Origin of the sequence: Pseudomonas sp. FG-3G (assembly GCF_901007645.1) — a bacterium.
GTDB classification, from domain to species: domain Bacteria; phylum Pseudomonadota; class Gammaproteobacteria; order Pseudomonadales; family Pseudomonadaceae; genus Aquipseudomonas; species Aquipseudomonas rhizophila.
This window is the reverse complement of the sequence record NZ_CAAKGZ010000045.1, coordinates 276,613-334,283: the sequence shown is the minus strand read 5'-3', so window position 1 is coordinate 334,283 and position 57,671 is coordinate 276,613. Positions and strand designations below refer to the sequence as shown.

The following is a 57,671-nucleotide window of genomic DNA, read 5'->3' as shown; positions in this document are numbered from 1 at the left end:
AGCCCACCGATAGCGTTGTTGCCAGCGATCTGATCCAGGCCCGGCACGCTTTTGCTCAATTCGGAAAACTGCGGCTCACTGAGTCGGTTCTTCGCCAGCCCCAGCATCGCACCGGCACCGCCGATGGCCTGTTCCGGGGTGATCTTGAGCTCCGAGCCCAGGGTATTGAGCAACCCGGCGGCTTGCGCCGCAGCTGCCACCGCGCCCTCCCCCGGCTGATCGCCCTGCATCGCCGCCACCGCATTGGCCGCATCACTGAGGCTGAACTGCGCGAAGGCCGGGCTGCTTGCCAGCGCGAGCAGGCAAGACAGTGCAAAACCTCGTGAAACCTTCATCCGGGACATCCTCTTGAGCCATGAAAAAGCCGCCCACTAAAGGGGCGGCGCAAAATCGTGCGTTTGACTGGGGCGGGCGAGGATTGTTCCCCCACACGCGCCGTATGCCCGGCACGCCATTCATTGTCCCAGTGCCCCGCGTCAGACGCAGGCGACCGCTTATATAAACAAAAACAGTTGAAGTGTTATTGCCAAGACTCAATAGGTACACGTTTGTTATTCAAAATGGGTATGAACAACTGGCAACACTGACAGTAGCCCGCCGGAAAAAAGCCGCAAACCATAGCAACCAACCAAACCTGGGAACCCGACACATGCAAAACACACTGGCGAAAGGGGCGGGATTACTGATGCTGTTTGTCGGCCATATCCAGGCCAATGAAATAACCTGTCCCGCCGTCACTGACATCCACAGAAAAATTGAATCCGTGGAAGATATCTATTCAGTCGAAGTACAGGATGATCGCGAGTGGCAGAGCCAAAGCCTGGTGGACGTGGTCGATCCGGCTCTGCTGCAGTTCAACGGTGCCGAATACGCTATTGATGAGCCCGACGACGCCGAGCAGACGCCCACAAGGATGACCATCACGTGCAAATACGGCGAAATAAACTTGACGCTGGAGTATCTCCAGGTTGTGGAACCGGGATTTTCGCCATGGGAAGACAATCGCTGCGAGAGCCTGGACACTAAGGCCTGCAAGCTGATAACCGCCGACTACTTCAACCTTAGCTTTTGATTGTTAAGTCATAATTCATCTGAATATAGCAAGGGCATGCAGGCCACCAGAGTGACGCCGGAATAAATACCAGCCTATTCAGGGAACGACCCCATGTCGGCGAACCGCCAGGCGCTGCTCTGCTGGACATAACAAGACGAGCAGTTATTCCATAAAGCCCTCGCCCACTGTCAACTCTGACAGTAGGCAACCCTTTTCACTGAGTTAAGCTCAATCACGCATCAACGAGATACAAGCGACCCCCATCGCTTACCCGCACCAACCCTTCATCCAGGCGAGAAGAACATGAGTAACGGAACAGTAAAGTGGTTCAACGATGAAAAGGGCTATGGTTTTATCACACCGGATGACGGCGGTGATGATCTCTTCGTCCATTTCAAAGCTATAAAAGGCGACGGTTTCAAGACCTTGAAAGAAGGACAAAAAGTGACCTATGAGGCTGCCAAAGGGCAAAAAGGTATGCAAGCCGACAACGTTCAACCTGCATAAGTTGGTCGCGGTGCGGGTATGTTTCGACAGCTCGCACTCCGGACCGCAGGCCCAAACTCTTTTGATAGGAGTTTTGCCATGGAAAAGCAGCCTGTAAAGCGTCATGACTCCGCTGAAGGTGGCATTGGATTAACGCCGTCCCATGCAAATGGGCAAAACATCTTCTTCAGGGTCCCTCCAGTCGAAGAAGGCGGGCCGGTCATAAAACCCGGACAGAAAGTGGCGTACGAGTTGATGTTGGGCGACGATGGGCAATATTACGCGATCAATCTTCAGGTCATCAGCGACGACGAGTAAGCCCAGTCGCTTCAGTACTACAAGCTGCTGCTTGCGCTGTGCCGAATAAAAAGGGCGACATCGCTGTCGCCCTTTGTCCGTCTTGCCTACCGCTTAGGCCGCACTGAACATCTTGTGCGGATCGATCACAAACTTCTTCGGTACGCCTGCATCGAACTCGCCGTAGCCTTTAGGCGCGTCGTCCAGGCTGATGACCTGTACGCCGACGATTTCTGCGATGTTGATGCGATCCCACATGATGGCTTGCATCAGTTGGCGGTTGTACTTCATCACCGGGGTCTGGCCGGTGTGGAAGCTGTGGGACTTGGCCCAGCCCAGACCGAAACGGATGCTCAGGCTACCCATTTTTGCCGCGGCATCGACCGCGCCCGGGTCTTCGGTGACGTAGAGGCCGGGGATGCCGATCTTGCCGGCTACGCGAACCACACCCATCAACGAGTTGAGCACGGTGGCCGGAGCTTCGTGCTTGACGCCTTCATGGCCGTGACCACGGGCTTCGAAGCCCACAGCGTCAACGGCGCAGTCGACTTCCGGTTCGCCCAGCAGCGCGGCGATCTGTTCGTGCAGCGGGGTGTCTTTGGACAGGTCGGCGATTTCAAAACCCTGGGCCTTGGCGTGGGCCAGGCGGATCGGGTTGACGTCACCGATAATGACCACAGCGGCACCCAGCAGGCGGGCGGAAGCGGCAGCCGCCAGGCCAACCGGACCGGCACCCGCGATGTAGACGGAGCTGCCAGGACCAACGCCGGCGGTGACGGCGCCGTGGTAGCCGGTCGGCAGGATGTCGGACAGGCAGGTCAGGTCGCGGATTTTCTCCATGGCCTTGTCGCGGTCCGGCAGCTTCAACAGGTTGAAATCCGCGTACGGCACCAGCACGTATTCGGCCTGACCGCCGGTCCAGTCACCCATGTCCACATAACCGTAGGCACCGCCGGCACGGGCCGGGTTGACGGTCAGGCAGACGCCGGTGTGTTGTTCTTTGCAGGAACGGCAGCGCCCGCAAGCCACGTTGAACGGAACAGACACCAGGTCGCCGATCTTCAGGTTTTCGACGTCGTTGCCCTTTTCGATCACTTCACCGGTGATTTCGTGGCCCAGGACCAGGCCGGTCTGAGCGGTGGTGCGGCCGCGCACCATGTGCTGGTCGGAGCCGCAGATGTTGGTGGATACCACGCGCAGGATGACGCCGTGCTCGATCTTCCTGCCACGCGGGTCCTGCATTTTTGGATAGTCGATTTTCTGTACTTCGACCTTGCCGTTGCCGAGATACACGACACCACGATTGCCAGACATGCTTTCACCTCGCTGTTGTTTTTATGAAACTGCGTTGCCCAGGCAGGCAGCGCGTTGATTGCTCGGGTAGTGCTTGTGTCTTGTTTCTTTGTTGTCTGTAAGGGCCTCATCGCGAGCAAGCTCGCTCCCACAGTGGATTGTGGGTGTCATCAGAATCTGTATAACGACGCAGATCCTGTGGGAGCGAGCTTGCTCGCGAATGGGCTGCGAAGCGGCCCCAAAAATCTAAAGAACGACAGTTCTGTTGGCGTTGAGAAACACCCTTCGCTCGATGTGATACCCCACGGCCCGGGCCAGGGTCAGCCCTTCGATGTCCCGGCCCTTGGCGATCAGGTCTTCGGGATAGTGGCTGTGGTCCACCACTTCCACGCCCTGAGCGATGATCGGGCCTTCGTCCAGGTCGTTGTTGATGTAGTGCGCCGTGGCGCCGACCAGTTTCACGCCTTTGTTGTAGGCCTGGTGATACGGCTTGGCGCCCTTGAAGCCCGGCAGCAGCGAGTGATGGATGTTGATCGCCTTGCCGTCGAGCTTGCGACACAGCTCCGGCGACAGCACTTGCATGTAGCGGGCGAGAATCACCAGCTCGGCGCCGGTGTCTTCGATCACCTGCCACACCTGCCGCTCCTGGGACGGTTTGTCGTTCGGGTCCAGGGGGAAATGGTAGTACGGAATCTGGTGCCAGTCGGCCAGCGGCTTGAGGTCCGGGTGGTTGGACACCACGGCCACGACGTCCATGGACAACTGGCCGATGCGCTGACGGTAGAGCAGGTCGTTGAGGCAGTGATCGGCCTTGGAGACCATGATCACCACTTTGGGCCGGTAGTTGGGTGGCGTCAGTTCGAAGACCATGCCAAAGGCTTGCGCACGTTCGGCCAGGCCGGCCCGGAAGTTTTGCTCATCAAAACCGTCGGGTTGGCGGAACTCCACACGAATGAAAAAACGCGCCGAGAGCCGGTCGTCGAAGGAATGGTGCTCGGTGACGTAGCAGCCTTGCTCGAACAGAAAGCGCGTCACCGCGTCCACCGTGCCGAGCACGCTGGGGCAGTCGGCAGTCAAGATCCATGTGTCTGGGGCGCGGCTCATTCGTGATACTCCTCTGATCGTTCCCATGCTCTGCGTGGGAATGCCGCCATGGACGCTCTGCGTCCGCTTTTGGGACGCAGAGCGTCCCGGGATGCATTCCCACGCAGAGCGTGGGAACGATCATGGTTATGCCTGCACGCTCAACCCATACTCAGCCGCGGCATCCTGCAGCCACAGCCACCAGTAATCGGAGAAGCTGCGGCGAATCACCAGTTCCCAGGTGTTTTCGCCCGTGTGGCGGATCACCAGTTGCGACTTGGCGAACACCGTGCCCACGGCCTTGCCCACCGGGAAATTGCTTGGGTGTACGTCATAGCTGGTGGATTTCATCAGCACGTCGCGCACATTCGGGCCGGACAGTTCGAGGATCTGCTGGCCGCCACTGACGTTGACGATCTGGATATGCAGATCGCCCAGGGCTTCGCGCAGGTTTTTCTCGGCGGCAAATTCTTCGCCACTGGGCACCACCAGCAGCCACTCGTCCGGGCCGAGCCATTGCAGGCTGGTTTCGCCCTTGACGATGACGGTCAGCGCGCCCGGCAGCTCCAGGCCCAGGGCCTTGTGCACGCCAGCAGCGAACGCAGGGTCATGACCATCGCCACGGATGGTCAAGTGGCCCAGGAGTTTCTTCTCGCGCACGGTCACGCCGGCGTTCTTGCGACCCTTGCCCACCAGACTGGCGAGGTCGGCATGGTGCAGCGACGACTCGGCCTTGGCCCCGGTGGTTGGGCGTTGTTGGTACACGTTGACTGCGGTCATATGGAGCACCTGTCTTGAATTCTGATTCAGGCCCTTGTGGTGGCTGTTCTACCGCCATCGCGAGCAGGCTCGCTCCCACAAGGGTCATGCGATCTCCTGTGGGAGCGAGCCTGCTCGCGATGCGGACAACGCGTAGCAGCTGCTCACCACAGACCTGAAGGTCATTAGATATTCTGCCGATCCCCCTTCGGATCGAAGAACACCGAAGAAACAATCTCTGCCTCGATCACGCTGCCGTCGGCCAGTGGCGCGAACACGCGTTCTCCCATCCGCTTGAGGCCGCCCTTGACCACGCCCATGGCAAATGAGTAACCCAGGGAGTTGTGGGCGTAGCTGGACGTCACATGACCGACCATGGTCATCGGGATCGCCTGCTTGGTGTTGAACACCAGTTGCGCACCTTCCGGCAGCCAGACATTCGGGTCGATCGGCTTGAGGCCCACCAGTTGCTTGCGGTCCTCACGCACACAGTCTTCGCGATTCATGCCACGCCAGCCGATCCACGAGAACGGTTTGGTCCGGCCTACGCACCAGCCCATGTTCAGGTCGTCCGGGGTCATCGAGCTGTCAGTGTCCTGACCGACAATGATGAAGCCCTTCTCGGCCCGCAATACGTGCATGGTCTCGGTGCCATACGGGGTCAGGTTGTATTTCTTCCCGGCCTCGACGATCTGCTCGAGCACGCCCATGGCGTAGTCGGCCTGCACGTTGACTTCGTACGACAGTTCACCGGTGAACGAGATACGGAACACCCGCGCCGGAACACCACCCACCAGGCCTTCTTTCCAGGTCATGAACGGGAAAGCGTCCTTGTCCAGGTCGATGTCGGTGACTTCGCTCAGCAGCTTGCGGCTGTTGGGGCCCGACAGGGTCATGGTCGCCCAGTGGTCGGTAACCGAAGTGAAGTACACCTTCAGGTCCGGCCATTCGGTCTGGTGATAGATCTCCAGCCATTGCAGCACGCGCGCCGCGCCGCCAGTGGTGGTGGTCATCACGAAATGGTTGTCCGCCAGACAGGCCGTCACGCCATCGTCGAAGACCATGCCGTCTTCCTTGCACATCAAACCGTAGCGAGCCTTGCCCACGTCGAGCTTGGTCCAGGCGTTGGTGTACACGCGGTTAAGGAACTCGCGGGCGTCCGGGCCCTGGATATCGATCTTGCCCAGAGTCGAGGCATCCAGCAGGCCGACGCTGTCGCGCACGGCTTTGCATTCGCGCTTGACCGCAGCGTGCATGTCTTCGCCGTTCTTCGGGAAGTACCAAGGGCGCTTCCACTGGCCGACGTCTTCGAATTCAGCACCGTTTTTCACATGCCAGGCATGCAGCGCGGTGAAGCGTACCGGTTCGAAGATGTGCCCGCAGTGCCGCCCGGCTATCGCGCCGAAGGTCACCGGCGTGTAGTTCGGGCGGAACATGGTGGTGCCCATCTGCGGGATGCTCACGTTCAGCGAGCGGGCCGCGATGGCCAGGCCGTTGACGTTGCCCAGCTTGCCCTGGTCGGTGCCGAAGCCCAGAGCGGTGTAGCGCTTGACGTGTTCCACCGACTCGAAGCCTTCGCGGGTGGCGAGTTCGATGGCGGCGGCAGTGACGTCGTTCTGCAGGTCGACGAATTGCTTCGGCGCCCGTGCAGTGGATTTTTCATGCGGCACCTGGAACAGCGCCAGGGTCGGTTCTTCCTGGCGGCTCAGGGCTTTGGGCAACACACCCTCCACCGCTTTGAAACCGGCTTCGTTGGCCGCGCGCACGCCACCTTCGAAACCATCGGCCAAGGTGTCACCCAGGCTGTAGACGCCATTCACGCCGCCGACGCACACGCGCTTCTGCGGTGCTTCGCCCGGTACGAAACCAAGGATGTCTTCGCGCCAGATCGGCTTGCCGCCCAGGTGCGAAGCCAGGTGGACCACTGGGCTGTAGCCGCCGGAGCTGGCCACCAGGTCGCAGTCCAGCCATTCGCCGGGACTGGTGACCTTGTGCGCCTTGACGTCGATGGCGGCGATGCGGGCCCCGGTGACGCGCTTGCTGCCACGAGCCTCGATCACGGCGCTGCCGGTGAGGATGCGGATGCCTTTGGCACGCGCCTCTTCCACCAGCGCACCACGCGGGTTGCTGCGGGCGTCGGCGATGGCCACCACTTGCAGGCTGGCGTCGAGCCAGTCCAGCGCCACGCGATAGGCGTGGTCGTTGTTGGTGCTCAGTACCAGTTTCTTGCCCGGTGCCACGCCATAGCGGCGCACGTAGGTGGAGACCGCGCCGGCCAGCATGTTGCCCGGTACGTCGTTGTTGCCGTAGACCAGCGGCCGTTCGCAGGCACCAGTCGCCAGCACCACGCGCTTGGCGCGGACCCGGTTGATGCGCTGGCGGACCTGGCCGATTGGCGCGCGATCACCCAGGTGGTCGGTGAGGCGCTCGTGGATGGTCAGGAAGTTATGGTCGTGGTAACCGTTCACCGTGGCGCGCGGCAACAGCACCACATCTGGCATCGACTTGAGCTCAGCCACAACAGCAGCCACCCATTCGGTCGCTGGTTTGCCATCCAGGCTCTCGCGGGAATCGAGCAGGCTACCGCCGAACTCTTCCTGCTCGTCGGCCAGGATCACCCGTGCACCGCTGCGGGCCGCGGCCAATGCGGCAGCCAGGCCAGCAGGGCCGGCGCCGACAACCAGCACGTCGCAATGACGGTTCATGTAGTCGTAGGTGTCCGGGTCGTTCTCGGTCGGCGAGCGACCCAGGCCCGCGGCCTTGCGGATGTACTTTTCGTAAGTCATCCAGAACGATTGCGGGTACATGAAGGTTTTGTAGTAGAAGCCCGGCGGCATCAGCTTGCCGCCGACCTTGCCGAGAATACCCATCATGTCGTTGTTCACGTTCGGCCAGCCGTTGGTACTGGTGGCGACCAACCCTTGATACAGCGCCTGTTGCGTGGCGCGCACGTTAGGGATCTGCGTGGCTTCGGTGGCGCCGATCTGCAGTACCGCGTTCGGCTCTTCGGCGCCGGCGGCAAAGATGCCACGCGGACGGGAATACTTGAAGCTGCGGCCGATGATGTCGACGCCGTTGGCCAGCAGTGCAGCGGCCAGGGAATCGCCCTCGAAGCCTTTATAGGTCTGACCGTTGAAGGTGAAGCTCAGCACTTTGTTGCGGTCGATCCGTCCGCCGTTGGACAGGCGATTGATCTGGCTCATACCTTCTCTCCCAGAGCCTGCGCGGCCGCTTTCGGACTGTCAGCCTTGTCGGTGAATTGCGGCTTTTGGCCGATCTTGTAGGTTTCCAGAATCTCGTAGGTCACGGTGTCACGGGTCACGTTGAAATACTGGCGGCAGCCGGCGACGTGGTCCCACAGCTCATGGTGCAACCCGCGCGGGTTGTCACGAAAGAACATGTAGTCGCCCCACTGCTCGTCGGTGCAGGCATTCGGATCCAGCGGACGCGGGATGTGCGCCTGGCCGGATGCATGGAATTCCTCTTCGGAGCGCAGTTCGCCGCAGTGAGGACAGAAGATGTGCAACATAGGGATTTCTCCTGTTAGTGGGCGACGGCAGCAGCGCCGTGTTCGTCGATCAGTGCACCGTTGTGGAAACGGTCGATGGAAAACGGCGCGGCCAGCGGGTGCATTTCACCCTTGGCCAGGCTTGCAGCGAAGACGTTGCCCGAGCCCGGGGTGGCCTTGAAGCCGCCAGTGCCCCAACCGCAGTTGAAGAACATGTTCGGCACCGGGGTCTTGGAAATGATCGGGCAGGCGTCCGGCGTAGTGTCGACGATGCCGCCCCATTGGCGGTTCATGCGTACACGGGACAACACTGGGAACATCTCGACGATGGCCTGAACCGTGTGTTCGATCACCGGGTACGAGCCACGCTGGCCGTAGCCGTTGTAGCCGTCGATACCGGCACCGATCACCAGGTCGCCCTTGTCGGACTGGCTGATGTAGCCGTGCACCGCGTTGGACATGATCACGCTGTCGATAATCGGCTTGATCGGCTCGGACACCAGCGCTTGCAGCGGGTGGGATTCGATCGGCAGGCGGAAGCCCGCGAGCTTGGCCATGTGTCCGGAGTTACCGGCGGTGACCACACCGACGCGCTTGGCGCCGATGAAGCCCTTGTTGGTTTCCACACCGATGCACACGCCGTTTTCCTTGCGGAAACCGATCACTTCGGTCTGCTGGATCAGGTCCACGCCCAACGCGTCCGCCGCCCGGGCAAAGCCCCAGGCCACGGCATCGTGACGGGCCACGCCGCCGCGACGCTGGACGGTGGCGCCCATCACCGGGTAGCGGGTGTTTTTCGAGCAGTCCAGGTACGGAATCTCGTCGGCCACTTGTTTGGCGTTGAGCAGCTCGCCGTCCACGCCGTTGAGGCGGTTGGCACTGACGCGACGCTCGGAATCACGAATGTCCTGCAGGGTATGGCACAGGTTGTAGACACCACGCTGGGAGAACATCACGTTGTAGTTCAGGTCCTGGGACAGGCCTTCCCAGAGTTTCATCGCATGTTCGTACAGGTGGGCCGATTCGTCCCACAGGTAGTTGGAGCGCACGATGGTGGTGTTGCGCGCGGTGTTACCGCCGCCCAGCCAGCCCTTCTCGACCACGGCCACGTTGGTGATGCCGTGTTCCTTGGCCAGGTAGTAGGCGGTCGCCAGACCATGCCCGCCACCGCCGACAATGACCACGTCGTAGACCTTTTTCGGGGTCGGCGTGCGCCACATCCGCTGCCAGTTTTCATGATGGCTGAGAGAGTGTTTGAAGAGGCCGAAGCCCGAATAGCGTTGCATAGTGATTACTCCAAAACCGACTCAGCGATAAACCGGGAAGTCCGCGCACAGGGCCGCCACTTGCTGGGCAACATTGGCCTCGACATCGGCGTCGCCGAGGTTGTCGAGGATGTCGCAGATCCAGCCGGCCAGCGTCACGCACTGGGTGACCTTGAAGCCGCGCGTGGTCACCGCTGGGGTGCCGATGCGCAGGCCCGAGGTCACGAACGGCGATTGCGGGTCGTTCGGCACGGCATTCTTGTTGACAGTGATGTGCGCGCGGCCCAGGGCGGCGTCGGCGTCCTTGCCGGTCAGGCCCTGACGGATCAGGCTGACCAGGAACAGGTGGTTATCGGTGCCGCCGGACACTACATCGTAGCCGCGCTTGATGAACACGCCAGCCATGGCCTGGGCGTTATCGATCACTTGCTGCTGGTAGGCCTTGAAGCCTGGCTCCGCCGCTTCCTTGAAGCACACCGCCTTGCCGGCGATGACGTGCATCAGCGGACCGCCCTGGGCACCGGGGAATACCGCAGCGTTTAGCTTCTTCTCGATCTCTTCGTTGGCCTTGGCCAGGATCAGGCCGCCACGCGGACCGCGCAGGGTCTTGTGAGTGGTGGTGGTGACTACGTCGGCGTAAGGCAGTGGGTTCGGGTACAGACCGGCAGCGACCAGACCGGCGACGTGGGCCATGTCGACGAACAGCAGGGCACCGACCTTGTCGGCGATCTGGCGGAAACGTGGGAAATCCAGGGTCTTGGAGTAGGCCGAGAAGCCGGCGACGATCATCTTCGGCTTGTGCTCGACCGCCAGGCGCTCGACTTCGTCGTAGTCGATCAGGCCGGTGGTGGTGTCGATGCCGTACTGAACCGCGTTGTAGAGCTTGCCCGAAGACGACACCTTGGCACCGTGGGTCAGGTGACCGCCGTGGGCCAGGCTCATGCCCAGGATGGTATCGCCGGCCTGCAGCAAGGCCAGGTATACGGCGCTGTTGGCCGAAGAACCGGAGTGCGGCTGGACGTTGGCGTAGTCGGCGCCGAACAACTGCTTGGCGCGCTCGATAGCCAGGGCCTCGACTTTGTCGACGTGCTCGCAGCCACCGTAGTAACGCTTGCCCGGATAGCCTTCGGCGTATTTGTTGGTCAGGCCGCTGCCCTGGGCCTGCATCACACGTTTGCTGGTGTAGTTCTCTGACGCGATCAGCTCGATGTGATCTTCCTGGCGTTGCTCCTCGGCATTCATCGCCGCCAGCAGTGCATCGTCGTAACCCTGGATCTGGTCTTGCTTGCTGAACATCGCGTCTCTCCCAGCGGCGGCGGTGCGCCTTTCGTCTCGGTGAGGCACTGACCACCGTTCGGTCGTGCCCTTTGGAAGCGATGGTATGGCCGGCGCAGGCAGGTCAAATGCCTATGGACGCCACGCAAAGGTGCGTTTACGACATGCGTTCAAAGAGTCGGGGAACAAGGTCTGTGGGATAACCCTGTGTTATCCCACAGACCTTGCTCCCATAGGGCTATGCGGCGATCTGGCGAACCGCGAGCAACAGCAGGAAATGCGCGGGATACAGACCGTAGGCCCAGCGCCGCATGGGCGGAGGATGAAAACGACCAGCGTGTCGCAAAAGCACCAGCCCAAGCCATGGCGCAAACAGACACGCCACCAACCCGCCGATCGCCACCGCATCCCCCAGCCAGGCCGCGCCATACAGCACCCGCCACTGGTTGGCCGCCAGGCACACCAAGCCTGGCAACAACGCGAAATACCAGGGCCGGCGAAATACCAGCAACATCGCCAGCGGCAGCAGGACGCCGAAAAAACCGAACATCAGCCGCGAGGAAAACAGCGCCGCCAGCAGCAACGCCCCCGCTGCCAGCAAACGCGCTTCCAGCGTATGGGTTTGCCAACTACGCGCCACCAGCAACCCGAGGGTCAGGGTCGGCAGCACGTTCAAGGTAGCCGGCACAGGAATAAACAACCGATAAGGAATTTCGCTCACTGAGCTGAACAGCAACAGCCAGCCCAGGTAACGCCACGAGCTCGCACTGGCCCCGTTGCGCGCCAGGTTCGCCGCCATCGCCAGACAGAACCAGGGGAACGCCAGACGTCCCGGCACATACAACCAATCGGCGGAGTAACCGACATATCGCAGATGATCGAGCACCATCGCCAACAGAGCCAACCACTTGAGCAGGTCCAAGGCTCCGTCGCGTCGGTTCATGGGTACAGCCGCCCTAGCGGTTTTGTGAGTTTCTGACAGAAACATCCAGTGTGTTCCCCCGCGAATCTTGGGTAAAGTGCGCACCACTATCGACCACCGCGTGCCGGACTCAAAGCACGCCGGACCACGGAATTCTCCATCCGGGAATTCTGTCAGGGATCTCTTACCCAGGACTCTCTATTTCAGGAGCAAGGCCATGACCGACAAGAGTCAACAATTCGCCAGCGACAACTATTCCGGCATTTGCCCCGAAGCCTGGGCGGCCATGGAAGAAGCCAACCAGGGTCATCAGCGGGCTTACGGCGATGACGAGTGGACCCACCGCGCGGCGGATGATTTCCGTGCCTTGTTCGAAACCGACTGCGAAGTATTCTTTGCGTTCAACGGCACCGCGGCCAACTCCCTGGCGCTGTCCTCGCTGTGCCAGAGTTACCACAGCGTGATCTGCTCGGAAACCGCCCACGTCGAAACTGACGAATGCGGCGCGCCGGAGTTCTTTTCCAATGGTTCCAAGCTGCTGGTGGCGCGCACCGAAAATGGCAAGCTGACCCCGGACTCGATCCGCGAGATCGCCCTCAAGCGCCAGGATATCCACTACCCCAAGCCCCGCGTTGTAACCCTGACCCAGGCCACAGAAGTTGGCAGCGTCTATACCCCGGAAGAAATCCGCGCCATCAGCGCCACCTGCAAGGAACTGGGGCTGAACCTGCACATGGACGGCGCACGATTCTCCAACGCCTGCGCCTTCCTCGGCTGCTCACCGGCAGACCTGACCTGGAAAGCCGGGGTGGATGTGCTGTGCTTTGGTGGGACGAAGAACGGCATGGCGGTGGGTGAAGCGATCCTGTTCTTCAACCACGACCTGGCAGAAGACTTCGACTATCGCTGCAAACAGGCCGGGCAGTTGGCCTCGAAGATGCGCTTTCTCTCGGCGCCCTGGGTCGGCCTGCTGCAAAACGACGCCTGGCTCAAGCACGCCCGGCACGCCAACCACTGCGCCCAACTGCTGGCGCAACTGGTGAGCGACATCCCAGGCGTGGAACTGATGTTCCCGGTCCAGGCCAACGGCGTATTCCTGCAACTCTCGGAACCGGCCATCGCCGCGCTGACCGCCAAGGGCTGGCGCTTCTACACCTTCATCGGCAAGGGCGGCGCGCGGTTCATGTGCTCGTGGGACACCGAAGAAGCGCGAGTGCGGGAATTGGCGGTGGATATTCGGGAAGTGATGGCGGGCTAGAAAAACCGAACCCATGCCCGTCATACCCCTGTGGTGAGAGGGGCTCACAGTGGGAACAAAGCCTTGCTCCCACTGGCTTTGTTCCCACAGAAGGTGCTCATCGCTACTTGGATGGACTGATCAGAACTCGATCCGCACATCCCCCTTCGGCACGCTGCAGCACGACAGGATGTAACCTTCGGCCTCGTCGTCTTCGGTGATACCGCCGTTGTGATCCATCTCCACTTCCCCGCCCAGTTTCAAAACCTTGCAGGTGCCGCAGATGCCCATACCGCAGGCTTTGGGAATCATCATGCCGAGCTTGGCGGCGGCGGCGTGGACGGTTTCTCCCGGCCCCACGCGAATACTCTTGCCAGAGGCGGTGAACTCCACCAGATGTAGGTCCGCCACATCGACTTCCGGGGCGTCGGCAGCCTGTTCGGCCTGTTCCACCGCGTCGGCGCGGGCTTCCGGTGGCGTGGCGCCGAAGGACTCCTCGTGGTAACGCGTCATGTCGAAGCCAGCGGCTTCCAGCAGGCGCTTGACCGCGTTCATGTAGGGCGTCGGGCCACAGCAAAACACTTCGCGCTCCAGGAAGTCCGGCGCCATCAGCTCCAGCATCTTGTGGTTCAGATAGCCGCGATACCCGGCCCAAGGCTCGCCCAGCCCATGTTTTTCGCAGATCAGGTGCAGGTTGAAGTTATCGATCCGCGACGCCATGTGTTCCAGCTCGCGGTGATAGATGATGTCCTTGGGCGAGCGGGCGCTGTGGATAAACACCATGTCGACGTTGGCATTGGTGTCGTAGTACCAGCGCGCCATGGACATCACCGGCGTGATGCCGACACCGCCACTGAGGTAAAGCACCTTGGGGTTCGAGAAGTCGATGGCATTGAACAGGCCGACCGGCCCGTGCACCGCCAGCTCCTGGCCTTCGTGCAGGGTGTCGTGCAGCCAGTTGGAAACCTTGCCCCCTGGTACGCGCTTGATGGTCACCGAAAAACTGTAGGGCACCGACGGCGAGCTGGAGATGGTGTAGGAGCGCATGATCGGCTGACCTTCGATTTCAAGCTCCAGGGTGACGAATTGCCCCGGCTTGAAAAAGAACAGAATCGGCTGATCAGCCATGAAACAAAAGGTGCGCACATCCCAGGTTTCCTGGATGACTTTGACACAACGGACAATGTGACGACCATTGGCCCAGGTCTGGGTGGTTACCGGGTTCAGGAAGCTGTTGGACATGCTGATCTCCACGGCCGACTGTCGGCCTCTTATGAGGCGATTCTGCGTATAGCGCGAATCGCCCATTTACCTATCTGCGACATTCACATGCTTACCGCGACCAGCCCCCAACGACCGGACCTTGCGCGTCGGGAACAGATTGGGCCATGTCGCCCATGGATAAGGTTCGCCCCCTGCGCGGCCCCACACTCGCCCCAACAGATAAATAATATTTTCTGCCTTGCGTAGCACATTTGATTAGCCACTTTCGCCGGCCACGTAGAGGGCCATGAGGATAAAACGATGGACGTCACCGCAACCCTGAGCCTGGGCGATCCGCTGGAACCCGCACGCAAGGCCACCGCGCAAATGCTGCAGGAACGCGAGCGCACTTTCTCGCTGCCGCAGCCGTTCTACTCCGATGAGCGCCTGTTTGATATCGACATGCAGGAAATCTTCCAGAAGGAATGGTTGATCGCCGGCATGACCTGCGAAATTCCGACCAAGGGCAACTACCTGACGCTGCAGGTTGGCAAGAACCCGATCATCGTGATTCGCGGCGCCGACGGCGTGGTGCATGCGTTCCACAACGTCTGCCGGCACCGGGGCTCGCGGCTGTGCACCAGCGACAAGGGCAAGGTCGCCAAGCTGGTCTGCCATTACCACCAGTGGACCTACGAGCTGGACGGTCGCCTATTGTTCGCCGGCACCGAAATGGGCGCCGATTTCGACATGAACCAGTACGGCTTGAAGCCAGTGAACGTGAAGACCGCCGGTGGCTACATCTTCATCAGCCTGGCGGAGAACCCACCGGCCATCGACGACTTCCTGGCGACCTTGACCCATTACATGGAACCCTATGACATGGAAAACACCAAGGTGGCGGTGCAAACCACCTTGATGGAAAAGGCCAACTGGAAGCTGGTGCTGGAAAACAACCGCGAGTGCTACCACTGCGGCGGCGCGCACCCGGAACTGCTCAAGACCCTGCTGGAATGGGACGACGTCACCGACCCACGGGCCGACCAGGCATTCAAGGACCATGTAGCGGCCTCCGCCGCAGCCTGGGAAGCCGAGAAAATCCCTTACGCCCACGCCAGTTTCGGCCTGCGCAACCGTATCGTGCGCATGCCGCTGCTCAAGGGCACCGTGTCGATGACCATGGACGGCAAGCAGGGCTGCGCCAAACTGATGGGCCGCATCAAGAACCCGGACCTGGGCTCGATGCGTATCCTGCACCTGCCCCACTCGTGGAACCACTGCATGGGCGACCACATCATCGTGTTCACTGTGTGGCCGATCAGCGCCCAGGAGACCATGGTCACCACCAAGTGGATCGTACACAAGGACGCGGTCGAAGGCGTGGACTACGACGTGGCACGCATGCGCCAGGTCTGGGACGCCACCAACGACCAGGACCGTCGCCTGGCCGAAGAAAACCAGCGCGGCATCAACTCCACCGCCTACCAGCCAGGCCCGTACTCCAAGACTTATGAGTTCGGCGTGGTGAACTTCGTGGACTGGTACAGCGAGCGCATGCTCAACAACCTGGGGGCGGAACCTGCGCCGTATCTCAAGGGCGTTCCGGTCCAGGGCTGACAGCAAAAGCATCGCGAGCAGGCTCGCTCCCACAAAGGATCTTTGGCGCACCGAAGATCAAATGTGGGAGCGAGCCTGCTCGCGATAGCGGCCTCACATTCACCCGATTACTGTGAAGACCACCGCACCGACCCATCCTCCCCATAAAACGTCTCGACAATCTCCTCCCCCACCAGCCGCACCTTCACATACCCGTTCAACACCCGTTCCGGGTACGTCTCATCCCCCGCCAGTTGCGTTTCCGACCACAACACCCCGGCATGTCCGTTCAACTCGCTGGTGGTGCCGTAGGGAATCGCTCCGTGCCCGGCACAGCGTGCGTGCAGCCCGCCTTGGGGCGCGTAGCAGATGCCATTGTGCAGATGCCCCCAATACCAGTAGTCCGGCTCACGCCCCAGGGCATCGCAGACCGGTTGGTAAAGCGCGGTCTTGTGGTGCCCGGAAATATCGAAGCCCTGGTGATGACTGAGCACCATCAGCTTTTTGCGCTTGGGCAGGTTTTTCATCCAGTCGATCTGTTGCGCGTTGAGGGTGCCATCCATGTACAGATTCATCGCGTCCGAGGCGTAGGCACTGTCGAGGCCGACCACCAGCCAATCGTCGTTGTACAGGGCAAAGTAACTGGTGCCCTGTTGCACCGGGAAACGCTTGGCCAGCTCCTTGAAATAACCGTGGGCGCCGCTGTACATCTCGTGGTTGGAATTGAGCGTGAACGAGCCGTGCTTGCCCTGGGGCCAGCCGACCATGTCGACGTCCTCCTGGGAATGGGTGCCGGCGTAATACACATCGCCCAGATGGATGGTGAAGTCAGCCTCGGCCAGTTGCATCTGATTGGCGACAGCCACGGCCGGAGCATGACTGTCGAACGGTCCGGTGCCCCAGTCGCCGGCAATCGCCAACACCACGTCGCTGTCCATTTTCACCAGTGCCGGGTTAGTGGCGAACGGCGCGTGATGGCGCAGGTTCTCGATCCACTTGAGCAACGCCTCACTCCACAACAGGTCGAGCAACTCCCATTTGCGGCAACCGAGCAAGGTGCCGTCCTTGAGCACGCGGGTCGGCAGCTCGTCCTCGGTTTGCGGCAAGGCGCTGGCATTGCCAATCTTCAGGATCGAAAGACCGTGGGCCAGCTCCCACGGCACGGCCGGTTCGTCATCCGGCAGGTCGCCGTGATCGATGACGTGCCGGGCCTGATCGTGGCCACGCTGGAGCAGCTTGACGATGGCCTCGAACTCTTCGGGCTCCAGGTCGTTGACGAGTTTTTTCCAGGACATCTCCAGCCGCGTGACCAACCCGTGCAGGCGGACTTTGACCTTGTCGAACTCATGTTCCCAATGGTGCAGTAATGACATGTGAACGCTCCTTCGCAGTGCCCTGGGCTACAGGGTTTTCATGAATTCGATCAGGGCCCGTTTGTCGACATCCGACAACTGCGTGCCATACAGGTGGCCGCCGTTGTGGTTGCCTTCCAGGCGGGTGTCGTATTTGAAATCCGCCGACGCCTTCATCTGCGCGCCGCTGGTGATGAAGCCGACCTTCTCCTGGTCGTAGATATCGGAGCCGGTGTAGAACACTTGCGGCCGCAACTCGGGCGGTTGCAACAAGTCCCACAGGGTCGGCACCGAGCCGTTGTGCAGGTACGGCGCCCTTAGCCAGATGCCGTCGGTGGGGGTGTTGCTGTAGCTCTGGGTCTTGCGGTACGCGCCGAAGTCGAACGGCGGTTTCTTGAAGCCGTGGAACGCCGTCACCAGCCCGACGGTGAAGGAGTTCAGGCGATGGGGATCGGTGCCCAACTGGTCGATGTTGGTAGTGACCTGTCCTGTGTCGGCACGGCCGAAGTCGTGGCAAGCGGCACAGTTCTGCTCCCAGATCGGTTTGCCCTGGGCGACTTTCGCCTGGTCCAGGGCGAACGGCCAGGCCGGCGCCTTGTGGCCCAGCAGCCAATTGGTCACCCGGTTGAAACTCGGCGGCAGCACCGATTGCGGTGTCGCGCCCACGGCCATGGCCGCCGCGTAGTTGCGTTCGTGAATCTTGTTGTTATTGCCGTCCCAATGCAGATACATCGACTCACGGGGTTTCTGGTTCCAGACCTGCGGCAAGTCCACGGTGCCGATGGTGGAGTCATCCGGGAAGCCGAACACCACCATTTTGGTCGGGTTGAAGGTATCGGTCCGCCCCGGACCTTGGGCCGGGCGCAGTTTCTGCCAGGCGTAGGCCTGCTTCTGCTTGAGTAGCGCGCTCTTGGCCATCGGGATGATCAGGTAACGGTTGTACAGTTTTTCGAAAAAACCGAGCTGGAACTTGCTGTTGATCGCCGCCATGACCGCATCTGGGGTGAATTTCGGGTCGCTGGCACAATCGTAGGCAAACCACTGGAAGGCCTGCAGTTGCAGGGTGTTGGCCGGCGCGCTGGCGACCGGAACCGCTATGTCACTGGCATTGGCCCGGTACGAGCCGGTGTGGCACAGCGCGCAGTTCGGCTCCACGGTGGGGTAGCCCAGTTGCCGCTTGGCCATGCCAATCGGCAGGTCGTTGCCGTTCTCATAGAGAAACCCGAACACCTCGTAACCGCCGGGCTTGGGCAGTTTTTCCGGGCACATCTGCGGCAGCACGGCGAACAGGTAATAAGGGATCCGCGCTTCGATGCCCAGGCCGATGGCGGCGTATTTGTAATGGTCTTCGTCGGAGGCAAAATCCGGTTGCGGCACCTCTCGGATCATCTGGTACCAGGTCTGGTAGCCGATAAAACCCAGCACCAGCAGCATCACCAGCATGCCAACCTTGAAACTATGGCTCTGCCAGCGCTGCGCCCAGCCGGCGCGCCACTCCCGCCAACCGGCGCAGAGCAAGGCCAGTGGACGATGGGCCACCGGGCTGCCCAGGTACAGCAGCACGCCCAGAATCAGGAACATGCTCAAGTCGCCCATCAACATCGGCACGAACAACTGGCCCTGGTTGTTGGTGTTGATCAGGTAGATCCAGAACACCACCGCCACCAGCCGCGACAGCACGCACAACCACGAATGCACCACGAAACGCGGCGCGTTGAACCCCGAGGGCATGTAGAACAGGCTGATCCCCACCAGCAACATGCCGGTGTTTTCCAGCCAGGGATCGGACAGCACGGGCGGCAGGCCGAGCATGGACGTCAGCAACGCCGGCGCGAACAGCGCCGGAATCGCGAAGACCATGTTCATCACAATGCCCACCCAGATGATGCGTTGGAACCAACGGATGTAAGTGTTCATGGCATCCTTTTCCTTATTCTTGACCCTCGAGATGCGGCGCTCTGGCGACCGCCATCGCGAGCAAGCTCGCTCCCACACTGGATATGTGGCGTGCACGAATTCAGCGGCGCATAGCCCCCTGTGGGAGCGAGCTTGCTCGCGATGCAGTCGACTCGGTCTTGCGTCAACCGAGCGCGGTCTTCTCCAGGTGTTCAAGGATGATCGGGTACACATCCACCACCGCGTCCTTGCCAAAAATGCAGTCGATGTGGCCGTAGCCCGGCACTTCGTGACGGCTGAACAGTTGCGGGCCGTGCATATCGCACAGTCGCTCGTAGGTCTTGAGGGTGCTTTGAGGGAGGTAGCACTGGTTCTCGGCGCCGCTGATGAAGCAGATCGGCAATTTCAACCGATCGAAATGCGGCATGTAGACGTCGTTGCCCTTGAAGTCCACCAGATGCCCCTTGCGCACGATCAGCGCCAGGTGCTCGAAGGTCTGGATGTTCGACTCACCGAACAATTCATGCAGGTTGTCGTGCAGGGTTTCGTTGAGGGTATCGTGGCGGTACAGCGACGCATACATGAACGTGATGCGGTGGCAGACCGGGTTGGTGCAATAGCCCTGGGCCTCGATCCGGGCATAACCGTTGAGAGCCTTGTCGTAGAGTTTGTTGAACCAGCTTTCCTTGGTGTCGGCGTAGGCCGTGAGGGACTTGATGCCGATGGCATCGAGCATCCCCGGCAAATGCAAACCGGCCTTCAGTCCGGTGGCGGTGGCAACCACCGTGTCGGCGGCGATCTGTGAGCAGACCACCGAGCGCACCCCTTGCAGCCCCGCCAGCATCGACATGAAGAACGTCGTCGCACCGTAGCAATGCACCACACATTGCACGTCACGGGCCAGCGTGGCCTGCTGGATCTGCTCGATAGCAGCCTTGAAGTCGTACTGGGCCACCTGGTCGCCGTTCCATTCATGCTTGCTGGCCGGCAGCAGGATGCTCACCCGCAAGTCCAGCAGCCAGACGTCGTACTCGTGCTTGCACAGGTACTCCAGCAAGTTGGTCTGGATGGTGTCGGTGGAGAAAATATTCGACCCCACCCCCAGGCCATGCACCAGCATCACCGGGCCTTTGCTGCCCGCTTGATAGCGAGTCAGGCGTAGCTCGACGTTGTCCTCGGTCTGGAAGAAATGCACGGTCGGCGCCGGTGCGTCCAGCGGCCGCTTGCTGCGAGGCGGCGCGTCCGGATTGAAGTACACATCGCCAGCGAACACCCCGCCGTAGCTCTCCCACAAAATGCCGGCGAAGAACTTGCCGAAGCGGGCCAACGCTTCCACTCGCTCACGCTCGTTACGTGCGTTGAGCACTTTCATGGTGGTCATCTGCTTGGCGAAGTCGGCCGGCAGAATGTGCATCACCCCCGAGCCGATGACCTCGCCGCTCTTGTCCGGCCCGCGATACAGCGTGACATAGAGCGTGCTGGTGTCGTGCCAGATGTTCAGCACCCCGTTGTTCTCGGGCACGGTCTTGAAGGCGCTGAAGTAATAATCGCTGCCATCCTCGGCGGTCAGTTTCATGTCGTAGTTCATGTGCCGCACATCCACCTGTTCCTGGTATTGCTCGAACAGGTTGAACACTCCGTTGCTGGCGACCAGCGGCTTGGGCGAAAGCATCGGCGCATCCAGCGTACCCACCAGGGTGGCGGCGTGTTCCGGTTCCTTGATCAGGCGATTGAGATCGGCGGCAGTGATGGTCAGGGTGAATTCGATGGGCGAGTTATCGGCTTTGCCGCGCTTGGCCGCGGCTTCGTAAAGCGAAAGATCAGTGCCCTGAGGCTGGGTGAAGGCTGTGGAAAAGTAGCCCTTCATGGTTTCAGTGAACTGCACGCCAAGGGTCGGCGCCGCCACCGGTTTGCGCGGGGCCGAAGGCAGGGTGTAGTCGATGATCCAGCCACGATCGGCCGCCAGCAGCCCCATGTTGCGCTCGCTCACCGCCGAGATGGTCAACAACGGGTTCACCGCCAGGGAAGTCGGGATCACCGCACCGTCCGTCACGTACAGACCGGGATAGACATCCGTCCCGCTGGCACCACTGAATACCTGGCCCTTGTGGTTGACCACGCCTTGCGTCGCGTCTTCCCCCATCACGCAGCCGCCCAAGGGATGGACCGAAACGATGCTGTGCTTGAGCAGCTTGGTCCAGATCGGATTCTCGACCCAGATCCCGCCCAACGCCTTGGTGCTCTGGTGCAAACGCTCATTGCCCAGGGTCACGTTTTCCTGCTCGCCGACGCCGGGCCAGTCGATGCGCAGCTGGTCCTTGTTGTCGAGCACCATGCGCCCCTTGCCGTTGTCGTGACTCATGATCAGGTAGGTCTGCATGTTATGCAGCGCGCCATAGTACGGGCCGCGCAGAAAGCTCTCGGCTTCCCGGGCCTTGTACTTGAGGCTGGCACCCAGGCCCGTGTCGGTGGGCACGCCGATCATCCCGGCGAACGCCGCCATGCTCGGCACCATGGGCCGACCGAGTGCGCCGGGGATCGAGCCTTCCTCGATGACCATGCGGCTGCGCCAGTCACCCTCGGTACGCATGTCGATGATCGAGGTGATGCACGGTCCCACCGGCTCCAGCTCCTTGGCCGAGTGGGCGCCGAAACCGATACCGTTGATGGTCTGGTCGCAGTTGTGGCCAAACCCGAGGATGTCGCCGTTGCCGCTCATGTTCTCGCCCAGTTGACTGGACATCGACAGGCCTTTGTCCCGGGAACGCAGCATGATCTCGGTAGAGCCCAGGGTGCCGGCGGACACCACCACGATGTCGGCGCGCACGAACAGGGTTGGCGCCGAGAACAACTCGCGACCGCTGTCCAGGTACTGGAAATGCACGATCCAGCCGTCGCCGTCGCGCTCCAGGTGCCGCACCTGGGCCTGACAGAAAATCTCCGCACCATGGTTCCAGGCATCCGGCAGGTAATTCATCAGCGTGGTGTTCTTGGCCTTGTTGTTACAGCCCGAGACGCAATCCCCACAGCCGTTGCACGGCAACTGCTCGACGCCGACGTGGTTGAGGTTGTTGGGCAACTTGTCGAATGTCACGTTGATGGGCGGTTTGTAGAAATGTGCGTCCTGCTTGAGATAACTCGCCGACTTGCGGTTGGCGTCGAGCTTGGGCAGGTTCGGCGCCGCATCTGGGTAAGGGTTGGGCTTGAGCATTTCCCGAGCCCGCGCATAACCGTCCTTGAGCAGCGTGTCGCAATGGTCACGCACCGCCTGCGGCCAGCGGGAGTCCTCGAACACACCGGGCTCCGGCTCCAGCGAAACGTTGGCATTGATCAGCGAAGTGCCGCCCAGGCCGCAACCGACCACCACGTTCTGCTGGGCGTTGACGTGCAGGTCGAACAGTCCGGTGCGCGACCCGATGTGACCGTCCGGGTCATGCACCTGCAACTCTTCGGTGGCCGCAAGCATGGTGTTGGGGTATTCGCCGGGCTGGATCTCCCGGCCCCGCTCCAGCAGACAAACCTTGCGCCCAGCCCGGGACAGGCGTGACGCAGCAATGCCACCGCCGTAGCCGGAACCAATGACGATAACGTCGTAATGCTCCTTGATTTCGCTAATGGGGGTCGAGATCCGTGTCATGTTCAAGTCCTCTCAGGCAGATGGGGCAACTCTGCGGTTGCCTGCAAATCGACAGGCGCACGAACGCCTGGCCACTATCCCGTACGGGTTGGAGCGGCAGTCAACGGTGTTACAGGGGAAACTCAGGGCTCAACGACGCGCTATAGACGCGCACGCTGATTGGTGGCACGACGACGTCTGCGTTTGGGTAACCGGGTGGGAGGGGTCGGAGTACAGGTCGCAGCCGAGATCGGGTACCAGCAGGGGGGCTTGCTATCCATCATGCGTTCTCCCTGAACCAGATGTGGATAAAGTGGCGGTGTCCTTGTGCCATGAGTGAAGACAGCTGCCAGGGCCACGTCAAGGTGGATCCTTAGAACTGTATGAAATTTGATCTATAGCGTCTGGGCCTATACCCGCCGTGGCTCTTACGCTTTCGCAAACAAGTTATCCACATGTCCACCCACAGCTAGTGGGGACAAGTGCCTCATTGCGACTGATTTTTTTAAGTAAAAGCTAAAGAAAAACCGTGACTTATGAACAAAGAGCGTTTCCTTTCCATATAGGTCAAAAACTGATCAGCCACCTGAAAGCCTTGTCTAGCCTGGCTTCTGGAGGAGAGCGAACACCTTATCCACAGAAGCGCCAACAGTGTTTGGGGGTAATTCTGACGGTTCTGTGGAAAACCGCGACTATGGCCGGTAAATCGAGGTTTTAGCGGAGTTTTCCGGATAAAAACGACGAATTGATCATTTTATGATCAATCCCATAAAAGCCCCGTTCCGTATGGCTTGTAGAGGGTAGCGAACATCTTATCCACAGAAGCGCCAACAGAGATTGGGGGCAAGTAGCGTCTTGCGCTCACGCTTATTCACAAACAAAATCGAGGAAAAACCGTGAGTTAGGCTGGTTGTTTTTTAAGCGCAGGCTTGGGGAGCTTGATCTGCGTGGGGTGTGGCGAGGGGCGAACAGGTTATCCACAGAGGCGCGCACAGGGATTGTGGGTAAACCTCAGCCCCTTGTGGGAGCGAGCCTGCTCGCGATAAGGCCATGCCAGTCAACATGGAGGTGAATGGAAGACCGCTATCGCGAGCAGGCTCGCTCCCACAAGGGTGTCTGGTGAGGCCGTCGTAATGGTTAAGGCCGATGCATCAAATACGCCTCCCCCGTCACCCGAATCAGCGGATGCGGGACGACCTGGCAGGTTTTGACGATGCCAAAGCCATGGCGCTCATAAAAGCGCCGGGCGCCGGTGTTCGCTGCGTAGTCGATCAAACTGAGGCCTTTGAGCGCCAGTTGATCGGCACGTTGTTGCGCTCGCTCGAGAAAGCGCACGCCGAGCCCCTTGTTACGCCACCCTTCATGCAGGGCCAGGCTCGATATATAGAGGGTATCGGGGACTTCCATGTCGGCGTAGGGCGCCAGGATCGGATCAGTGACGGGAGTCGCCTGCGGATCCTCACGCGTCACGTAACAATGCATCATGCCGATGACCTGTCCGCCGGCTTCTGCAATAAGGCAGTTCTGGTAGGAAAAATCGACATCCTCACGGGCATAGCGAGCAGCCCCTACCTCCAGCAGATCCTGCCCGGACTCCGCCAGCTGGCTCCAGATGTAATCCGACGCGCCCTCTGAGGAAATCCGGAACAGACGAGCGATCTCCCGTGTATCCGTGGGCAACGCCGGACGAAATTCAACTTCCATTGATGTGGCTCCATTAGCTGTCAAACAGCTTTTTTAGGCGCAAGTTTGAGTCACGACAACATGCCAGGGCAGCGGTTTTATGGCTGGATGTTGCAGCGGGTCAGATTGGACGTTTTTTGAGCGAAGGCTTGAAAGGCCTGATTTGCGCGGTGTCTGGATAGGATCGAACAGGTTATCCACAGAGGCGCGCACAGGGATTGTGGGTAAACCTCAGCCCTTGTGGGAGCGAGCCTGCTCGCGATGGGGCCATGCCAGTCAACATCGAGGTGAATGGAAGACCGCTATCGCGAGCAGGCTCGCTCCCACAAGGGACAAGGTGAGCCTGGATTTAGCGAACCACCCCTTCCTCAATCAGCAACTTGAGAATCGCCTCGGCGCCCGCCTCCGGGCTCACGCCTTTGAGCACCTGCCCACCTCCGCCGCTGGCCTTGGCCGTGGCGGCTTTCATGCGGTCGGCGCCGCTCTTGGCCTTGATCACTTTCAGGCGTTTGGGCCGTGGTTTGGCCGGTTGCAGGGTCGCCACCGCCAACAGGGCGTCGTCGATCACCTCGACTTCTTCAGCGTGCAACGCCCCGCGTCGGGCCGGGCCGTAGGCGCTTTGCCGGGGTTTGGGGGCCGCGTTATCCACCGTGGCGAGGAACGGCAGGCGCACTTTGAGACGTCGCCGCTGGCCGCGGGGCAAGGCTTGCAGCACCAAGGCTACGCCACTGTCGATGGATTCGACCTGGGCCAACCCCACCACCAGCGGCCAGCCGAGATTTTCTGCCAGCAGGAACGGCAACATGCCGGAACCCTCGCCGGTTTCCGCCTGACTGCCGGTGAGCACCACTTGGGCTCCCGCGTCACGCAGATAGTCGGTCAGGGCCGGCAGTGCGTCGGCGCCTGCGGGGTTATCCAGTACGTAGAGTTCGTCCAGACCCATGCCCAGATAGGCGCGCAGGGCCGGTTCAGCCACGTCGCCTGCGTGCAGCACTTGCAGGTCGTTGCCAGCCAGTTGCAGGCCCAGTTCCACGGCCCGCGCATCCTGCTCGGCGCGCCGGGGCCGACCGGAAGTGGGGTGGGCGCCGATGGACACCAGGCTGATCACTTGAGTACTCATGGTTGAATCCTTAGCTTAAGCCGCATCGCGCTTGGCTTCGTTGCGGTACGCCTCTACCGCCGCGATCAAGGCCTGGAGAATCGCCGCGCTGTCGCCAATCACCGACAGGTCTGCCCGTTTGATCATGTCGCAGCCCGGATCGAGGTTGATCGCCACCACCTTGTCGCAGGCGCCGATGCCCTGCAGGTGCTGGATAGCCCCGGAAATCCCCACCGCGACGTAGACCCGCGCCGTAACCCAGGTGCCGGACGCGCCAACCTGGCGATCCCGCGCCATGAAGCCATCGTCCACCGCTACCCGCGAAGCACCCTCGGTGGCGCCCAGGGCCGCAGCGGTCTGGTGGAACAGCGCCCAGTCCTTGACCCCGTTGCCGCCGGAAAAAATGAATTCGGCTTCGGCCATCGGGATCGCGCCCGGGTCCACCGCCACCGAGCCCAGGTCTTCGATGCGCGACAAGCTGCGGGCCACGCTTGTGGATAACTCCACCGGCAAGGCTTCGTGGCGGGTTTCGCTCACCGGTTCGGCGCATTCGGCCGCGGCCAGGATCAACCGTGCCAAAGGCCGCGCCAGGTCTTGCAGGCCGGCACCGGCACGACCGATGCATTCCTCACCCTTGACCTGCCAGACCCGCGTGGCCGGGCGCTCGCCCAGGGCTGCGGCAAACCGCCGGCCCAGTTCGCCGCCACCGGTGCGGCTGTCAGGCAGCAGCCAATGGCGTGGATTGAATTGGTTATCCACAGCCCGCAGGCCCTGGACTCGCTGTTCCGGTGAATAACCGCTGAACGCTTCGCCTTCCAATACCAGCAAGCGGTCGACACCGGCCGTGGCGAAGGTGCTTTCCTTGTGCTCGCCGAACACCACCGCCAGCACCGCGCCGTCGGTACCGGCCAATTGATGGGCCAGGCCCAGCAGATCGCGGTCGTGGCTGCTGAGACGACCGCCCACCATGTCCGGCACCACGCAGATATAAAACGCCGGTTGCGGCACCTGATGCAGCGGCAATTGCACTTCAATTGCCGCAGTGCGCTTGGTCGCGCCGCCCTGCTGGGCGCCGCTGCGGTCGATACGCTTGATGCCGTTGGGGCCGATGAATCCGACACCATGAACGTTCTTGCGGATGACACCGTTGGGACCCATCCAGCTGTGCTGGACCGGTTGCATGGCCGCGTGCAGTGGGTGCAGGCGGTTACGGGCGATCCACTCGGCGCGAGGGTCGCGGCGGATGATGTCGCTCATTAGTGCACCTCCGCAGGTTCACGTTTGGCCGGAGCCGCTGGTTTGTTCGCAACCGCGTCTTCGAGCAGAGCGTCGGCCACCAGTTCAGCGATGTCCTTGATCATCGGGCGTGGCTCAACCACACCCTCTAGCATCGCGGTGCACTGTGGACAACCTACTGCCACCAGTTCGGCGCCGGTTTCGCGGATGTCTTCCATGCGCATGTCGGGGATACGCTGCTTGCCCGGAATGTCAGTGATCGGCGCGCCGCCGCCACCGCCGCAGCAACGGGAGCGGAAACCGGAACGCTGCATCTCCTTGATCTCAATGCCCAGCGCACGCAGCACTTGGCGTGGTGCCTCGTATTCGCCGTTGTAACGGCCCAGGTAGCACGGGTCGTGATAGGTCACGCTGTCGCCCTTATGCTGGCCGAGGTTCAGTGCGCCGGCCTCGATGACTTCTGCCAGGTAGGTGCTGTGGTGCTGCACCCGGTAGTTGCCATCGAAGGCGCCGTATTCGTTTTTCAGCACGTGGAAGCTGTGGGGGTCGCAGGTGACGATCCGGTTGAAGCTGTATTTGCCCAGGGTCTGGATGTTGCGCTTGGCCAACAGCTGGAAGGTCGCTTCATCACCCAGGCGCCGGGCCACATCGCCGCTGTCGCGCTCTTCGAGGCCGAGCACGGCGAAGTCGATGTTCGCCGCCTTGAGCACTTTGACGAAGGCGCGCAAGGTGCGTTGGTTGCGCATGTCGAAGGCACCGTCGCCGACCCAGAACAGCACGTCGGTGGATTTCACCTCGCTGAGCAGGTTCAGGTTCAGGTCCGCCGCCCAGTTCATCCGCCCGCCCGGGGCGAAGCCGCCAGGGTTGTCGGTGGCGATGAGATTTTCCAGTACTTCAGCGCCCTTGTTCGGCGTGGCGCCTTTTTCCAGGGTCAGGTGGCGACGCATGTCGACGATGGCATCGACGTGCTCGATCATCATCGGGCATTCCTCGACGCACGCCCGGCAAGTGGTGCAGGACCACAGCGTCTCGGCATCCACCAGGCCGTTGACGATCGGCTGGTGTGGGTTGCCGCTGTGTTCGCCCACCGGTTTACCCCTGCCGTCAAGGGATGGGTAGGGGCTGCCGGCGAATTTCGCATCGGTGCCGCCGGCCAGGCCGACGACCATGTCCTGGATGAGTTTTTTCGGGTTCAGCGGCTGGCCGGCGGCAAAGGCCGGGCACGCGGCTTCGCACTTGCCGCACTGCACGCAAGCGTCGAAACCGAGCAACTGGTTCCAGGTGAAATCCTTGGGTTTCTCAACGCCCAACGGTGCTGCGGGGTCGTTCAGGTCCAAAGGTTTGAGACCGGTTGAGCGGCCGCCACCAAAGCGTTCGGCGCGGCGGTGCCAGGCCAGGTGCAGGGCCCCGGCAAAGGCATGTTTCATCGGCCCGCCCCAGGTCATGCCGAAGAACATTTCCGACACACCCCAAAGCACGCCCAGGCCCAACAGCGCCACCAACACCCAGCCCCCGAAGTCGGCCGGCAAGATCCCGGCGACCGGCAAGGTCACCAGGAAAAAACTGATGGAAAACGCGAACAGGCTCTTGGGCAAGCGCATCCATGGCCCTTTGGACAGCCGTGACGGTGGATTGCGACGACGCAGGGCAATGAAGATCGCGCCGCTGAACATCAGCAACGTGGCGAACAGCAAGGCATAGCCCAGAATGCGGTTCTGCAGGCCGAAACCATGCACCAGAATCGCCAGCAGCGCCGCCAGCACAAAACCACCCGCCGTGGCGACGTGGGTGTTGGCGATGTATTTGTCCCGCGCCACCACATGGTGCAAATCCACCATGTAGCGCTTGGGCATGGCGAAAAGACCACCGATCAGGTCGACCTTGGACGGTCGCCCCCGGCGCCACATGTTCACCCGCCGCAAAGCGCCAAGGACCGCAAGGCCCAAGGCAGCGAACAGCAGGATGGGAAGAAGGGTGTTCAGCATGGTGAAGCTCCCAAAGACCTCAGGTCTTGCAGGTCGAGATGCCTTACTCGGTTCCTGTGGGAGCGAGCCTGCTCGCGATTCAGGCGCCGCGGTGCCTCAGGCAGACCGCGTTATCGTTCATCGCGAGCAGGCTCGCTCCCACAGGGCTATGTGCAAGCCGTTAGAAATCCTTGCACAACCGCAGCGCGTCGTAGATGGCGGCGTGGGTATTACGCTGGGCCACGCAGTCGCCGATGCGGAACAGCAGGTAGCCATCGCCGCTCTGCTCCAGGCACGGTTGGGGCTTGATCGCGAACAAGGCTTCGACGTCGATCTGGCCCTTGTTGCGCGAACCTTCCTTGAGCGCGTAGTAGATTTCTTCATCCGGCCGCACGCCGTTTTCCACCACCACCTGATCCACCACGCGCTCTTCCTTGGCACCGGTGTATTCGTTCTCCAGCACCGCCACCAGCTTGTCGCCTTCGCGGTAGACCTTCTCCAGCATCATGTCCCCGGTCATGATCACTTCCTTGGGGTACATGCTGCGGTAGTAAGTGGGGAACGAAGTCCCGCCAATGGCCACGCCCGGCTTGATGTCGTCGGTAACGATTTCGACCTGGCTGCCCTTGTCGGCGAGGAAGTCGGCCACCGACATGCCGGTGAATTCACAAATGGTGTCGTAGACCAGTACGTTCTTACCCGGTGCAACCTTGCCATCGAGCACGTCCCAGCTGCTGACCACCAGCCCTTCGGCGGCGCCCCAGTGTTCGTTCTGCTCGAGGAATGGATGCCCGCCGACGGCCAGCACCACCACATCCGGACGCAGGTCCATGATGGTCGCCGCGTCCGCCGCCACGCCCAGGCGCAGGTCGACTTTCAACCGGGCCAGTTCCAGCTGGAACCAGCGGGTAATGCCGGCGATCTGGTCCCGTTGCGGGGCTTTCGAAGCGGTGGTGATCTGCCCGCCAATGAATTCCTTCTTCTCGAACAGGGTCACGTCGTGGCCACGTTCGGCGGCCACACGCGCCGCTTCCATCCCGGCCGGGCCGGCACCGACGACGACCACTTTGCGCTTGGGCCCGGTGGATTTTTCGATGATGTGCGGCACGCCCATGTATTCACGGGAGGTTGCAGCGTTCTGGATGCACAGCACATCCAGGCCCTGGTACTGGCGGTCGATGCAGTAGTTGGCGCCGACGCACTGCTTTATCTGGTCGATCTGGCCCATCTTGATCTTGGCGATCAGGTGCGGGTCGGCGATGTGGGCACGGGTCATACCGACCATGTCGACGTAACCGCCCTCGAGGATCCGCGTGGCCTGGTTCGGGTCCTTGATGTTCTGCGCGTGCAGCACCGGAACCTTGACCACTTCCTTGATACCGGCGGCCAGGTGCAGGAATGGCTCCGGTGGATAACTCATGTTCGGGATAACGTTGGCCAGGGTGTTATGGGTGTCGCAACCCGAGCCCACCACACCGATGAAATCCAGCATTCCGGTGTCGTCGTAGTACTTGGCGATCTGCTTCATGTCCTCGTGGGACAGGCCGTCCGGGTGGAACTCATCACCGCAGATGCGCATGCCCACGCAGAAGTCGTCGCCCACTTCGGCGCGTACGGCTTTGAGCACTTCCAGGCCGAACTTCATCCGCCCCTCGAAGCTGCCGCCCCATTCGTCGGTACGCTTGTTGACCCGCGGGCTCCAGAACTGGTCGATCATGTGCTGGTGCACGGCGGACAGCTCGACGCCGTCCAGGCCACCGGCCTTGGCACGCCGTGCCGCCTGGGCGTAGTTACCGATCACCCGCCAGATTTCTTCCGGCTCGATGGTCTTGCAGGTCGCACGGTGCACCGGCTCGCGCACGCCGGACGGCGACATCAGGGTCGGCCAGTTGAAGCCGTCCCAGCGCGAGCGACGCCCCATGTGGGTAATCTGGATCATGATCTTGGCGCCATGCTTGTGCATGGCGTCGGCCAGGTTCTGGAAGTGCGGGATGATGCGGTCGGTGGACAGGTTCACCGAGCTCCACCATTCCTGCGGGCTGTCGATGGCAACCACCGACGATCCACCACAGATCGCTAGGCCGATGCCGCCCTTGGCCTTCTCTTCGTAATACTTCACGTACCGATCGGTGGTCATGCCGCCGTCGGTGGCGTAGACCTCGGCGTGGGCGGTGCTGAGCACGCGGTTGCGGATGGTCAGTTTGCCGATCTGGATCGGCTGGAACATTGCTTCAAAAGCCATGGCGCGATCCTCGACTTACAACGGCTTGACGATGAACAGGCCGTCGTCGTGGCCTTCTTCGGAACCGCCGTAGACCTGCTCGGCCACGGTGCGGATCGAACTGCCACGGGCGGCGAGAATCTGGTCCATGGCACCAGCAAACCAGCCGGTGAACATGTAGTCGACCTTGCGCCCGACCTTGCCGTACACGTAGACGAACGCCGAGTGTTCCAGCTTGACGCTGGCGGTGCCTTTATCCAGGTCGATGTCCTGGATCTTGAACAGGCCCCAACCGCGCTGGGACAGACGCTTCATGTAGTGCTCAAACACCGCGACGCCTTCCAGGCCATGGCATTCGGCTTCTTTTTCACACCAGTGCCAGGCGGATTTGTAGCCGGCCTTGTAGAGAATCTCGGCGTAGGCGTCGGCGCCCAGCACTTCTTCGATGCCCATGTGGTTATTGACGAAAAAGTGCCGCGGCACGTAGAGCATCGGCAGGGCATCAGAGGTCCAGACACCGGTTTCACTGTCGACTTCGATAGGCAATTGAGGGGCGATTTTGGCCATGGAAACTTAACTCCGGAAATTCGTGGTATGCCTGCGGCGCTAATGGCCGCAGGTTAAGGATTCAGTGATGCGGCGGCTTTATTCGCCCCAGACGTCTTTCAGGACGTTGACCCAGTTCTCGCCCATGATCTTGCGCACCACCCGCTCTGGATGGCCGCGCTTGAGCAGCGTCTCGGTGAGGTTCGGGAACTCGCCCACGGTGCGGATGCCCAGGGGGTTGATGATCTTGCCGAAGCTGGTCAGCCGACGGGCATAGCCTTTGTCGTGGGTCAGCATTTCGAAGAAATCCTGACCGTGACCCTGAGTGAAATCGGTGCCGATGCCGATGGCGTCCTCACCGACGATGTTCATGGTGTATTCGATGGCCTCGGCGTAGTCGTCGATGGTCGAATCGATGCCCTTGGCCAGGAACGGCGCAAACATGGTCACGCCGACAAAACCGCCGTGGTCGGCGATGAACTTCAGTTCTTCATCGGATTTGTTGCGCGGGTGCTCCTTCAGGCCCGAGGGCAGGCAGTGGGAGTAGCAGACCGGTTTCTTCGATTCGAGGATGACCTCTTCGGAGGTCTTGGAGCCGACGTGGGACAGGTCGCACATGATGCCGACCCGATTCATCTCGGCGACGATTTCACGACCGAAGCCCGACAGGCCGCCGTCACGCTCGTAGCAGCCGGTGCCCACCAGGTTCTGGGTGTTGTAGCACATCTGCACCACGCCAACGCCGAGCTGCTTGAAGATCTCGACGTAGCCAAGCTGGTCTTCAAAAGCGTGGGCGTTCTGGAAGCCAAAGATGATGCCGGTCTTGCCTTGAGCCTTGGCGCGCTGGATATCGGCGGTGGTTTTCACCGGGATCACCAGATCGCTGTTTTCGCGGATCAGTTTCTGGCTGGCCACAATATTGTTGATGGTGGCCTGAAAACCCTCCCACACCGACACCGTGCAGTTGGCGGCAGTCAGACCGCCCTTGCGCATGTCTTCGAACAGGTCACGGTTCCACTTGGCAATGATCAGCCCGTCGATAACGATGCTGTCGGCGTGCAATTCGGCTGGGCTCATCAGGCAGTCCCCTTTTGTCAGCGATTCATGCGCCGAATCGTGTGCCGGCGCTTTGGGGCCAGCATATGCCTCGGTGCATTGGCGACCGGGTGCAAAAACGACAGGGGAATTGCCGAAAGCGTCAATCCACGACAAAGGGCTATGAGCGGGCCACCCTACCCGTCTGTTCTTTACCCGAGGCTTACGCCAGAATCCGCCGCATCACTGGCTTTCACTGGACTCGAGCGGCAACACAATGAAATCAATCATCCTGGCTTTGGCCCTGATCAGCACCGTCGCCCACGCGACCGAAGACACCGAACACAACCCCTGCGACGCCGTGGAAAACGACGTCCAGACCCTGGCCTGTTCGGCCTACGGCAAAGCCGCCGCCGAACAACTGCTCGCCGACAACCTGCAGAGCCTCTTTGAGCGCCTGCAAACCCTCTACGCCGACAACAAGGCCCAGCTCAACGACATCACCAGCAAAATCAGAGTTGCCCAACAACTGTGGCAAAAACAACGCGATGCCGACTGCGCCATCGCCGCCTTCCCGGCCAAACCCGGCAGCGAAGCCTACAAAATCGCCGAAAACGACTGCATGGCCCAGGTGAGTGATGACCGGTCGGAGTTTTTGGAGTCGATTGGGCAGGAGTGATGCTTCAGAAGCCGTTTAGCGCGGTAAGCTGCTTGCATCATTGGCAAAGGAATTCACATGAAAATCTGCGGCATCGAAATCAAAGGCAGCGAAGCGATCATCGCCGTTGCCTCGCTGGATCAACAGGCGTTGAGTCACGTCGTGCTGAATACCAAGAAAATCGCCCTGGACGATGATGACGAGGCCGCCAACGTCAAGGCGTTCGCCGCCCAGGTCCGGGCGTTCGTGGTGGATAACGGTATCGACCGCATCGCCATCAAGAAGCGCAGCAAGAAAGGCGAGTTCGCTGGCGGGCCGACCACGTTCAAGATCGAAGGGGTTTTCCAGTTGCTTGAGGGTTGTGAGGTGACGCTGCTGTCGCCGCAGACTATCAATGCGCAGAACAAGAAACACGACTTCGCATTGCCCGCGACGCTGAACAAGTATCAGCATGAGGCTTATAAGGCGGCGTGTTCGGCGCTGGTGAAGAAGTAAGCCTCTTTCAGCCAAACACTGCACTTGCGGCAGTTTTTTGTGTGGGAGCAAGGCTTGCCCGCGATACAGGTGCCTCGCTCTCCCATGCACCGCGCCGCTTTCGTCGCGGGCAAGCCTTGCTCCCACACTTCCCCCTCGCCACTGGTTCTTTGCGTGGCAGCTTACCGAGCAGGATCAGCTCTGCTGCTTGCGATACCCCTTCAACCAATCCGCAAACGCTTTGTCCTCCAGCGCATAACCACCCCGATTGGACTTCCACACCAGTTCCTTGTCACGCAGGGCATCGATGCAGGATTGGATGGTTTGAGTGCCGGGCACGACTTCGCTTCCCATACTGCTAAGCACCTTGCCCACAGCTTCCAACGTTGAATCGGTGAAGGGCGCAAAGGGTTCGTTGTTTTGCGAGCGCTCGGCCATGACCTGCAACACGGCCCGTTGTGGCACCGTCAGGGCATTCCAGGCGCTTTCAAATTCGGTCCAGACGCCGGCGCGCAGCATTTCGGCGCTGCTGCGCAGCAATTCGCCCAAATGACTCGCCTCCCCCAGCTCCAGGGCAATTTCGCCAATGACGCTACGTAACATTTCAGGGCGGCGCCCTACCAGCTCAAATGCCTGGTCGAGGTCATCAGCATTGAACTGGTTGGTTTGGGCCAGATGAGCGTTCAAATGGGCGGCATAGGCTTTGGTGAACTCCTTGCCCAACAGTGGGAATGGCGTGATGCTGGAACCATAGAAGGGTTGATTGCGGCTGAGTACCAGATGAGCGAGCTTGTCGCGATTGGAGCCGGTGAACACCAGGCGCAGGCCGCTGGTAGCGTCTTCACGCCCCTGGTTGAGTTGATCGCGGGCGGCCTTGAGGCCGAACATCGCATTGACCCCGGCCTCGGTGGTCAACGCATGCTGGGCTTCGTCGATCACCAGCACCACGGTTTTATCGGCAGCGCTGTGCAATAACTCCAGCGCCTGGGTCAGCGTCGCACCTTCAGGCAGTTGCGGCAGGCTGAAATCCCAGGACAACGTGCGCAAGAAGCTGAGTTTGTCGATGCCCATGGACTTGGCCAGCTTGCGAATGCCCTTTTCATAAGGCACCAGCGCTGCGGCAATAGCCGAGGCAATCAGGTCGGCAGGGTCTTTTTCCTTGTTGGCCCACAAGTCGACGTAAACAGCGAGCCAGCCACGCGTCTCGCATTCGGGAATCAAGTCTTCGCGCAGGAAGGTACTTTTTCCGGTACGTCTCGGAGCGGCCAGGAACAGGCCTGAGGTGTAATCCTGGATCCCGGCGCCGACCAGCCCATCGACAATATTGCGGGCCAGATCTGGGCGCCGAAAGACAAAACCGGGGTGCTTGGACATGGTTTTATACTCAATTATGGCGACAGGTATAATTTATAGTCGCGAGTATAATTGAGTATAAAAGCCTGTCAAACCACCTCCCGCCCATCCCCCTGGCGCCGCCGATCTTCCCGCGGGCACCGTTCAAACCTCGCTCGATAACTGCGGGTGAAGTACGACGGTGACTCGAAACCGCAGGCGATGCTCACTTCCAGCACACTCATGTCGGTCTGGCGCAACAGTTGCCGGGCCTTTTCCAGGCGCAGGCGCAGGTAGAAGTTGCTGGGAGTGTCGTTCAAGTGCAGGCGGAACAGGCGTTCGAGCTGGCGGCGGGTGACGTTGATGGATTCGGCCAGGGCCAAGGTGCTCAGGGGCGGCTCGCTGTGGGTTTCCATCTCGCCGATGACGTGCACCAGTTTCTTGTTGCGAATGCCATAGCGGCTGGCAATTTCCATGCGCTGGTGGTCTTTGCGCGGACGGATGCGGCCGAGCACGAATTGTTCGCTGACCTCAATCGCCAGTTGCGGGCCATGGGCCTGGCCGATCAGGTCCAGCATCAGGTCGATGGACGCGGTGCCGCCGGCGCAGGTGATGCGCCTGCGGTCAATTTCGAACAGTTCCTGGGTCACACTCAGCTGTGGATAAGATTCCTTGAACGCCTCGATCGCTTCCCAGTGCAGGGTCACACGATGCCCTTCCAGCAGCCCCGCCTCAGCCAGGACCACACTGCCGGTGTCGATGCCGCCCAGGGTGACGCCCTCGTTGTCCAGCCGATGCAGCCAGCGCTCCAACGCCGGGGTCACGAACTTGAGCGGTTCGAACCCCGCCACCACCCAGAGGGTCGCGCCTTTCTTCAATGACTCCAACGCGGCATCGGCGTTGACCGACATGCCATTGCTTGCCAGCACCGCCCCGCCATCGGCGCTCAACACATGCCAACGGTACAACTCACCGCGAAAGCGGTTGGCGACCCGCAACGGTTCGATGGCCGAAATGAAACCGATGGCCGAAAAACCCGGCATCAACAAGAAGTAGAAATCCTGGGACATGTAGCGCACTCGGTTGGCGGGTAGCGTGCGCTCCTTGATACGCCACAGGTCGCTGCAGTGCAAGAGCGAGTCGCCGCTGTGCGTTTTGCCGGCGGGCTGGCTGCGTAACTTGGCATTACCGGCGCGCAGATGCCGGAACCCATAACAAAGACTGCCGAGGAACCCGACATGAAACGACTGATCAGCTCCTGCGTTCTTGCACTCAGCACCACCACCTTCCTGAGTTCCGCTGCGATGGCGGCCGATCCCGCCGCGTGCCAGAACGTGCGCCTGGGTGTGGTCAACTGGACCGATGTCATCGCCACCAGCGCCATGACCCAAGTGTTGCTCGACGGCCTCGGCTACAAGACCAAACAGACCAGCGCCTCCCAGCAAATCATTTTCGCCGGCATCCGCGACCAGCGCCTGGACATGTTCCTGGGCTATTGGAACCCACTGATGACCCAGACCATCACCCCGTTCGTCGAGGCCAAACAGGTCAAGGTCCTGGAGCAACCCAGCCTCAAGGACGCCCGCGCCACCCTGGCCGTGCCGACTTATCTGGCCGACAAAGGCCTGAAGACTTTCGCTGACATCGCCAAATTCGAGAAAGAACTGGGCGGCAAGATCTACGGCATCGAACCCGGTTCCGGCGCCAACACCCAGATCAAGGCGATGATCGCCAAGAACCAGTTCGGCCTGGGCAAATTCCAACTGGTGGAATCCAGCGAAGCCGGCATGCTCGCCGCCGTGGACCGCGCCGTGCGCCGCAAGGAAGCCGTGGTGTTCTTCGGCTGGGCGCCGCACCCGATGAACGTCAACGTGCAAATGACCTACCTCACCGGCAGCGAAGACGCCCTCGGCCCGAACGAAGGCATGGCCACCGTATGGACCGTCACCGCGCCGGACTACGCGCAAAAATGCCCGAACGTCAGCCGTCTGCTGAGCAACCTGACATTCACCGCCGAAGACGAGAGCCGGATGATGCAGCCACTGCTGGATCACAAGGACCCGCTCGAATCGGCCAAGCAATGGCTCAAGGATAATCCGCAAGACAAGCAACGCTGGCTCGAAGGCGTCACCACCTTCGATGGCAAGCCTGCCGCCGACAACCTGAAACTGACCAGCAACTGAACAAACGCCATCCATCTGCGCAGCGCCAATCGGCTGCGCAGTGACTCATCACGCCTTTAAGGAACCTGCACCATGAACCACGACGTCATCATCACCTGCGCACTCACCGGTGCTGGCGACACGACCGCCAAAAGCCCACACGTGCCGGTCACCCCGAAACAGATCGCCGCAGCCGCCGTCGAGGCCGCCAAGGCCGGCGCCACGGTGGTCCACTGCCACGTTCGCGATCCGCAGACCGGCAAGTTCAGCCGTGACGTGGCGTTGTACCGCGAAGTGATGGAGCGCATCCGAGAGGCGGACGTGGACATCATCGTCAACCTCACCGCCGGCATGGGCGGCGATCTGGAGATCGGCGGCGGCGAAAATCCCATGGAGTTCGGCCCCAATACCGACCTGGTGGGCCCACTGACCCGCCTGGCCCACGTCGAGGAGTTGCTGCCGGAAATCTGTACCCTGGATTGCGGCACCCTGAACTTCGGCGACGGCGACACCATTTATGTTTCCACCCCGGCGCAACTGCGGGCCGGGGCCAAGCGCATCAGCGAACTGGGGGTCAAGGCCGAGCTGGAGATCTTCGACACCGGCCACCTGTGGTTCGCCAAGCAGATGATCAAGGAAGGCCTGTTGGACAACCCGCTGTTCCAGCTTTGCCTGGGCATCCCGTGGGGAGCGCCGGCCGACACCACCACCATGAAAGCCATGGTCGACAACTTGCCTGCCGACGCGGTGTGGGCCGGCTTCGGCATCGGCCGCATGCAAATGCCGATGGCGGCCCAGGCGGTGCTGCTGGGTGGCAACGTGCGGGTCGGCCTGGAAGACAACCTGTGGCTGGACAAAGGCGTGCTTGCCACCAATGGCCAACTGGTGGAACGCGCCAGCGAAATCCTCAGCCGCCTCGGCGCGCGCGTGCTCACCCCGGCGGAGGGGCGCAAGAAGATGGGTCTGACCACCCGCGGCTAAACCCAACCGACACCTTCCCCTGTGGGAGCGAGCCTGCTCGCGATAGCGGTGAAACAGGCGACTGATGTGCCGACTGACACAGCGCCATCGCGAGCAGGCTCGCTCCCACATTTAGATCAGCGAACCCTTTCAGGAACTCACCATGAGCTTTATCACCGACATCAAGACCTTCGCCGCCCTGGGCAGCGGTGTTATCGGCAGCGGCTGGGTCAGTCGCGCCCTGGCCCATGGCCTGGACGTCGTGGCCTGGGACCCGGCGCCGGGTGCCGAGGCAGCGCTGCGCAAACGCGTGGCCAACGCTTGGGGCGCACTGGAGAAACAAGGCCTGGCACCCGGCGCCTCCCAGGATCGGCTGCGCTTTGTCGCGACCATCGAAGAATGCGTGCGCGACGCCGATTTCATCCAGGAAAGCGCCCCCGAGCGCCTTGAACTGAAGCTTGAGCTGCACGGCCAGATCAGCGCCGCCGCCAAGCCCAATGCGCTGATTGGTTCCAGCACATCGGGACTGCTGCCAAGCGAGTTCTATGAAGGTTCCACCCACCCGGAACGCTGCGTGGTCGGGCACCCGTTCAACCCGGTCTACCTGCTGCCGCTGGTGGAAGTCGTCGGCGGCAAAAACACCACGCCCGAAGCGGTACAGGCCGCGATGCAGGTGTACGAATCCCTCGGCATGCGCCCACTGCATGTACGCAAGGAAGTGCCCGGTTTCATTGCCGACCGGTTGCTCGAAGCGCTCTGGCGCGAAGCCCTGCACCTGGTCAACGACGGTGTGGCTACCACCGGCGAAATCGACGATGCCATCCGTTTTGGCGCCGGCTTGCGCTGGTCGTTCATGGGCACGTTCCTGACTTACACACTGGCCGGTGGCGATGCCGGAATGCGCCATTTCATGGCTCAATTCGGCCCTGCGTTGCAGTTGCCGTGGACCTACCTGCCGGCGCCGGAGCTGACCGACAAGCTGATCGACGATGTGGTGGACGGCACGAGCGAACAACTGGGCAGCCACAGCATCTCGGCCCTGGAGCGCTATCGTGATGATTGCCTGCTGGCAGTGCTGGAAGCGGTGAAGACCACCAAAGAAAAGCATGGGATGGCCTTCAGCGAGTAAACCTTGGCTTTTTGGATCAGCAGGTTCGGCCCCATCGCGAGCAGGCTCGCTCCCACAGGATTTGAGGTGTGAATGCGATCTGTCTCACCCAGAAGTTCATTGTGGGAGCGAGCCTGCTCGCGATAACGCCAGCCCAGTCACCACAACTGTCGGAACCAGAAACATGCCCACCCTCACCACCTACCAAACCCGCATCCTCCCCGAATGGGTCGATTACAACGGCCATCTGCGCGATGCCTTTTACCTGTTGATCTTCAGCTACGCGACCGACGCACTGATGGATCACCTGGGCATGGACAGCCAGAACCGCGAAGCCAGCGGCCACTCGCTGTTCACCCTCGAACTGCACTTGAACTACCTGCACGAAGTGAAGCTCGACGCCCAGGTCGAAGTGCGTACACAGATCATCGGCCACGACGCCAAACGCCTGCATCTCTACCACAGCCTGCACCTGGTCGGCGGCGATAAGGAACTGGCCGGCAACGAGCAGATGCTGCTGCACGTCGACCTGGCCGGCCCGCGCTCGGCGCCCTTCACGGAACAGACCCTGGGCAAGCTCAAAGCCCTGCTCACGGAGCAATCCGACCTGTCGCCGCCGGCCTACATCGGCCGGGTCATCGCATTGCCACCGGCCCGATAAACCCCGAACAGGAGATCGCCATGAACACCGCCGCCGCTTTTGCCGACTTCCGTCGTTACCCCCTGATCTGTGGATTGACCGCAGTGACGCCCTTGACCGACCGGGTGCAGGTCACCTGGGCCGACGGTCGAATCAGCCCCTTCCATCATCAGTGGCTGCGGGACAACTGCCCCTGCGCGCAATGCGTCTACACCGTGACCCGCGAGCAGGTGCTGGAAATCGTCGATGTACCTGAAGACCTGGCCCCCGGCGCGACCCGTCTCGACAGTGAAGGCTGCCTGTGCGTGGATTGGCAGGACGGTCACCAAAGCCGTTTCGACCCGGGCTGGCTGCGCGCCCATGCCTACGATGATCAGTCCAGGACTGAACGCCTGGCGAGCAAGCCCAAGCGCCAGCTCTGGCAGCACGACCTGCAACTGCCGGTGTTCGATTACCAAGCGTTGATGGACGACACCGATACGTTGCTGCAATGGTTGCTGGCGGTGCGCGACATCGGCCTGACCCAGGTGCGCGGCGTACCCACCGAACCCGGCTCGCTGAAACTGATCGCCCAGCAGATTTCGTTCATCCGCCAGAGCAACTTCGGCGTGCTGTTCAACGTGCAATCCAAGGCCGATGCCGACAGTAACGCCTACACCGCTTTCAACCTGCCGCTGCACAGCGACCTGCCCACCCGGGAGCTGCAACCAGGATTGCAGTTTCTGCATTGCCTGGTGAATGACGCCGACGGCGGCGAGAGCCTATTTGTCGACGGTTTTGCCATCGCCGAGGCGCTGCGCCAGGAAGACCCCGAGGCCTTTGCCGCGCTGTGTGAAATCCCGGTGGAGTTTCGCAACAAGGACCGCCACAGTGATTACCGCTGCCTGGCGCCCATCATCGCGCTGGATGCCCTGGGACAGGTCTTGGAGATCCGCATGGCGAACTTCCTGCGCGGGCCGTTCGACACCTCGGTCGAGCAGATGCCTAGACTTTACCGTGCCTATCGCCGCTTCATCGCCCTGACCCGCGAGCCGCAGTTTCGCCTGATGCAAAGGCTTGAACCCGGCCAGCTCTGGTGCTTCGACAACCGCCGTACCCTGCACGCCCGCAATGCCTTCGACCCCGCCACCGGAGCCCGGCATTTCCAAGGGTGCTATGTGGATCGCGATGAGTTGCTGTCGAAGATTCTGGTACTGCAAAGGTAGACCGCGTCATCGTTCATCGCGAGCAGGCTCGCTCCCACAGGCGTTCTGTGTCGTGCACAAGACCTGTGGGAGCGAGCCTGCTCGCGATAGCGGTCTGTCCAACACCCCATCACCCTCTGATTCACCCAGGCAAAAAAATCCCCGATCAAGCCGTGACTGGATCGGGGCAGTTGCGTTACTGGAGGAGCTGTTGCGCGAGGGTGACCAAACCGTCGTGATTCAGCTTGGGGCCAGTGTGCCCAGTCCGGGACAGCCGGAGTTAGCCGAAAACGACCTGCTCATAGGTATCCGGGCCATGCCGACAGTTTGCCCTTGCCGCCGCTTCGACCGGCTACCAGAATCGAGTCACGACCCCAATCCCTGAACAAGGAAAAGCGTCATGATGCACGCCGATTTGATCGACCAGGAAGACCTGCTGGGCCAGCTCAAGGCCCTGGGGCTGCAAATACCCAGCGGCTCCACTGCCGAGCAGGCCTGCGAGTGTGCGGTGCGCGGGCTGGACACGGCCCGCGCCAATGAGTTGCGCATGATGGTCAGGAATATGTACACCAGCAGCGCCACCATCCTGCCCGCTGTGCGTCGGGCGATTGATCTGCAGCTGCTGCCGGCTTTGGCGGAGTATCAGAAAAACCAGAACGTCTGAAAAACCTATCGCGAGCAGGCTCGCTCCCACAGTGATTCGGTGTCGATCACAGAACCTGTGGGAGCGAGCCTGCTCGCGATTGACGGCGCCTCGGTCTTAGAGCCTCACACTGGCAAACGTCGACTCATTACGTGCCTGGCTCAACGCTGACAGCGGGCCGGACAATGGCGACAGCACCAGCGCCTGTGGCAGCGGCATCATCGCCACCTGCTGCGCGGTGTTGGAGCCGACGCGCTCGTCGCGCGGTGGAATGCCGAAGTATTCGCGGTAGCACTTGGAGAAGTGCGGCGTGGAAACGAAACCGCACACCGACGCCACTTCGATGATCGACATCGGCGTCTGCTTGAGCAGTTGCCGCGCCCGGATCAGCCGCAGCTTGAGGTAATAGCGCGACGGCGAGCAATGCAGGTATTTCTGGAACAAGCGCTCCAACTGGCGCCGGGAGACGGCGACGTACACCGCCAGTTCGTCCAGGTCGATCGGCTCTTCGAGATTGGCCTCCATCAGCGCGACGATTTCCTGCAACTTCGGCTGATTGGTGCCCAGCATGTGCTTGAGTGGCACGCGCTGGTGATCCTGCTCGTTGCGAATGCGCTCATAGACAAACATTTCGGAGATCGCTGCCGACAACTCGCGGCCGTGATCGCGGCTGATCAGGTGCAGCATCATGTCCAGTGGCGCGGTGCCGCCGGAACTGGTGAAGCGGTTGCGGTCGAGGGTGAACAGACGGGTGCTCATCGATACCCGCGGAAAGGCTTCCTGCATTGCCGCCAGACATTCCCAGTGCACACTGCAATCGAAGCCATCCAGCAGACCCGCGCAGGCCAAGGCCCAACTGCCGGTGCAGACCGCGCCGAGGCGCCGGGACTGACGGGCCTGGCTCTGCAGCCATGACACGTGTTCACGGGTGACGGTGCGCTGAATGCCCACGCCGCCACACACAATGACGGTGTCGATGGGCGGCGCTTTGTGCATGGCCGCGTCCGGCGTGATTTGCAAGCCATCACTGGCCCAGACCTGGCCGCCATCAACAGTGAGGGTGGTCCAGCGATACAGCTCACGACCGGACAGCTGGTTGGCCATGCGCAGCGGCTCCACCGCGGACGCCAGGGAAATGAGCGTGAAATTGTCCAGCAGCAAAAAGCCGATGGATTGAGGCGCACGGTTCTGGGGTTGGGCCCCTGAGTTGGACGTCGTCATCGCGGTATCTCCTCACACAAAGCAAGTGATGGCCTCAGGCGGAGGCTCTTTTTATTGGTTGTTGCCCTCGGTCTCTACGCAAGAGACGGGCTTTGCATCGATAGAGCAATTGCCATGCCTAAATTGAATGCGTGTTCAATAAATCCTGAAAACGACATCGCGGCCAGTCTAAATAAGGCACGCGATGAGTGTGGGTTATAGGTGCCATCAGGGGCGGCAGGCACCCGCCACCGTTGGCCGTGAGCAGAACGGTAGCACTTGTGGGAACTGGGCTGCGCCACTTGCGCAACCGGTATCACCACAGGTGCGAATGACGAACGGTCGAGGGACGAACAGCGGTGGGTCCGACAAACGGTGTCATGTCTGTTTGCGACGCGCTAAAAGGTGGCGCGTTTGTGGATCGGTGGGCATTTTGTGAGCGATATGCGATCGCCGCGGGCGAGGCGATCAGCACTCCACCGCACTGACCGCCAGTCCACCGCGCGAGGTCTCTTTATATTTGTCATGCATGTCGGCGCCGGTATCGCGCATGGTGCGGATCACCCGGTCCAGAGAGATGAAGTGCTGGCCGTCTCCGCGCAGCGCCATCTGCGCGGCGTTGATGGCTTTCACCGCGGCTATCGCGTTGCGCTCGATACACGGCACCTGCACCAGGCCGCCCACCGGATCGCAGGTCAGGCCAAGGTTGTGCTCCAGGCCGATTTCCGCCGCGTTGCACAATTGCTCAGGCGTCGCGCCGAGGATCTCCGCCAGGCCGGCCGCCGCCATGGCGCAGGCCGAGCCCACCTCCCCTTGGCAACCGACTTCAGCACCGGAGATAGAGGCGTTCTTTTTACACAGGATGCCCACCGCCGCCGCGCCGAGGAAGTAATCCACAACGTTGGCATCGGTGACCGCTTCGCTGAATTTCATGAAGTAATGCAGCACCGCCGGAATGATCCCCGCCGCACCATTGGTCGGGGCCGTGACCATGCGCCCACCGGCGGCGTTTTCTTCATTGACCGCCAGGGCGAACAGGTTGACCCATTCCATGGCGCTGAGCGTCGAGCCGATGACATTGGGCTTGTTCAGCTCTTGCAGGCTGCGGTGTAACTTGGCCGCTCGCCGGCGCACATTCAAACCGCCGGGCAAGATGCCCTCATGCTTGAGACCCTGCTCGACGCAATCCTGCATCGCCCGCCAGAGTTTCATCAGGCCGCTGCGGATCTCCTCCTCCGAGCGCCAGACCTTTTCGTTGGCCATCATGAGCTCGGCCACCCGAAGGTTGTGGGTGCTACACAACTGGAGCAGTTCTTCGGCACTGGAAAAATCGTAAGGCAGTTCAGTGACGTCCAGATCCACCACGCCGCTGGACGCCTGGGCCTGATCGACGACGAAGCCACCGCCGACTGAATAATAGGTGTCGCGGTGCAACTCGCCGTGGTCACCCTCGGCCACCAGCGTCATCGCGTTGGGGTGGAACGGCAGGTTTTCGTCAAGCAGGCGCATATCCCGGGACCAGACGAAAGGCACCGGCAGGCGACCGTCCAGCAGCAGGGTCTGGGTTTGGCGCAACAACTCGATGCGCGGGCCAATCTGCGACGGATCGATTGCGTCTGGCCACTCGCCCATCAAGCCCATGATCACCGCGTTGTCACTGCCATGGCCGATGCCTGTTGCTGACAACGAACCGAACAATTGCACCTCGATCCGACGCACATCGCGCAGCAGCGACTTCGCCCGCATCGCTTCAACGAACAGCGCCGCAGCGCGCATGGGGCCCACGGTGTGGGAACTGGACGGGCCGATACCAATTTTGAACAGGTCGAACACGCTGATTGCCATTGCCGAGAACCTCCAGAACAGGCACATCCGGGCGCAGGAGCGCCCGGTGGCGGAGCTGCTACGCTCAACGCCGGGATGCCCGCATCATCCGGCTTTTGCCAGGGCGTTCGACGTCTGACACCGACGCAATCATGCCCACCGACGTCGCCCGCCCTTTGCCCCGGTTTTACGACGTTTTTTGCGTATCAGAGGCCAGCCAAGGGTGAAAAAAATCTGTAAACGACGTCACTGACACTGGATGCGACCCTCCCTGTACTGGATACGACGCACCCTGTAGGCGACAGATTTGCACTGGTACATGATCGGTTACGGCTCGTTTGCAAGGCCGCGTGTCGAAGAGTGCCCACGCGCCACCAACCGCAACCCCAATAAGCGCGGTGGTCCTGACCGGACACCGCCGATAAAACACCAGGAGTCCACCCATGAAAGGTTCCACGCCGTTGTTGTTGGCCGCCATGCTGAGTCTTCCGATGCTGGCCAACGCTGCTGAACCCGCGCAGTGCAGCACCGTCAACTTCTCCGATGTCGGCTGGACCGACATCACCGTGACCACCGCCACCACCAGCGTGGTACTTGAGGCCCTGGGCTACAAAACCAAGACCACCATGATTTCCGTACCGGTGACCTACAAGTCCCTGGCCGACGGCAAGAACATGGATGTGTTCCTCGGCAACTGGATGCCGACGATGGAAAACGACATCAAGGCCTACCGCGAAGCCGGCACCGTGGATACGGTGCGGGCCAACCTGGAGAACGCCAAGTACACCCTGGCGGTGCCCGAAGAGCTCTATAACAAAGGGCTGAAGGATTTCGCCGACATCGCCAAGTTCAAGAAGGAACTGGACGGCAAGATCTATGGCATCGAACCGGGTAACGACGGCAACCGTCTGATCCAGAGCATGATCGACAAGAATGCCTTCGGCCTGAAGGACGCCGGCTTCAAGATCGTCGAGTCCAGCGAAGCCGGCATGTTGTCACAGGTCGATCGCGCCGAGCGCCGCAGCACCGCCGTGGTGTTCCTCGGCTGGGAACCCCATCCGATGAACACCCGCTTCAAAATGAAGTACCTCACCGGTGGTGACGAGTACTTCGGTCCGAATTTCGGCCAGGCAACCATCTACACCAATACCCGCAAAGGCTACGTCCAGGAATGCAGCAACGTAGGTCAGCTGTTGAAAAACCTGACCTTCACCTTGGACATGGAAAGCACGCTGATGGGCAACGTGCTTGACGACAAGATGAAGCCTGACGCAGCCGCCAAGGCCTGGCTGAAGAAAAACCCACAGGTACTTGATACCTGGCTCGCTGGCGTGACCACCATTGACGGTAAACCCGGCCTGGAAGCCGTGAAAGCCAAGCTTGCGCAGTAATGCTTTTATGCCGGGCGGGTTCGCTCGTCCGGGCTGTTTATTCCTTGCATGCGGATGTTCACTACCATGCTGATTGATCAGAAAATACCCCTGGGCCAGTACATTGCGGGCTTTGTCGACTGGTTGACGCAACACGGCGCCAACACATTCGATGCCATCGCCTTGTCACTGGAAACGATGATTCACGGCGTGACGTTTGCGCTGACCTGGTTCAACCCGCTTGTCTTGATCGGCCTCATCGCTCTACTGGCGCATTTTATCCAGCGCAAGTGGGGCCTGACGGTCTTCGTTATCGCAGCCTTTCTGCTTATCCTGAACCTGGGTTACTGGCAGGAAACCATGGAAACCCTGGCCCAGGTGCTGTTCGCGACCCTGGTCTGTGTCTTGATCGGCGTGCCGCTGGGCATTGTTGCCGCGCACAAGCCGCTGTTCTACACCATGATGCGTCCGGTGCTCGATCTGATGCAGACCGTACCGACCTTCGTTTACCTCATTCCTACCCTGACCCTTTTCGGGCTGGGTGTGGTCCCCGGTCTGATCTCGACGGTGGTGTTCGCGATTGCCGCGCCCATCCGCTTGACCTACCTGGGTATCCGCGACGTTCCGGACGAACTGATGGACGCCGGCAAAGCCTTCGGCTGCTCCCGTCGCCAACTGCTGTCCCGTATCGAACTGCCCCATGCGATGCCCAGCATCGCGGCCGGTATCACCCAATGCATCATGCTGTCGTTGTCGATGGTGGTCATCGCCGCGCTGGTGGGTGCCGACGGCCTGGGCAAACCCGTGGTCAACGCACTGAACACCGCTGATATCGCCCTGGGCTTCGAAGCAGGCCTGGCGATCGTATTGCTGGCAATCATGCTCGACCGAATCTGCAAGCAACCCGACGCCAAAGTAGGGGGTGACGCATGAGCATAATCCGCTTCGAAGAGGTCGACGTGATCTTCTCCAAAGATCCACGTGAAGCCCTCAAGCTGCTCGACCAAGGCATGACGCGCAACGAAATCCTGAAGAAAACCGGGCAAATCGTCGGTGTGGAAAAAGCCAGCCTGGACATTGAAAAAGGCGAAATCTGCGTACTGATGGGGCTGTCCGGCTCCGGTAAATCCAGCCTGCTGCGTTGCATCAACGGCTTGAACACCGTCAGTCGCGGGAAGTTGTTCGTCGAGCATGAAGGCCGGCAGATCGACATCGCCTCCTGCAGCCCGGCCGAACTGAAGATGATGCGCACCAAGCGCATTGCCATGGTGTTCCAGAAGTTCGCCCTGATGCCCTGGCTGACGGTGCGCGAAAACATCAGCTTCGGCCTGGAAATGCAGGGCCGGCCGGAAAAGGAACGCAAGAAGCTGGTGGATGAAAAACTTGAGCTGGTGGGCCTGACCCAGTGGCGCAACAAGAAACCGGACGAGTTGTCCGGCGGCATGCAGCAACGGGTCGGCCTGGCCCGCGCCCTGGCGATGGACGCCGATATCCTGCTGATGGACGAACCTTTCTCGGCCCTCGACCCACTGATCCGCCAGGGTTTGCAGGACGAATTGCTGGAATTGCAACGCAAACTGAGCAAGACCATCGTGTTCGTCAGCCATGACCTGGACGAAGCCCTGAAGCTAGGCAGCCGGATCGCGATCATGAAAGACGGCCGGATCATCCAGTACAGCAAGCCGGAAGAAATCGTGCTGAACCCGGCCGACGATTACGTGCGCACCTTCGTCGCCCACACCAACCCGCTCAACGTGCTCTGTGGCCGCAGCCTGATGCGCACCCTGGACAACTGCAAGCGCATCAACGGTTCGGTGTGCCTGGATCCGGGCGGCGACTCCTGGCTCGATCTGGCCGAAGGCAACACCATCAAGGGCGCCCGCCAGAACGGCGCGGCCCTGGACCTGCAAAATTGGGCCCCGGGCCAAGCCGTCGAAGACCTGGGCCGTCGTCCGACCCTGGTGGACTCCAACATCGGCATGCGCGACGCGCTGCAGATTCGCTACCAGACCGGCAACAAGCTGGTGCTTCACGATAACCAACAGGTCGTCGGGATTCTTGGCGACAGTGAGCTGTACCACGCACTGCTCGGCAAAAACCTGGGCTAAGCGAAACCGACAAAAACGCCGCGAGATGATCGCGGCGTTTTTGTTTGGGTGATTCTCAACTGCTGACCAGCTTGACTTGGAATGCAAATCCTCTCACCACAACAGTATTCCAGCGATCAAGCGCATTTGGCCTACATGCCAACCGACGAGTGTTATAAAGACATCCCCAAAAGTCCTCGCCCCGGCAAATAGCGACGACTTGTCATAGAACTTATTTTTGTTGATTGAACGTTCAATCAAAACAAAATAGACTGGCCTTCATTCCGATAGACAACACTCATCCATCGGATGGCCTAAGGAGATGTACCAGATGCCCAAGGTCGGTATGCAACCCATCCGCCGCCAGCAATTGATCGAAGCCACTATGCAAGCGGTCGATCAGGTCGGGATGGGGGACGCCAGCATTGCGCTGATCGCCCGTTTGGCCGGTGTCTCCAACGGCATCATCAGCCACTACTTCAAGGACAAGAATGGCCTGATCGCGGCCACGGCCCAGTACCTGATGAGTGTCCTGAGCGAGAACGTCACTGCACGCCGTCAGGCGCTGGAGGACCCAAGCCCACGGGCTCACCTGCAGGTGATCATCGAAGGCAACTTCGACGCCAGCCAGGTCAATGGCCCGGCAATGAAAACCTGGTTGGCCTTTTGGGCCACCAGCATGCACCACCCGTCTTTGCACAGGTTGCAGCGGATCAACGATCACCGTCTGTATTCCAACCTGTGTTGCCAGTTCCGCCGCGCGTTGCCCCTCGATGAGGCACGTAGCGCGGCACGGGGACTGGCCGCGTTGATTGACGGTTTGTGGCTGCGCGGGGCGCTGTCGGGAGACGCGTTCGATACCGCCCAGGCGCACCGGATCGCTTACGAATACATGGATTTCCAATTGGCCAAGGCAGGGGTAACAGAGCACACAGAACCGCTCGGCTCCTGAACCGCCACCGAACCGCGTAGTCAGCTGTAGACGACACGCCCCGGTGGTCAGCCAACCACTCATGCACTTGCGAGGACTTTATGGCCCGTTTCGAACTGCAAAAACTCTACATCGATGGCGCGTACAGCGATGCCAGCGGCGACGCCACTTTCGAAGCCATCAACCCGGCCAACGGTGAAGTACTCGCCCAGGTGCAGCGGGCCACCAAAGAAGACGTCGAGCGCGCCGTGGTCAGCGCCGAAAAAGGCCAGAAAGTCTGGGCCGCAATGACCGCCATGCAGCGTTCGCGCATCCTGCGCCGCGCCGTAGATATCCTGCGCGAGCGCAACGATGAGTTGGCCGCCCTGGAAACCCTCGACACTGGCAAAGCCTATTCCGAAACCCGCTACGTCGACATCGTCACCGGCGCCGACGTGCTGGAATACTACGCCGGCCTAGTGCCCGCCATCGAAGGCGAGCAGGTGCCGCTGCGCACCACTTCGTTCGTCTACACCCGTCGCGAACCCCTGGGCGTGGTGGCCGGCATCGGCGCGTGGAACTACCCGATCCAGATCGCGTTGTGGAAATCGGCCCCGGCCCTGGCCGCTGGTAACGCGATGATCTTCAAGCCGAGCGAAGTCACCTCGCTGACCACCCTGAAACTGGCCGAGATCTACACCGAAGCCGGCGTTCCAGCGGGGGTGTTCAACGTGCTGACGGGCAGCGGCCGTGAAGTCGGCACCTGGCTGACCGAGCACCCGCGCATCGAGAAAATCTCGTTCACCGGCGGCACCGACACCGGCAAGAAAGTCATGGCCAGCGCCTCGAGCTCGTCGCTCAAGGACGTGACCATGGAACTGGGCGGCAAGTCACCGCTGATCATCTTCGACGACGCCGACCTGGATCGTGCTGCCGACACCGCGATGATGGCCAACTTCTACAGCTCCGGCCAGGTCTGCACCAACGGCACCCGGGTGTTCGTGCCGAGCCATCTCAAGGCAGCTTTCGAAGCCAAGATCGCCGAGCGCGTGGCACGTATTCGCATCGGCAATCCAGAAGATGAAAACACCAACTTCGGGCCGCTGGTCAGCTTCGCCCACATGGAAAGCGTGTTGGGCTACATCGAGAAAGGCAAGGCCGAGGGCGCGCGCCTGCTGTGCGGCGGCGGGCGTTTGACTGAAGGCGAATTGGCCAAGGGCGCGTTTGTTGCGCCGACCGTGTTCACCGATTGCACCGATGAGATGACCATCGTGCGCGAAGAAATCTTTGGTCCGGTGATGAGCATCCTCACCTATGAAACCGAAGAAGAAGTGATCCGTCGCGCCAATGACACCGACTTCGGCCTGGCCGCCGGCGTCGTGACCCGCGACCTGAACCGCGCGCACCGCGTGATTCATCAGCTCGAAGCCGGCATCTGCTGGATCAACGCCTGGGGCGAATCGGCCGCCGAAATGCCGGTCGGCGGTTACAAGCAATCGGGCGTGGGCCGGGAGAACGGCATCAGTTCGCTGAACAACTTCACCCGTATCAAATCGGTACAGGTCGAACTGGGCGATTACGCGTCGGTGTTCTAAACCGACGTCGCCTCTGAGGCCGTCATCGCGAGCAGGCTCGCTCCCACAGGAGTCCCCATTCCAAGGTGGGAGCGAGCCTGCTCGCGATTGAGTGCAAAGCACTCGCCAGCCCTGAACCCAATTCAAAAAGAGGGTGCATTTCATGTCCCAAGAATTCGATTACATCATCATCGGTGCCGGTTCGGCCGGTAACACCCTGGCCACCCGCCTGACCGAAGACGAAGGCGTCACCGTCCTGCTGCTCGAAGCCGGTGGGCCGGACTATCGCCTGGATTTCCGCACGCAAATGCCCGCTGCCCTGGCGTTCCCGCTGCAGGGTCGTCGCTACAACTGGGCCTACGAGACCGACCCTGAGCCGCACATGAACGGCCGTCGCATGGAATGCGGTCGCGGCAAGGGCCTGGGTGGGTCTTCGCTGATCAACGGTATGTGCTACATCCGCGGCAACGCCCTGGACTACGACAATTGGGCCAAGCTGCCGGGCCTGGAAGACTGGGCCTACCTGGACTGCCTGCCGTATTTTCGCAAAGCCGAAACCCGCGACATCGGCCCGAACGACTACCACGGTGGTGACGGCCCGGTCAGCGTGACCACGCCCAAGGCCGGCAACAACCCGCTGTTCCATGCCATGGTCGAAGCCGGCGTTCAGGCCGGTTACCCGCGCACCGAAGACCTCAACGGTTATCAGCAGGAAGGTTTCGGCCCGATGGACCGTACCGTCACGCCCAATGGTCGTCGCGCCAGCACCGCTCGCGGTTACCTGGACGTGGCCAAGAAGCGCTCGACACTGACCATCGTCACCCATGCCCTGACCGACAAGATCGTGTTCGAAGGCAAACGTGCGGTCGGCGTGCGTTATCTGGTGGGCGCTGCTGAAGAGCGCGTCGAAGCCCGCGCCCGCAAGGAAGTATTGCTCTGCTCCGGCGCCATCGCCTCGCCGCAGATTTTGCAACGCTCCGGCGTCGGCCCGGCCAAACTGCTGGAAAGCCTCGACATCCCGGTGGTCCATGACCTGCCAGGCGTCGGTGAAAACCTCCAGGACCACCTGGAGCTGTACCTGCAATACGCCTGCACCCAGCCGGTTTCGCTGTACCCGTCGCTGCTCTGGTACAACCAGCCGGCCATCGGTGCCGAATGGCTGTTCAACGGCACCGGCATCGGCGCCAGCAACCAATTCGAGGCTGGCGGTTTCATCCGCACCCGCCCGGACTTCGATTGGCCGAACATTCAATATCACTTCCTGCCGGTGGCGATTAACTACAACGGCAGCAACGGCGTGAAGGAACACGGTTTCCAGGCACACATGGGCTCGATGCGTTCGCCAAGCCGGGGCCGGATCCAGGCCAAGTCCAAGGACCCGCGCCAGCACCCGAGCATCCTGTTCAACTACATGGCCACCGAGCAGGACTGGCAGGAGTTTCGCGACGGCATTCGCCTGACCCGCGAGATCATGCAGCAGCCGGCGCTCGACCCGTTCCGCGGTCGCGAAATCAGTCCGGGCATCGAGGTGCAGACTGACGAGCAGTTGGACCAGTTCATCCGCGAGCACGCCGAAACCGCTTTCCACCCATCCTGCTCGTGCAAGATGGGCACCGACGACATGGCGGTGGTGGACGGCGAAGGCCGCGTGCATGGCATGCAAGGGCTGCGCGTGGTCGATGCCTCGATCATGCCGATCATCACCACCGGCAACCTGAATGCGCCAACGATCATGATCGCCGAGAAAATCGCCGACAAGATCCGTGGCCGCCAGCCACTGCCACGCAGCACCGCGCCGTACTACGTGGCCGGCGACGCGCCGGTGCGCGGCAAGCCAATGCGTGAAGTCGGGCCTCTGGCACAGTAAAGCATTACACCGCTATCGCGAGCAGGCTCGCTCCCACAGTGGATCTGCGGCGGACACAGATCTTGTGCCCGACAACCGTCTGTGGGAGCGAGCCTGCTCGCGATGGCGTCCGGCCTGACACTCCATATTCCCATCTGCCTTGATCCCTCCCCCGCCCAGGCCTAATCTAGAGCCGTCGCGTCAATGCGCCGCACCTCGCTGCACCGCCACTCCAGACAAGGAGGTTCCATGTTCGATGTCCACCCCCAGCTCAAGCAGCGGTTTGCTGCCTTGCGCACGGGCGCTGAGTTCTTTTCCCTGCGCTACGTGCGCGAGTCCGGCCAGCATCTGTCGGTGCGCAAGAACATCGCCGAACCGCCCAGCCTGGGCCGTGACGAAGGGGCGATGCTGACCGTGCGGGTCAACGGTGTCGAGGCCTATGCGGCCACCAACGACCTGTCCCAGGCCGGCCTGCAAGCGGCGCTGGAGCGGGCCGAGCAACAAGCCCGCCGGCTCAAGCCACACGCCCTGCTCGACTTGCGCGAGCAGGCGGTCTCCAGCGACCGCGCCGACTACTTCTCGCCTCACTTCGACCAGGCGTTCCCGTCCCTCAACGACTGCTATCAGTTACTGGGCGACGAATCCGCCGCGGTGCCCAAGGATGAGCGCCTGGTGAACTGGCAGGTCAGCATCGGCCTGACCCAGGTCGAGCAGATCTACCTCAATAACGCCGGCGCCGAACTGCGCCAGGCCCAACGCTTTGTTTATCCGGCCCTGGACGTCACCGCCTTCGACGGTAACGACAGCCAGACCCGCACCCTGGGCCGTGAGAACTTCGGCCAGCAAGGCGGCTTCGATGTCATCCGCCGCTGCGGCCTGATCGGTGCCGCACCAAAGATCGCCGACCAGGCCCTGCAATTGCTCCTGGCGCCGAACACCCCGCAAGGCCCCCGTGACCTGCTGTTGATGCCTGACCAGATGATGCTGCAGATCCATGAGTCCATCGGTCACCCGTTGGAACTGGACCGCATCCTGGGAGACGAGCGCAATTACGCCGGCACCAGTTTCGTCACGACCGGCGACTTCGGGCATCTGCAGTACGGCTCCCAGCTATTGAACGTGACCTTCGACCCGAACGTTCCCGAAGAGCTGGCCAGCTACAGCCATGACGACGACGGCACCGCCGCCAGCAAAGAATTTCTGATTCGTGAAGGGCTGTTGCTGCGCCCCCTGGGTGGTGCGCTGTCGCAATTTCGTGCAGGCCTGAGCGGGGTCGCCAACAGCCGCGCCTGTGGCTGGAATCGCCCGCCCATCGACCGCATGGCGAACCTGAACATCGAGCCCGGCGACCAATCGTTGGAGCAACTGATCCAGGGCATCGAACACGGCGTGCTGATGCGCACCAACCGCTCCTGGTCCATCGACGATGCCCGCAACAAATTCCAGTTCGGTTGCGAGTGGGGCCAATTGATCGAAAACGGCGAGCTCAAGGGCGTGGTGAAAAACCCCAACTACCGAGGCATTTCCGCGCAATTCTGGAAAAGCCTGCGGGCGGTGGGCGATGCCAGTACCGCCCAGGTACTGGGCACGCCAAATTGTGGCAAGGGCGAACCGAACCAGGTCATTCGCGTCGGCCATGCCTCGCCGGCGTGCGTATTCAGCAATGTCGCAGTGTTTGGGGGAGATGCCTGATGAGCACCGGCAATATGAGCACCGGCAACAATCAGGCCGAGGCCTTCAAGGCGTTGGTCGACTGGCTGCGCAATGCACTGCGCGAAGCCGAGCAGTTCACCCTCGGCTACGCCGCCGAATCCTCTGCTTTTGTGCGTTTCAACCATGGCAAGGTCCGTCAGGCCGGGCAGGTGCAGCAGGCCAGCGTCAGCTTCAAACTGATCAACGACGGGCGCCACGCCGACTTGCAGATCACCTTGTCCGGTGAAGTCGAAACCGACCTGCATCGCCTGGCCGAAGGTCTGCAACAGTTGCGCGAAACCCTGCCGCTGCTGCCGCCCGATCCGTACCTGCTGCTCAACCACAACCACTGGCAGAGCCACAACGTGCAGGACCATCCGTTGCCGGACACTGACCAGGCCGTGGCCGAAATCACCCGCGCCGCCGACGGTCTGGATTTGGTCGGTTTCTATGCCGCCGGCCCCATCAGCCGAGGCTTCGCCAGTTCTTCGGGGGCGTTCGGCTGGCATCAGGCCAACAGCTTCAACTTCGATTTCAGCCTGTTCCATGAAAACGGCCAGGCGGTAAAAGCCAGCTACGCCGGGCACGAATGGAGCAGCGAAGGCTTTGCCAGGCGCTTTGAACAGGCCCGCGAGCAGTTGGCGTTTTTGGGCCGCCCCTTGCGCACCCTGCCGCCCGGTGAATACCGCGCCTACCTGGCACCAGCGGCGATGGAAGAAATCATGGGCATGCTCAGCTGGGGCGGGTTTTCGGCCCGGGCGATTGCCAGCAAGCAAAGTCCGTTGCAGAAGTTCTACGCGAACGAAGCAAGCTTGAGCCCCGACGTATGGCTCAGCGAGCAGGTCAGCGGCTCTTTGAGCCCGGCGTTTTCCGACGAAGGTTATCCGCGCGATGACTTGGGCCTGATCGTCAAAGGCATGGCCGGTGCACAGTTGATCAACTCCCGCAGCGCCGCCGAGCACGGCCTGAACGCCAACGGCGCCAGCAGCTACGAATACCCCACGGCGCTGGTGATGAACGAAGGCCAGCTCGAGCAGCAAGACATCCTCGAACACCTTGGCACCGGGCTGTACATCAGCAACCTCTGGTACCTGAACTACTCGGACCAACCAGCCGCGCGCATGACCGGCATGACCCGCTTCGCCACGTTCTGGGTCGAGAACGGCCAGATCGTCGCGCCGGTCAGCACCATGCGTTTCGACGACAGCGTCTACAGCCTGCTCGGATCGCAACTCGAAGGCCTGAGCCGGGAGCGGGAACTGCTGCTGTCGGCCAGCACCTACAGCCAGCGGGCCACGGCCTCGATGCTGTTGCCGGGGGCACTGGTCAAGCGCTTGACCTTGACGTTGTAGCCAACCAAACACAGGACCTGTGGCGAGGGGATTTATCCCCGCTGGGTTGCGAAGCGACCCCCAAAGGGTAAATGCGTTCTGCCTGACTCACCGAGGCGACAGTTCTGGGGCTGCTTCGCAGCCCAGCGGGGATAAATCCCCTCGCCACAACAGCGGCATCTGTTCCTGATCAACACTCCGTACAAGAGGTCCCATGCCCAACCGCGCACCGCTCGACGCTGTCACCGCCCGCTGGCTTCCTTGGGTCGTGGCGATTGCCTTTTTCATGCAGTCCCTGGACGGGACCATCCTCAACACCGCCCTGCCCGCCATGGCCAGCGACCTGGCGGAAAACCCGCTGCGCATGCAGGGCGTGATCATTGCCTACATGCTCACCGTGGCGCTGCTGATCCCGGCCTCTGGCTGGATCGCCGACCGCTTCGGGACCAAGAAGATTTTCTTCGGCGCGATCCTGTTGTTCAGCTTCGGCTCGTTGCTCTGCGCCTTGTCCAATTCGTTGTCCATGCTGATCGGCGCCCGGGTGATCCAGGGCCTGGGCGGCGCGCTGATGCTGCCGGTGGGCCGGTTGGTCGTGCTGCGGGCCTACCCACGCTCGGAACTGGTGCGGATCATGGGATTCATCACCATTCCCGGCCTGCTCGGCCCACTGATCGGGCCGACCATGGGCGGCTGGATGGTGGAGTACCTGACCTGGCACTGGATCTTCATCATCAACCTGCCGGTGGGCGTGCTGGGTTGCTACGCGGTGTGGAAATTCATCCCGGACCTGCGCGGCAGCGAGCGTACCCGGTTCGATGGCCTGGGATTTTTGCTGTTTGGCGCGGCGATGGTGCTGATCACCATCGCCATGGAAGGCCTCGGTGAACTGCACCTGCCGCACTTGCGCGTGATGTTGCTGTTGTTCGGCGGCATGGCCTGCCTGGCGGCTTATTGGCTACGGGCCGGGCACATCGAAAACCCGCTGTTCGCACCGTCGCTGTTCAAGACCCGGACCTTCGCCGTGGGGATTCTCGGCAATCTGTTCGCGCGCCTGGGCAGCGGCGCCCTGCCGTTCCTGGTGCCGTTGCTGCTGCAAGTGGCCCTGGGCTATTCACCGTCCCAGGCCGGGATGAGCATGTTACCTCTGGCCGCGGCGGCGATGGTCGCCAAGTCCGTGGCCCGGCCTTTGATCGAGCGCTTCGGCTACCGCAGCGTATTGACCGCCAATACCCTGGCCCTGGGCCTGATGCTGGCGAGCATGGGCCTGGTCAGCGAACAGACGCCGTACTGGCTGCTGCTGGCGCAACTGGCGGTGCTGGGGGCGATCAACTCGTTGCAGTTCACCGCGATGAACACCGTGACCCTGATTGACCTGGACGACGCCAGCGCCAGCAGCGGCAACAGCCTGCTGTCGGTGGTGGCGCAACTGTCCCTGAGCCTGGGCGTGGCCTGTGCTGGTGCGCTGCTCGGCGGTTTTACCGCCCAGGTCGGCAACGACGGGGTGGACACCGTGCTTGGCGCGTTCCAGTTGACGTTCCTGACGGTGGGCATCATGGCGATGCTGGCGGCGACGATTTTTTCGCAGCTGTCGAAAGAGGATGGGCGGCGGGCCAAGCGGCCGGATGAGCATATCGAGCACTGACCAGGATCGGTGAGCTTTCGTGGCGAGGGAGCTTGCTCCCGCTCGGCTGCGCAGCAGTCGCAATCCAGGCGACACGAACTTTCAGGTACACCGTGTTGGCCGGTTTGGGGGCGCTTCGCGCCCCAGCGGGAGCAAGCTCCCTCGCCACAGGGAATTCGTCCGCTTCAGAACTGCGCCACAGCTCGTCCAGAACTTTCGAGAAAAGTGGCACGAGGCTGCTACACTGCGCGACATTTTGTTTTGCAGGCCAGTCCCGTGACCACCATTGCCACCGCTTTTAATACTCTGCCGCTGTCCGCCGCCATGCTGGCTAACCTCGAATCCCTCGGTTATGCCCAGATGACGCCGATCCAGGCGCAGAGCTTGCCGGTGATCCTCAAGGGCATGGATCTGATCGCCCAGGCCAAG

Annotated in this window: 47 protein-coding genes (2 of these 47 only partly in view); 23 read left to right on the top strand and 24 right to left on the bottom strand. The window is 61.3% G+C overall.

Annotated features, from left to right (window positions below):
- Nucleotides 1-335: the 5' portion of a DUF2780 domain-containing protein gene (locus tag PSEUDOMOFG3G_RS27425; RefSeq protein WP_139048999.1), read on the bottom strand. Its footprint begins 247 nt before the window's first position; only the first 335 of its 582 coding nucleotides appear in the window; it begins with the start codon at nt 333-335; its stop codon lies off the left edge, out of view.
- 314 nt (nt 336-649) lie between these two features.
- On the opposite strand from PSEUDOMOFG3G_RS27425, the gene PSEUDOMOFG3G_RS27420 reads away from it, so the two are divergent.
- From PSEUDOMOFG3G_RS27420 to PSEUDOMOFG3G_RS27410, 3 genes are all read left to right on the top strand, one after another.
- Nucleotides 650-1,072: a DUF3757 domain-containing protein gene (locus PSEUDOMOFG3G_RS27420; RefSeq protein ID WP_139048998.1), complete on the top strand. Its 423-nt coding sequence runs from the start codon at nt 650-652 to the stop codon at nt 1,070-1,072.
- A 285-nt stretch (nt 1,073-1,357) separates the two neighbouring features.
- Nucleotides 1,358-1,561, top strand: coding sequence for a cold-shock protein (locus tag PSEUDOMOFG3G_RS27415; RefSeq protein WP_139048997.1), 204 nt, complete (start codon nt 1,358-1,360; stop codon nt 1,559-1,561).
- 78 nt (nt 1,562-1,639) lie between these two features.
- Complete coding sequence (locus PSEUDOMOFG3G_RS27410; protein WP_139048996.1) at nt 1,640-1,858, top strand: hypothetical protein; 219 nt, start codon at nt 1,640-1,642, stop codon at nt 1,856-1,858.
- A 93-nt stretch (nt 1,859-1,951) separates the two neighbouring features.
- Here PSEUDOMOFG3G_RS27410 and fdhA read toward each other — a convergent pair whose 3' ends face one another.
- From fdhA to PSEUDOMOFG3G_RS27370, 8 genes are all read right to left on the bottom strand, one after another.
- The gene (fdhA, locus tag PSEUDOMOFG3G_RS27405; RefSeq protein ID WP_047228141.1) at nt 1,952-3,151 is read right to left on the bottom strand and encodes a formaldehyde dehydrogenase, glutathione-independent; all 1,200 of its coding nucleotides are present in this window, start codon (nt 3,149-3,151) and stop codon (nt 1,952-1,954) included.
- Nucleotides 3,152-3,376: 225 nt separating this feature from the next.
- Complete coding sequence (gene purU / locus PSEUDOMOFG3G_RS27400) at nt 3,377-4,234, bottom strand: formyltetrahydrofolate deformylase (RefSeq protein ID WP_076383402.1); 858 nt, start codon at nt 4,232-4,234, stop codon at nt 3,377-3,379.
- Between the two features lie 126 nt (nt 4,235-4,360).
- On the bottom strand, nt 4,361-4,993 hold the full coding sequence (locus tag PSEUDOMOFG3G_RS27395) for a sarcosine oxidase subunit gamma (RefSeq protein ID WP_139048995.1): 633 nt from the start codon (nt 4,991-4,993) through the stop codon (nt 4,361-4,363).
- A 164-nt stretch (nt 4,994-5,157) separates the two neighbouring features.
- Nucleotides 5,158-8,175 (bottom strand): sarcosine oxidase subunit alpha, encoded by a 3,018-nt coding sequence (locus PSEUDOMOFG3G_RS27390; RefSeq protein ID WP_047228144.1) that lies wholly within the window; start codon nt 8,173-8,175, stop codon nt 5,158-5,160.
- A complete protein-coding gene (locus PSEUDOMOFG3G_RS27385) occupies nt 8,172-8,501 on the bottom strand; it encodes a sarcosine oxidase subunit delta (RefSeq protein ID WP_003206305.1) in 330 nt (109 codons plus the stop codon). The genes PSEUDOMOFG3G_RS27390 and PSEUDOMOFG3G_RS27385 overlap by 4 nt, the downstream gene beginning before the upstream one ends.
- A 14-nt stretch (nt 8,502-8,515) precedes the next feature.
- The gene (locus PSEUDOMOFG3G_RS27380; protein WP_003177603.1) at nt 8,516-9,766 is read right to left on the bottom strand and encodes a sarcosine oxidase subunit beta; all 1,251 of its coding nucleotides are present in this window, start codon (nt 9,764-9,766) and stop codon (nt 8,516-8,518) included.
- Between the two features lie 21 nt (nt 9,767-9,787).
- On the bottom strand, nt 9,788-11,041 hold the full coding sequence (glyA, locus tag PSEUDOMOFG3G_RS27375) for a serine hydroxymethyltransferase (RefSeq protein ID WP_047228145.1): 1,254 nt from the start codon (nt 11,039-11,041) through the stop codon (nt 9,788-9,790).
- 217 nt (nt 11,042-11,258) lie between these two features.
- Nucleotides 11,259-11,963: a TraX family protein gene (locus tag PSEUDOMOFG3G_RS27370; protein WP_076383400.1), complete on the bottom strand. Its 705-nt coding sequence runs from the start codon at nt 11,961-11,963 to the stop codon at nt 11,259-11,261.
- A gap of 196 nt (nt 11,964-12,159) precedes the next feature.
- Here PSEUDOMOFG3G_RS27370 and PSEUDOMOFG3G_RS27365 point away from each other — a divergent pair, with 196 nt between their 5' ends.
- Nucleotides 12,160-13,200: a low specificity L-threonine aldolase gene (locus PSEUDOMOFG3G_RS27365; protein ID WP_107323021.1), complete on the top strand. Its 1,041-nt coding sequence runs from the start codon at nt 12,160-12,162 to the stop codon at nt 13,198-13,200.
- A gap of 120 nt (nt 13,201-13,320) precedes the next feature.
- On the opposite strand, the gene gbcB is transcribed toward PSEUDOMOFG3G_RS27365, so the two are convergent.
- On the bottom strand, nt 13,321-14,421 hold the full coding sequence (gene gbcB / locus PSEUDOMOFG3G_RS27360; RefSeq protein ID WP_047228148.1) for a glycine-betaine demethylase subunit GbcB: 1,101 nt from the start codon (nt 14,419-14,421) through the stop codon (nt 13,321-13,323).
- A 282-nt stretch (nt 14,422-14,703) separates the two neighbouring features.
- Here gbcB and gbcA point away from each other — a divergent pair, with 282 nt between their 5' ends.
- Complete coding sequence (gbcA, locus tag PSEUDOMOFG3G_RS27355; protein WP_047228149.1) at nt 14,704-15,999, top strand: glycine-betaine demethylase subunit GbcA; 1,296 nt, start codon at nt 14,704-14,706, stop codon at nt 15,997-15,999.
- 107 nt (nt 16,000-16,106) lie between these two features.
- On the opposite strand, the gene PSEUDOMOFG3G_RS27350 is transcribed toward gbcA, so the two are convergent.
- The 10 genes from PSEUDOMOFG3G_RS27350 to PSEUDOMOFG3G_RS27305 all read right to left on the bottom strand — a co-directional run bounded on the left by PSEUDOMOFG3G_RS27350 (nt 16,107) and on the right by PSEUDOMOFG3G_RS27305 (nt 32,668).
- Nucleotides 16,107-17,351, bottom strand: a complete 1,245-nt coding sequence (locus tag PSEUDOMOFG3G_RS27350) for a metallophosphoesterase (protein WP_139048994.1) — start codon at nt 17,349-17,351, stop codon at nt 16,107-16,109.
- Nucleotides 17,352-17,378: 27 nt separating this feature from the next.
- The gene (locus PSEUDOMOFG3G_RS27345) at nt 17,379-19,247 is read right to left on the bottom strand and encodes a hypothetical protein (RefSeq protein ID WP_139048993.1); all 1,869 of its coding nucleotides are present in this window, start codon (nt 19,245-19,247) and stop codon (nt 17,379-17,381) included.
- 163 nt (nt 19,248-19,410) lie between these two features.
- Nucleotides 19,411-22,863 carry a GMC oxidoreductase gene (locus PSEUDOMOFG3G_RS27340; protein WP_139048992.1) on the bottom strand — a complete coding sequence of 1,151 codons (3,453 nt, stop codon included), beginning with the start codon at nt 22,861-22,863 and terminating at the stop codon, nt 19,411-19,413.
- A gap of 1,116 nt (nt 22,864-23,979) precedes the next feature.
- Complete coding sequence (locus tag PSEUDOMOFG3G_RS27335; RefSeq protein WP_139048991.1) at nt 23,980-24,546, bottom strand: GNAT family N-acetyltransferase; 567 nt, start codon at nt 24,544-24,546, stop codon at nt 23,980-23,982.
- A gap of 328 nt (nt 24,547-24,874) precedes the next feature.
- Nucleotides 24,875-25,645: an electron transfer flavoprotein subunit beta gene (locus PSEUDOMOFG3G_RS27330; RefSeq protein ID WP_047230385.1), complete on the bottom strand. Its 771-nt coding sequence runs from the start codon at nt 25,643-25,645 to the stop codon at nt 24,875-24,877.
- Between the two features lie 15 nt (nt 25,646-25,660).
- Nucleotides 25,661-26,881 carry an electron transfer flavoprotein subunit alpha/FixB family protein gene (locus PSEUDOMOFG3G_RS27325; protein WP_139048990.1) on the bottom strand — a complete coding sequence of 407 codons (1,221 nt, stop codon included), beginning with the start codon at nt 26,879-26,881 and terminating at the stop codon, nt 25,661-25,663.
- Nucleotides 26,881-28,845 carry a dimethylglycine demethylation protein DgcB gene (dgcB, locus tag PSEUDOMOFG3G_RS27320; RefSeq protein ID WP_047230383.1) on the bottom strand — a complete coding sequence of 655 codons (1,965 nt, stop codon included), beginning with the start codon at nt 28,843-28,845 and terminating at the stop codon, nt 26,881-26,883. The genes PSEUDOMOFG3G_RS27325 and dgcB overlap by 1 nt, the downstream gene beginning before the upstream one ends.
- Before the next feature lie 160 nt (nt 28,846-29,005).
- Nucleotides 29,006-31,066: a dimethylglycine demethylation protein DgcA gene (dgcA, locus tag PSEUDOMOFG3G_RS27315; protein WP_047230382.1), complete on the bottom strand. Its 2,061-nt coding sequence runs from the start codon at nt 31,064-31,066 to the stop codon at nt 29,006-29,008.
- A 15-nt stretch (nt 31,067-31,081) separates the two neighbouring features.
- A complete protein-coding gene (locus PSEUDOMOFG3G_RS27310) occupies nt 31,082-31,612 on the bottom strand; it encodes a DUF5943 domain-containing protein (protein ID WP_030139308.1) in 531 nt (176 codons plus the stop codon).
- Between the two features lie 78 nt (nt 31,613-31,690).
- Nucleotides 31,691-32,668, bottom strand: a complete 978-nt coding sequence (locus PSEUDOMOFG3G_RS27305) for a dipeptidase (RefSeq protein ID WP_047230381.1) — start codon at nt 32,666-32,668, stop codon at nt 31,691-31,693.
- A 235-nt stretch (nt 32,669-32,903) separates the two neighbouring features.
- On the opposite strand from PSEUDOMOFG3G_RS27305, the gene PSEUDOMOFG3G_RS27300 reads away from it, so the two are divergent.
- Both PSEUDOMOFG3G_RS27300 and PSEUDOMOFG3G_RS27295 read left to right on the top strand, forming a co-directional pair.
- Nucleotides 32,904-33,305 (top strand): lysozyme inhibitor LprI family protein, encoded by a 402-nt coding sequence (locus PSEUDOMOFG3G_RS27300; RefSeq protein ID WP_139048989.1) that lies wholly within the window; start codon nt 32,904-32,906, stop codon nt 33,303-33,305.
- A gap of 57 nt (nt 33,306-33,362) precedes the next feature.
- Nucleotides 33,363-33,779: a DUF3010 family protein gene (locus PSEUDOMOFG3G_RS27295; protein WP_139048988.1), complete on the top strand. Its 417-nt coding sequence runs from the start codon at nt 33,363-33,365 to the stop codon at nt 33,777-33,779.
- 174 nt (nt 33,780-33,953) lie between these two features.
- On the opposite strand, the gene PSEUDOMOFG3G_RS27290 is transcribed toward PSEUDOMOFG3G_RS27295, so the two are convergent.
- The gene (locus tag PSEUDOMOFG3G_RS27290; protein WP_139048987.1) at nt 33,954-35,132 is read right to left on the bottom strand and encodes an AAA family ATPase; all 1,179 of its coding nucleotides are present in this window, start codon (nt 35,130-35,132) and stop codon (nt 33,954-33,956) included.
- Nucleotides 35,133-35,200: 68 nt separating this feature from the next.
- On the bottom strand, nt 35,201-36,160 hold the full coding sequence (locus PSEUDOMOFG3G_RS27285) for a GlxA family transcriptional regulator (protein WP_139048986.1): 960 nt from the start codon (nt 36,158-36,160) through the stop codon (nt 35,201-35,203).
- 168 nt (nt 36,161-36,328) lie between these two features.
- Here PSEUDOMOFG3G_RS27285 and choX point away from each other — a divergent pair, with 168 nt between their 5' ends.
- The 6 genes from choX (at nt 36,329) to PSEUDOMOFG3G_RS27255 (ending at nt 41,808) form a co-directional block, all read left to right on the top strand.
- Complete coding sequence (gene choX, locus PSEUDOMOFG3G_RS27280) at nt 36,329-37,273, top strand: choline ABC transporter substrate-binding protein (protein ID WP_047230375.1); 945 nt, start codon at nt 36,329-36,331, stop codon at nt 37,271-37,273.
- Nucleotides 37,274-37,345: 72 nt separating this feature from the next.
- A complete protein-coding gene (locus PSEUDOMOFG3G_RS27275) occupies nt 37,346-38,233 on the top strand; it encodes a 3-keto-5-aminohexanoate cleavage protein (RefSeq protein WP_139048985.1) in 888 nt (295 codons plus the stop codon).
- Nucleotides 38,234-38,375: 142 nt separating this feature from the next.
- The gene (locus PSEUDOMOFG3G_RS27270; protein WP_139048983.1) at nt 38,376-39,341 is read left to right on the top strand and encodes an L-carnitine dehydrogenase; all 966 of its coding nucleotides are present in this window, start codon (nt 38,376-38,378) and stop codon (nt 39,339-39,341) included.
- 163 nt (nt 39,342-39,504) lie between these two features.
- Nucleotides 39,505-39,981, top strand: coding sequence for a thioesterase family protein (locus tag PSEUDOMOFG3G_RS27265; protein WP_076383395.1), 477 nt, complete (start codon nt 39,505-39,507; stop codon nt 39,979-39,981).
- 20 nt (nt 39,982-40,001) lie between these two features.
- Nucleotides 40,002-41,165 carry a gamma-butyrobetaine dioxygenase gene (locus tag PSEUDOMOFG3G_RS27260; RefSeq protein ID WP_139048982.1) on the top strand — a complete coding sequence of 388 codons (1,164 nt, stop codon included), beginning with the start codon at nt 40,002-40,004 and terminating at the stop codon, nt 41,163-41,165.
- 379 nt (nt 41,166-41,544) lie between these two features.
- On the top strand, nt 41,545-41,808 hold the full coding sequence (locus PSEUDOMOFG3G_RS27255) for a hypothetical protein (RefSeq protein ID WP_139048980.1): 264 nt from the start codon (nt 41,545-41,547) through the stop codon (nt 41,806-41,808).
- A gap of 96 nt (nt 41,809-41,904) precedes the next feature.
- Here PSEUDOMOFG3G_RS27255 and PSEUDOMOFG3G_RS27250 read toward each other — a convergent pair whose 3' ends face one another.
- A complete protein-coding gene (locus PSEUDOMOFG3G_RS27250) occupies nt 41,905-43,008 on the bottom strand; it encodes a GlxA family transcriptional regulator (RefSeq protein WP_047230369.1) in 1,104 nt (367 codons plus the stop codon).
- A 447-nt stretch (nt 43,009-43,455) separates the two neighbouring features.
- Complete coding sequence (locus tag PSEUDOMOFG3G_RS27245) at nt 43,456-44,832, bottom strand: L-serine ammonia-lyase (RefSeq protein WP_139048979.1); 1,377 nt, start codon at nt 44,830-44,832, stop codon at nt 43,456-43,458.
- Nucleotides 44,833-45,254: 422 nt separating this feature from the next.
- Here PSEUDOMOFG3G_RS27245 and PSEUDOMOFG3G_RS27240 point away from each other — a divergent pair, with 422 nt between their 5' ends.
- The 10 genes from PSEUDOMOFG3G_RS27240 to dbpA form a co-directional block, all read left to right on the top strand.
- Nucleotides 45,255-46,202, top strand: coding sequence for a choline ABC transporter substrate-binding protein (locus PSEUDOMOFG3G_RS27240; RefSeq protein ID WP_047230367.1), 948 nt, complete (start codon nt 45,255-45,257; stop codon nt 46,200-46,202).
- A 66-nt stretch (nt 46,203-46,268) separates the two neighbouring features.
- Nucleotides 46,269-47,114 carry a choline ABC transporter permease subunit gene (gene choW / locus PSEUDOMOFG3G_RS27235; RefSeq protein ID WP_047230366.1) on the top strand — a complete coding sequence of 282 codons (846 nt, stop codon included), beginning with the start codon at nt 46,269-46,271 and terminating at the stop codon, nt 47,112-47,114.
- Complete coding sequence (choV, locus tag PSEUDOMOFG3G_RS27230; protein ID WP_139048978.1) at nt 47,111-48,289, top strand: choline ABC transporter ATP-binding protein; 1,179 nt, start codon at nt 47,111-47,113, stop codon at nt 48,287-48,289. Before choW ends, choV begins: the two co-directional genes overlap by 4 nt.
- Nucleotides 48,290-48,599: 310 nt before the next feature.
- On the top strand, nt 48,600-49,220 hold the full coding sequence (betI, locus tag PSEUDOMOFG3G_RS27225) for a transcriptional regulator BetI (protein ID WP_139048977.1): 621 nt from the start codon (nt 48,600-48,602) through the stop codon (nt 49,218-49,220).
- Between the two features lie 80 nt (nt 49,221-49,300).
- On the top strand, nt 49,301-50,773 hold the full coding sequence (gene betB / locus PSEUDOMOFG3G_RS27220) for a betaine-aldehyde dehydrogenase (protein ID WP_139048976.1): 1,473 nt from the start codon (nt 49,301-49,303) through the stop codon (nt 50,771-50,773).
- A gap of 142 nt (nt 50,774-50,915) precedes the next feature.
- Entirely contained in the window at nt 50,916-52,619 is a 1,704-nt protein-coding gene (gene betA / locus PSEUDOMOFG3G_RS27215) for a choline dehydrogenase (protein ID WP_076383391.1), read from the top strand.
- Nucleotides 52,620-52,847: 228 nt separating this feature from the next.
- Entirely contained in the window at nt 52,848-54,290 is a 1,443-nt protein-coding gene (locus tag PSEUDOMOFG3G_RS27210; RefSeq protein WP_139048975.1) for a TldD/PmbA family protein, read from the top strand.
- Between the two features lie 14 nt (nt 54,291-54,304).
- On the top strand, nt 54,305-55,642 hold the full coding sequence (locus tag PSEUDOMOFG3G_RS27205; protein WP_139049044.1) for a TldD/PmbA family protein: 1,338 nt from the start codon (nt 54,305-54,307) through the stop codon (nt 55,640-55,642).
- A gap of 193 nt (nt 55,643-55,835) precedes the next feature.
- The gene (gene mdtD, locus PSEUDOMOFG3G_RS27200) at nt 55,836-57,263 is read left to right on the top strand and encodes a multidrug transporter subunit MdtD (protein ID WP_076383389.1); all 1,428 of its coding nucleotides are present in this window, start codon (nt 55,836-55,838) and stop codon (nt 57,261-57,263) included.
- Nucleotides 57,264-57,566: 303 nt separating this feature from the next.
- Nucleotides 57,567-57,671: the 5' end (the start) of an ATP-dependent RNA helicase DbpA gene (gene dbpA / locus PSEUDOMOFG3G_RS27195; protein WP_230682660.1), read on the top strand. Its footprint extends 1,233 nt past the window's final position; only the first 105 of its 1,338 coding nucleotides appear in the window; it begins with the start codon at nt 57,567-57,569; its stop codon lies beyond the right edge, outside the window.

Excerpts from the sequence above, each read along its gene's own strand:
- PSEUDOMOFG3G_RS27420 (WP_139048998.1), top strand. The coding sequence starts at position 650 with ATGCAAAACACACTGGCGAAAGGGGCGGGATTACTGATGCTGTTTGTC.
- PSEUDOMOFG3G_RS27415 (WP_139048997.1), top strand. The coding sequence starts at position 1,358 with ATGAGTAACGGAACAGTAAAGTGGTTCAACGATGAAAAGGGCTATGGT.
- PSEUDOMOFG3G_RS27410 (WP_139048996.1), top strand. The coding sequence starts at position 1,640 with ATGGAAAAGCAGCCTGTAAAGCGTCATGACTCCGCTGAAGGTGGCATT.
- fdhA (WP_047228141.1), bottom strand. The coding sequence starts at position 3,151 with ATGTCTGGCAATCGTGGTGTCGTGTATCTCGGCAACGGCAAGGTCGAA.
- purU (WP_076383402.1), bottom strand. The coding sequence starts at position 4,234 with ATGAGCCGCGCCCCAGACACATGGATCTTGACTGCCGACTGCCCCAGC.
- PSEUDOMOFG3G_RS27395 (WP_139048995.1), bottom strand. The coding sequence starts at position 4,993 with ATGACCGCAGTCAACGTGTACCAACAACGCCCAACCACCGGGGCCAAG.
- PSEUDOMOFG3G_RS27390 (WP_047228144.1), bottom strand. The coding sequence starts at position 8,175 with ATGAGCCAGATCAATCGCCTGTCCAACGGCGGACGGATCGACCGCAAC.
- PSEUDOMOFG3G_RS27385 (WP_003206305.1), bottom strand. The coding sequence starts at position 8,501 with ATGTTGCACATCTTCTGTCCTCACTGCGGCGAACTGCGCTCCGAAGAG.
- PSEUDOMOFG3G_RS27380 (WP_003177603.1), bottom strand. The coding sequence starts at position 9,766 with ATGCAACGCTATTCGGGCTTCGGCCTCTTCAAACACTCTCTCAGCCAT.
- glyA (WP_047228145.1), bottom strand. The coding sequence starts at position 11,041 with ATGTTCAGCAAGCAAGACCAGATCCAGGGTTACGACGATGCACTGCTG.
- PSEUDOMOFG3G_RS27370 (WP_076383400.1), bottom strand. The coding sequence starts at position 11,963 with ATGAACCGACGCGACGGAGCCTTGGACCTGCTCAAGTGGTTGGCTCTG.
- PSEUDOMOFG3G_RS27365 (WP_107323021.1), top strand. The coding sequence starts at position 12,160 with ATGACCGACAAGAGTCAACAATTCGCCAGCGACAACTATTCCGGCATT.
- gbcB (WP_047228148.1), bottom strand. The coding sequence starts at position 14,421 with ATGTCCAACAGCTTCCTGAACCCGGTAACCACCCAGACCTGGGCCAAT.
- gbcA (WP_047228149.1), top strand. The coding sequence starts at position 14,704 with ATGGACGTCACCGCAACCCTGAGCCTGGGCGATCCGCTGGAACCCGCA.
- PSEUDOMOFG3G_RS27350 (WP_139048994.1), bottom strand. The coding sequence starts at position 17,351 with ATGTCATTACTGCACCATTGGGAACATGAGTTCGACAAGGTCAAAGTC.
- PSEUDOMOFG3G_RS27345 (WP_139048993.1), bottom strand. The coding sequence starts at position 19,247 with ATGAACACTTACATCCGTTGGTTCCAACGCATCATCTGGGTGGGCATT.
- PSEUDOMOFG3G_RS27340 (WP_139048992.1), bottom strand. The coding sequence starts at position 22,863 with ATGACACGGATCTCGACCCCCATTAGCGAAATCAAGGAGCATTACGAC.
- PSEUDOMOFG3G_RS27335 (WP_139048991.1), bottom strand. The coding sequence starts at position 24,546 with ATGGAAGTTGAATTTCGTCCGGCGTTGCCCACGGATACACGGGAGATC.
- PSEUDOMOFG3G_RS27330 (WP_047230385.1), bottom strand. The coding sequence starts at position 25,645 with ATGAGTACTCAAGTGATCAGCCTGGTGTCCATCGGCGCCCACCCCACT.
- PSEUDOMOFG3G_RS27325 (WP_139048990.1), bottom strand. The coding sequence starts at position 26,881 with ATGAGCGACATCATCCGCCGCGACCCTCGCGCCGAGTGGATCGCCCGT.
- dgcB (WP_047230383.1), bottom strand. The coding sequence starts at position 28,845 with ATGCTGAACACCCTTCTTCCCATCCTGCTGTTCGCTGCCTTGGGCCTT.
- dgcA (WP_047230382.1), bottom strand. The coding sequence starts at position 31,066 with ATGGCTTTTGAAGCAATGTTCCAGCCGATCCAGATCGGCAAACTGACC.
- PSEUDOMOFG3G_RS27310 (WP_030139308.1), bottom strand. The coding sequence starts at position 31,612 with ATGGCCAAAATCGCCCCTCAATTGCCTATCGAAGTCGACAGTGAAACC.
- PSEUDOMOFG3G_RS27305 (WP_047230381.1), bottom strand. The coding sequence starts at position 32,668 with ATGAGCCCAGCCGAATTGCACGCCGACAGCATCGTTATCGACGGGCTG.
- PSEUDOMOFG3G_RS27300 (WP_139048989.1), top strand. The coding sequence starts at position 32,904 with ATGAAATCAATCATCCTGGCTTTGGCCCTGATCAGCACCGTCGCCCAC.
- PSEUDOMOFG3G_RS27295 (WP_139048988.1), top strand. The coding sequence starts at position 33,363 with ATGAAAATCTGCGGCATCGAAATCAAAGGCAGCGAAGCGATCATCGCC.
- PSEUDOMOFG3G_RS27290 (WP_139048987.1), bottom strand. The coding sequence starts at position 35,132 with ATGTCCAAGCACCCCGGTTTTGTCTTTCGGCGCCCAGATCTGGCCCGC.
- PSEUDOMOFG3G_RS27285 (WP_139048986.1), bottom strand. The coding sequence starts at position 36,160 with ATGTCCCAGGATTTCTACTTCTTGTTGATGCCGGGTTTTTCGGCCATC.
- choX (WP_047230375.1), top strand. The coding sequence starts at position 36,329 with ATGAAACGACTGATCAGCTCCTGCGTTCTTGCACTCAGCACCACCACC.
- PSEUDOMOFG3G_RS27275 (WP_139048985.1), top strand. The coding sequence starts at position 37,346 with ATGAACCACGACGTCATCATCACCTGCGCACTCACCGGTGCTGGCGAC.
- PSEUDOMOFG3G_RS27270 (WP_139048983.1), top strand. The coding sequence starts at position 38,376 with ATGAGCTTTATCACCGACATCAAGACCTTCGCCGCCCTGGGCAGCGGT.
- PSEUDOMOFG3G_RS27265 (WP_076383395.1), top strand. The coding sequence starts at position 39,505 with ATGCCCACCCTCACCACCTACCAAACCCGCATCCTCCCCGAATGGGTC.
- PSEUDOMOFG3G_RS27260 (WP_139048982.1), top strand. The coding sequence starts at position 40,002 with ATGAACACCGCCGCCGCTTTTGCCGACTTCCGTCGTTACCCCCTGATC.
- PSEUDOMOFG3G_RS27255 (WP_139048980.1), top strand. The coding sequence starts at position 41,545 with ATGATGCACGCCGATTTGATCGACCAGGAAGACCTGCTGGGCCAGCTC.
- PSEUDOMOFG3G_RS27250 (WP_047230369.1), bottom strand. The coding sequence starts at position 43,008 with ATGACGACGTCCAACTCAGGGGCCCAACCCCAGAACCGTGCGCCTCAA.
- PSEUDOMOFG3G_RS27245 (WP_139048979.1), bottom strand. The coding sequence starts at position 44,832 with ATGGCAATCAGCGTGTTCGACCTGTTCAAAATTGGTATCGGCCCGTCC.
- PSEUDOMOFG3G_RS27240 (WP_047230367.1), top strand. The coding sequence starts at position 45,255 with ATGAAAGGTTCCACGCCGTTGTTGTTGGCCGCCATGCTGAGTCTTCCG.
- choW (WP_047230366.1), top strand. The coding sequence starts at position 46,269 with ATGCTGATTGATCAGAAAATACCCCTGGGCCAGTACATTGCGGGCTTT.
- choV (WP_139048978.1), top strand. The coding sequence starts at position 47,111 with ATGAGCATAATCCGCTTCGAAGAGGTCGACGTGATCTTCTCCAAAGAT.
- betI (WP_139048977.1), top strand. The coding sequence starts at position 48,600 with ATGCCCAAGGTCGGTATGCAACCCATCCGCCGCCAGCAATTGATCGAA.
- betB (WP_139048976.1), top strand. The coding sequence starts at position 49,301 with ATGGCCCGTTTCGAACTGCAAAAACTCTACATCGATGGCGCGTACAGC.
- betA (WP_076383391.1), top strand. The coding sequence starts at position 50,916 with ATGTCCCAAGAATTCGATTACATCATCATCGGTGCCGGTTCGGCCGGT.
- PSEUDOMOFG3G_RS27210 (WP_139048975.1), top strand. The coding sequence starts at position 52,848 with ATGTTCGATGTCCACCCCCAGCTCAAGCAGCGGTTTGCTGCCTTGCGC.
- PSEUDOMOFG3G_RS27205 (WP_139049044.1), top strand. The coding sequence starts at position 54,305 with ATGAGCACCGGCAACAATCAGGCCGAGGCCTTCAAGGCGTTGGTCGAC.
- mdtD (WP_076383389.1), top strand. The coding sequence starts at position 55,836 with ATGCCCAACCGCGCACCGCTCGACGCTGTCACCGCCCGCTGGCTTCCT.